This is a genomic window from Bradyrhizobium sp. SZCCHNS1050 (genome assembly GCF_032484785.1).
Taxonomy (GTDB): domain Bacteria; phylum Pseudomonadota; class Alphaproteobacteria; order Rhizobiales; family Xanthobacteraceae; genus Bradyrhizobium.
In genome coordinates, this window is the sequence record NZ_JAUETR010000001.1 from 4,188,760 (window position 1) to 4,244,670 (window position 55,911).

Sequence of the window (55,911 nt, forward strand, 5' to 3'; positions counted from 1 at the left end):
ATCATATTCCTGGTGCTCGACGCGCTGCCGGGCAATGCCGCCCAGATGCTGATGGGCGCGGATGCCTCGCCGGATGCGGTCAGGGCGCTGACCGTCAAGCTCGGGCTGGATCAGCCGCTGGCGTTGCGTTACCTGCACTGGATCGGCGGCCTGCTGAGCGGCGATCTCGGCAACAGCTACGCCTATGGCACGCCGGTGGCCGAACTGATCCGCGAGCGGCTGGCGATGACCATTCCGCTCGCGATCCTGGCCATGGGGCTCACGACCGTGCTGGCGCTCACGGCCGGCATCTACACGGCCGCCAATCACAACCGTCTCGGCGATGTCGGCGTCATGTCGCTGACCCAGATCGGCATCGCCTTGCCGAACTTCTGGTTCGCGATCCTGCTGATCCTCCTGTTTGCGGTGAAGCTGCAATGGCTGTCGGCCGGCGGCTTTCCCGGCTGGGAGGACGGCATCTGGCCGGGTCTGCGCGCGCTGCTGTTGCCGGCTGTGGCGCTGGCAGTGGTGCAGGCCGCGATCCTGGCGCGGGTGACGCGCTCGGCCGTGCTCGACGTTCTGCGCGAGGATTTCGTCCGCACCGCGCGCGCCAAGGGCCTGACGAAGCGCGAGGTGCTGTGGCAGCACGTGCTGCGCAACGCCATGATCCCGGTGCTCACCGTGATGGGGCTGCAATTCGCCAACCTGCTCGCCGGCACCATCGTGATCGAGAACGTGTTCTATCTCCCGGGCCTGGGGCGCCTCATCTTCCAGTCGATCGCCAATCGCGACCTGATCGTGGTGCGCAACTGCGTGATGCTGCTGGCGGCCATGGTGATCATCGTCAACTTCGTGGTCGATGTCCTGTATGCGGTGATCGATCCGCGCATCAAGGTGCACGAGCTGTGAGTTCCGCCGTGGTCGTTCAAACGGGCGCTGCGCCTGCGTCCAACGCGTTCTGGCGCCGCGCGCTGCGCCATCGCAGCTTCACGGTCGGCGCGCTGCTCTGTCTGCTGGTGCTCGGCGCCGCGCTGCTGTCGCTGCTCTGGACGCCATGGTCGGCCTATGAGATCGATGTCGCGTCCAAATTGCGGCCGCCATCAGCAGCGCATTGGCTGGGCACCGACGTGCTCGGCCGCGACATCGTCTCGCTATTGCTGGTGGGTGCGCGCGCGACCATTCTGGTCGGCATCATCGCCGTCGGCATCGGTCTCACCTGCGGCGTCTGCCTTGGCCTGGTCGCAGCCGCGCAGCGCGGCTGGACCGAGGAACTGATCATGCGCTTCAGCGACTTCACCTTCGCCTTTCCCGCGGTGCTGTCGGCGATCATGCTGGCGGCGGTGATCGGGCCGGGCATGGTGACGTCGATCACCGCGATCGGCATCTTCCAGATCCCGGTGTTCGTGCGCGTCACCCGCGGCTCCGCCGGTGCGGTCTGGGCGCGCGAGTTCATCCTGGCTGCGCGCGCCGCCGGCAAGGGCCGCTTCCGCATCACCATCGAGCACGTGCTGCCGAACATCTTGTCGATTCTGATCGTGCAGGCGACGATCCAGTTCGCGCTGGCGATCCTGGCGGAAGCGGCGCTGTCCTATCTGGGCCTCGGCACGCAGCCGCCGCAGCCGTCCTGGGGACGCATGCTGAACGATGCGCAGACCCTGTTGTTCCAGTCGCCAAGCCTCGCCGTGTATCCCGGTGCCGCCATCGCGCTCGCGGTGCTCGGCCTGAACCTGCTCGGCGACGGCCTGCGCGATCTGCTCGACCCACGGCTGGCGAGGCAGCGATGACGGTAGGCGATCAGCCTCTGCTCGATGTGTCGGGTCTCGGCATCCGCCTCAATACCAGCCGCGGCTCGGCGCAAGCCGTGCGCGAGGTCTCCTTCACGCTCCGGCGCGGCGAGACGCTCGGCATCGTCGGCGAGTCCGGTTGCGGCAAGTCGATCACGGCGCTCGCTCTGCTTGGCCTTCTGCCTGACAGCGCCGTCGTCAGCGGCAGCATCACGCTCGATGGCCGCGAGCTGGTCGGTCTCGGTGATGCCGATTACTGCAAGCTGCGCGGCAACCGCATCAGCATGATCTTCCAGGAGCCAATGACCGCGCTCAACCCGATGCATACGATCGGTCATCAGGTGGCCGAGCCGCTGCTGCGGCATATCGGCTGCACGGCGACCGAGGCGAAACGACAGGCGATCGCGCTCCTCGACCGCGTCGGTCTGCCGGATCCCGCCCGACGCTACGGCGCCTATCCGCACCAGTTCTCCGGCGGCCAGCGCCAGCGCATCACCATCGCGATGGCGCTCGCCTGCAAGCCCGACGTGCTGATCGCCGACGAGCCGACCACTGCGCTCGACGTCACCATCCAGCGCCAGATCCTCGACCTCATCGCCGATCTGGTCGCCGAGCGCGGCATGGCGATGATCTTGATCTCGCATGATCTCGGTGTCATCGCCGAGAACGTCCAGCGCATGATCGTGATGTATGGCGGCACGGTGGTCGAGAGCGGCACCACGGACGCCGTGTTCTCGCGCATGGGGCATCCCTACACGCAGGGCCTGTTCCGCGCGCGGCCGCGGCTCGGGGCCCGCAAGGGCACGCGCCTTGCGACCATCGCGGGTACCGTGCCGGAGCTCGCCGATCTTCCGGCCGGTTGTCCGTTCGCAGATCGCTGCGGGCTGGCGATCGACGCCTGTCGCACGGCGCTGCCGCCGTCGATCGAGATCGGCGCCGGGCACGGCGTCCGGTGCATCCGGACCGGCGTCGCGCTCGCGTGTGATCCGGCGGGAGTGGTCGCTTGAGCACCGCCGCGCAAGGAGTTGCAGAGACGCCGCTGCTCGAGGTCAGGGATCTCGTACAGCGCTACACGCTGCCGCGAGAGAGTCTGCTGCGGCCGCCCGGCGAGGTGCTCGCGCTGAACGGCGTGTCGCTGTCGTTGAAGGCGGGCAAGAGCCTCGGCATCGTCGGCGAGTCCGGCTCTGGCAAGTCGACCCTGGCGCGGCTGATCATGGCGCTGGAGCGGCCGTCAGCGGGATCGGTGCTGATGGTGGGCCGCGATCTCAACCGCCTCCCGGTGGATGAGCTGCGGCGGGCGCGCCGCGATTTCCAGATGGTATTTCAGGATCCGTACGGATCACTCGATCCGCGCCAGACCATTGCGCGCATCGTCGCCGAGCCGCTGACCGCTCTCGAACACTCGGATCGCGATTCTCTCCGCAGGCGCGTCGCGAGCGTGCTGCGGCAGGTCGGATTGCGCGATGCCGACATGGACAAATATCCGCATGAATTTTCCGGGGGGCAGCGCCAGCGCATCGCGATCGCGCGGGCCCTGATCACCCAGCCGAAGCTGATCGTCGCCGACGAGCCGGTGTCGGCGCTGGATGTCTCCGTGCAGGCGCAGGTTCTCAACCTGATGCAGGATCTGCAGGAGCAGTTCGGCCTGAGCTACGTGCTGATCAGTCATGATCTCGCGGTCGTCGACTATCTCTGCGACGAGGTTGCGGTGATGTATCTCGGCCGCATCGTCGAGCGCGGGCGGCCGGAGGACTTGTTCGGAAGTTGCGCGCATCCCTACACGCGGGCGCTCCTCGACGCCGTGCCGCGGGCCCAGGCCGGCGCGGTCCGGCGCCGTCGCGAGAGCGTTGCGATCGCTTCGCAATCCCTCGGCGCGGCCGGATGCGCCTACGCGCCCCGTTGTCCGCTCGCCGATGCCCGGTGCCGCGCGACGGCCCCCGCGTTGCGAGCGCTCACCGGACAGCATTCCGCTGCCTGCCATCGGGCGGAAAGCGTAATGGCGCTGCCGGCGCTCGTCGCAACGGAACTGCAGCCACTTGTCTCGAAGCCGCTTTGACGCGTAATTTGGCTTCCTCAGGGAGAAACAAACAATGTTCAAGAAACTATCGATCATCGCCATGGCCGCGCTCGTTGCGGCCGTCGCGCCGGCTCTCGCGCAGAGCAAGAAGGATAGCGTCGTTGTCGGCATGACCTTGGAGCCGCCGGGGCTCGATCCGACCAGCGCGGCCGCGGCGGCCATCGCCGAGGTGACGCTCTACAACGTCTATGAGACGCTGACCAAGATCAACGAGGACGGCTCGGTCTCGCCGCTGCTGGCCTCGAGCTGGCAGGCCTCGTCCGATCTGAAGAGCTACACGTTCAAGCTCGCCAAGGGCGTGAAATTCCAGAACGGCGAGGCGTTCGATTCCGCCGCGGTGAAGTTCTCGTTCGAGCGCGCCGGCGCCGCCAACAGCACCAACAAGGACAAGGCGCTGTTCCAGGCGATGGAGTCCGTGACGGCTCCCGACGCGGAGACCATCGTCGTCAAGCTGAAATATTCTGAGCCCAACCTGCCGTTCCTGCTCGGACAGGCCACCGCCTCGATCGTCGAGCCGAAGAGCGCGCCGACCAACGCGACGCAGCCGGTCGGTACTGGACCGTACACGCTGGGGAGCTGGGCCAAGGGCTCGTCCCTGACCTTGAACAAATGGCCCGACTATCGCAACGCCGCAGCCGTGAAGCTGTCCAAGGTGACGATCCGCTTCATCTCCGATCCGGCAGCGCAGGTCGCTGCGCTGTTGTCGGGTGACGTCGATGCCTTCCCGCGCGGCACCACGGCGCGCACCATCGCGCAGTTCAAGTCCGACCCGCGCTTCACCGTGCTGATCGGCGGCTCAAAGGCGAAGACGATCGTCACCATCAACAACAAGAAGAAGCCGCTCGACGACGTCCGCGTCCGCCGCGCGATCCTTGCTGCGATCGATCGCAAGGCGATGGTCGAAGGCGCCGTCGACGGCCTGGGTACGCCGATCGGCAGCTTCTACGTGCCGGGCTCGCTCGGCTATGTCGACACCACCGACATCAATCCCTACGACCCGGAGAAGGCCAAGAAGCTGCTCGCCGAAGCCGGCGTGACCACGCCGCTGCAACTGTCGCTGCGGCTGCCGCCGCCGGCCTATGCCCGCCAGGGCGGCGAGGTGCTCGCGGCTCAATTGGCCAAGGTCGGCATCGTCGCCAAGATCGAGAATCTCGAATGGGCGGCGTGGCTGTCACAGGTCTTCAACGGACCGCATGATTTCGACCTGACCATCGTCTCGCATGTCGAGCCGTTCGATCTCGTGAAGTTCACCGACAAGAATTACTACTTCGGCTATCAGTCCGAGGCCTTCGACAAGCTCTACCAGTCGATTGTCGATACGCCGAACGAGACCGAGCGCGCCAAGCTGCTCGGCGATGCCCAGCGCATGCTGGCGACCGATGCCGCTGCGGGCTTCCTGTTCCAGCCGCAGTGGATCACAATCATCAACAAGAAGCTCAAGGGTGTCTGGAAGGACGTGCCGCAGTTCGAGAATGATTTCTCGAGCTGGTCGTGGGAATGATGACGACCCCGCTTCGCGCGGCTTTGCGGTGACACTGCAGAATACAGCGCCCTCTCCCCTTGTGGGAGAGGGCATCGCAAGCCCGTCCGCAAACTCTGTCCTACTTGCCTCCCACAAGGGGAGAGGGCGCAATAACGACCGCCGCGCTGTCTGGTCGAACGCAATACTTCAACTTGAGCGCTGAGGTGAGCCCCACGATCCCTTGCCCAATCAGTTCGGCCAATCGATCGGCGTGAAGCGCAACTGCCGCCGCCGCATCTCGGCCTGGAGCTCCTGCGCATACTGCTTGGCCCGATCGCCGATCAAACGGTAGGGGCCCCCGATCCGGCTGTCGGCGGCCACCTGCTTTCGGACACTTTCGTAGTACGCCATCAAGCTTTCATCAGTCGAATTTACAAATCGCATCCACGCGCCCTCGCAACAAATCCCCTCGCTGCCAAGTTTGCACGGCTTTTCCGCCGCGGCAGTGACATAGGTTAACGTCCCTCAGTGGCAAAAGTTCCACTTGTGTTCCAGAGAGTTCCGGGTCGATTTCATCGACACGTTTGCCGAAATGTTTTCCGCGCGAGAACTTTCTGCTCCGATGCAGCTTGAGCCAGGACTGGAGCAGGGCGGCAATGCGCACCGAAGTCCTCGTCATAGGCGGCGGGCCAGCTGGACTGATGGCCGCGATTTACCTGGCCCGGTTCCGGCGTGGGGTCGTGGTCGTCGATGGCGGCGCATCGCGGGCGGCGCTGATTCCGCGGAGCCACAACCTGCCGGGGTTCCCGAACGGCATGCCCGGAAGCGAGCTGCTCGCACGAATGCAGCGGCAGGTCGAGGAACTTCACGTTCCTATCGTCCGGAGGACGGTGAGCGCTCTCGAGACGCATGACGGAGATCTGGTCGCGACTCACGAGCGCGGTGCGGTCGCGGCACAGCGCGTCATCCTCGCGACGGGTATCGTCGACAAGCAGACGTCGCTCGCCGATTGGAGAGCGGCGGTCCGTGACGGCGAGCTGCGCTATTGTCCGGTCTGCGACGGCTTTGAAACCATCGACCACAAGATCGCCATCGTGGGCGCGCTCGGTCACGCCGCTGGCAAGGCGCTGTTCATGCGCGTCTACAGTTCGGACGTCACCTTGATCCCGATCGATGATGAGCAGGATGCGGCGAAGCGGCAGGAGCTCGCCGCCGCCGGCGTTCGGGTGACGCCACAACTTCATGCGTTGCAGCGCCAAGACGGTGCGATCGAGGCGTCATTCGTCGACGGCAGCAGCGAACGGTTCGAGATCGTGTATCCTGCGATGGGCGCCGATGTTCGCTCCGAGCTCGCCATCAAGCTCGGCGCGCGGCATACATCCGATGGCTTTCTCGAGGTCGATGCCAAGCAGCGCTGCGGCGTCGCGGGACTCTATGGCATCGGCGACGTCGTCACCGACCTGCATCAGATCGCGGTGGCATTCGGCCATGCCGCGGTCGCCGCCTGTCACGCGCATCATTCATTGCCGATGCGTCATGCGGAAGCGTAGCGGCTAGGCAGCATCGAATTGATCGCAATCTGAAGTCGCGATATTATATGTAAGTGCCGTTTAAGTTGATGTTTCGGACCATGATTCATGGACAGAAGATCGGCGTGCATGACTGCGGCATTGAGCTGTCGCGAGGAGGCCGAACGCGATCCGGCTCGCCGCGATCAGTGGTTGCAGCAGGCGTCGAGATGGATGGCGCTGGCGGGCGAGCAAGCGGGGCATGCCCTGATCATCTGCGAGCATAGTGCCGCGGCGAGTCACGAGGCTCGTCGCTGATCGAGGCTATTGCAGCGTCGGATCGAGCCGGTCGCGCAGCCAGTCGCCGATCATCGAGACGGCGAGCGTCGTCACCACGATGGTGATCGCCGGTGCCAACATGATCCATGGTGCGCGCGTCAGATATTCGCGGCCATAGCCGACCATGTTGCCAAGGCTCGTCATCGGCGGCTGCACGCCGAGGCCGAGGAAGGAGAGACCGGACTCCAGCAGGATGACTTCGGGAAACACCAGCGTCATCGACACGATGAGGGTCGAGGCGATGTTCGGCAGGATGTGCCTGAGATAGACGCGCTGCGGCGTTGCGCCGAGCTGTCGGACGGCGGCGGCATAGCCTTGTGCATTGGCGGAGATGGCGAGGCCGCGCGCGATGCGCGCATAGCGCTCCCAGCCGAACAGGCCCATCAACCCGATCAAGAGCGGCAGCGAGTTGCCGAAGAAGGCGAGCACGGCGAGCGCCAGAATCAGGAACGGCATGCTGGCCTGGAAGTCCGCCAGCATCAGCACGGCCTGCTCGACCAGGCCGCGGAAATGCGCGGCGAGAAAGCCGAGCGTGGTGCCGGCGATGGCGGAGATCGCGGTCGCGCCGAACGCGATCAAGAGCGAAATCCGGATCGACACGATCAGACGCGACAGCACGTCGCGACCGAGCTCGTCGGTGCCGAGCCAATGCGCCGGGTTGCCCGGCAGCGACAGGCGATGGCGCAGATCGAATTTGGTGAAGCCATGCGGCGCGAGCTGATCGGCGAAGATCGCCAGCAGCAGCATCGCGACGATCCAGCCGACTGCGATGGTCACGGAGACGGGAATGTTCGGCCAGCACAGCCGCCGCGCGGCAGGCGATTTCAATGCAAGGTCGGTCATGCCTCGGCTCCCTTGCTGCGCAGCCGCGGATCCAGCAGGCCGTAGAGGAAGTCCACCATCAGGTTCGACGTGACCATGGTCATCGCCACCAGCAGCAGGATGCATTGCACGACCGCGAGGTCGCGGTTGGCGACGGCGACGACCAGGAGACGGCCGACGCCGGGCCAGGAGAACACGCTCTCGACGACGACCGCGCCGGCGATCAGGCTGCCGACCATGAAGCCGAGAATGGTGACGGTGGGGATCGCCGCGTTGGGCAGCGCGTGATCCGTGATCACCCGGCGCCACGGCACGCCCTTGGCCGACGCCGTTCTGATGTAGGGCTGGCCGAGAATTTCCAGCATGGCGCTGCGCGTGAACCGCGCCAGCACCGCGGCGCCGCCGAAGCCGAGCGTCACGATCGGCAGGATGGCGTGCCGCCACGAGTCCTGTCCGCCCGACGGCAGCCAGCCGAGCTGCACGGCGAAGATCAGCACCAGGATCAGGGCCAGCACGAAGCTCGGCACCGTGAAGCCCGCCACCGCCGTGATCATCACGGCGCGGTCGATCGCCGATCCGCGGTGCAGCGCGGCGTAGATGCCGGCGGGAATGCCGAGCAGCACTTTCAGCAGGAACGCCGGAATGGTCAGCGCCAAGGTCGCGGGGATGCGCTCGATGACGAGCTGGATCGCGGGCCGGCCGTCGCGCATCGAGCGTCCGAGCTCGCCCTGGCCGATCGCCTTGAAGTAGTCGAGATACTGCATCCAGATCGGATGATCGAGACCCCACGCCTTGCGGAAGGCGGCGATGACCTCGGGCGGCGCCTCGGGCCCCATGATCATCAGCGCGGGATCGCCCGACAGCCGCAGCACGATGAAGGCAAAGGTGACGACGAGTGCGATGGTCAGCAGCGCACGCGCCAGGCGGATGGCGAAATAGCGCAGCATCACGCGGCGACCTCGGTCTGCGACTGCAGCCCCGAAACGAGATGACAGGCCACCTGGCGCTGCCGATCCAGGGCGGCGAGCGCGGGCAACTCGTTGGCGCAGCGGGCGGTCGCGTGGCTGCAGCGCGGGTGGAAGGCACAGCCGGCGGGGCGCGCCGCCGGATTCGGCGGGTCGCCCGTCAGTACGATGCGGCTGGTGCTGCGGCGTCCCGGAGCAGGGGAAGCGGACACCAGCGCCTGCGTGTAGGGATGTTGCGGCCGCGCGAACAGGTCGTCGGCATCGCCATATTCGACGATGCGGCCGAGATACATCACGGCCACCTTGCTGCTGATCTGCCGGACGACGCGCAGATCATGGCTGATGAACAGCATCGTCAGACCGAGCCGGACCTGGAGATCGACCAGCAGGTTCACCACCTGCGCCTGGATCGAGACGTCGAGCGCGCTGACCGGTTCGTCGCAGACGAGGAAGTCGGGCTTGGTCGCCAGCGCACGGGCGAGCACGATGCGCTGGCGCTGACCGCCCGACAGCGCGCCGGGATAGCGGGCGCCATGGCCGTCGTTGAGATCGACAGCCTGGAGCAGCTCATGCACGCGCGCGTCGCGCTCGGCGGCCGTGCCGATGTCGTGGATGTCGAGCGGCTCGCGGATCTGCGCGGCAACGGGAAGTCGTCGATCGAGCGCGCCGAGCGGATCCTGGAAGATCATCTGCATGCGCGCGCGCTGGGCGCGCCACGCCGCCGAGCCTGGTGCTGCGATCGGGGCGCCGTCGAAGCGCACACTGCCGCGGTCGGGCGGCTCGAGACCGAGCACCATGCGGCCGGTGGTGGATTTGCCGGAGCCGGACTCGCCGACGATGCCGAGCGTCTCGCCCTTTTGGATCGAGAAGCTCAGGCCGTCGACGGCGTGGACGGATGCGGCGCGTCCGAACAGGCCGGTCCTCATCCGATAGGTGCGCGAGATCGCCTGGACCTCGACCAGCGGCGCTGTCATTCGGCGGCGAGCTCCATCGGCAGGCGCTGCGGCCGCAGGCAGGCCACCGCGCGGTCCGGCTCGACCGGCGCCAGCGGCGGCACGCCGGCATGGCAGCCGTCGCCGGCAAACGTGCAGCGCGGCGCGAAGGCGCAGCCGCTGGGCAGTGCGCGCGGATCAGGCACTGTTCCGGGAATGGCCTGCAGCCGCCGCCTGACGCCATCGAGCGGCGGCAGCGCGCCGATCAGGCCCTGCGCATAAGGGTGCCAGGGATCATCGAACAGCCGCGTCGCGGGCGCGCGCTCGACGATGCGGCCGGCATACATCACGCAGACGTGGTCGCAATTCTCCGCGACGACGCCGAGGTCATGGCTGATCAGGATCATCGCCATGTTGAACTCGCGCCGGATGGCCGACAGCAGATCGAGGATCTGCGCCTGGATGGTGGCGTCGAGCGCGGTGGTGGGTTCGTCGGCGATCAGCAGCTCGGGCTGTCCGGCCAGCGCCATTGCGATCATGATGCGCTGGACTTGGCCGCCGGAGAACTCGTGCGGATAGGCGGACAGCCGGCGTGCCGCATCGGGGATGCCGACGAGATCGAGCAGCCTGAGCGCCTCGGCCCGCGCAGCCTCGCCGCGCAGCCCGCGATGCAGCGCGAGGCTTTCGCACAACTGGCGCCGGATCGTGAGCACCGGATTGAGCGCGCTGGCGGGATCCTGGAAGATCATCGCGATGCGGCGGCCGCGCACCTGGTCGAGCACCTTGCCGTCAGCGCCGAGCAGCTCGCGGCCTTCGAGCCTGGCCGAGCCTGATACTTTCGCCTTGCCGGGCAGGAGACCCAGCGCCGCGAGCCACGTCACCGACTTGCCGGATCCGGACTCGCCGACGAGGCCGATGGCCTCGCCCCTACCGATGTCAAGATCGATGCCGTGCAGCACGGGCGTGCCGTCGAAGGCGACCTTCAGTTCGGAGATGCTGACCAGCGGCGCCACGGCGTCACGCACCGTAGTTGCCGGTGCGGAAGTCCATCGCGAAGGCCGGCGAGGCCTTCCACTTGATCGACTTCGGCTTGGCGGTGAAGGTCGCGTTCTGGTGCAGCACCGTGTAAGCGGGGTCCTCGCGCTCGGCGATCTCCAGCATGCGGCGGAACGCCTTCTTGCGCGCCTCGCGATCGGTCGAGGTCTCCAGGAATTCGGAAAGACGATTGAGCTCGTCATTGCTCCATTCGCCGACCTGCTGCTGCTGGCCGTTGGGGCCATGCTGGGCGACGAGCGAGGAGACGGGATCGTTGAACGCGGCCGAGTTGGACCAGTCGCGCACCGCGCGGGTCGGAGCGCGCTCGAGAATCTGGGACCAGTTCTCCTTGGTCTCGATCTGAACGTTGAGGCCGACCGCCTGCCACATCTCGACCAGCACCTGCGCGGTCGCGACCTGGTTGGTGTAGTAGTTGTTGAGCAGTCGATACGGGATCGGGTCACCCTTGTAGCCGGCCTGCTTGAGCAGGTCCTGTGCCAGCTTCGGATCGAATGCCGGCACGCTCCAGTCGGCGATGAACATGTCGCCGTAGAATTCCCACTGCAGGCCCTTCGGCACCCGGGTGCGGCCGGCCCACAGGCTGTCGACGATGGCCTGGCGGTCGATCGCATGGGTGAAGGCGCGGCGCACCAGCGGATTGGCGAGCTGCGGGTGGTTCTTGTCGAACACGGTGAGACGGTGATTGAGGATGGTGCCGCCCTGGACCTCGAACGCCGCGTTCTTCTCGATGCCGGCGATCTGGTCCGGCGGGATGTCGCAGGCGAACTGATATTCGCCAGACAGGAGCCCGTTGATGCGGCTCGCGACCTCCGGCACTTCCAGGAATCGGATGCGCTTCAGCGGCGGACGGCCACCCCAATATTCGTCATGGGCTTCGAGCGTCAGCGACACGTCCGGCTTGAACTCGACGATCTTGTAGGGACCCGTCGTGATCGGCTTGCGCGCCCAGTCGAGATAGCTCGCCGCTTCCTCCCAGCCGCGCCGGCTCATGATGTCGGAGCCATAGCGCATCAGGCGGCCTTCGATGGTGACGTCGGGCGTCGCGTTGACGAAGCGCACGGTGTATTTGTCGACGGCGTCGACGCGAACCAGGTCCGGCCACATCCGGCGCGCGACGCCAATCACGTCCGGCGGCAGCTCCTTGCCCGGGCGCGGCGTCGGGATCTTCTCGAACGCCTTGATGGTGGTGCGGCTCTTGGCCTCGCTGTCGCCGAACATGCGCTCGCGGCTGAACGAGAACACGACGTCCTCGGACGTCATCTCGTCACCATTGTGGAACTTGACGCCCTGGCGCAGCTTCAATTCGACGGTCTGGTCGTCGATGCGCTTCCACTCGGTGGCGAGGCCGGGGACGGCTTCGAGATTGCCGCGGAAGTTCTTCGAGATCAGGCTTTCCCACAGCGACGAGTAGAACACGCGCTCGCCGACATTGGACTGCTCGCGCAGCACGTCGAGCACGTTCGAATTGGTCACCTTCTGCACGGCGATGGTGACCGAGGGACGGTTGTCTCCCTGCGCGATCGACACGCGCGGCAGGATGAAGCTGCCGCCGATCGCGGCGCCGGCGCCGAGCAGGCCGCGGCGGGTGAGCTTGGTCATGGCAATCTCTCTGTCGTCTGAGGTTGTCTGAAACGATGGGATCGGGTCGCGCGGACGCGTTGGCCTATCGGGCGAGGCCGAGCGAGGCGAGATACGCGGCGCCGGCCTTGACGTGATCATGGTTGCGCAGTTCGAGGATCAGGCGCGGATTGGAATTGAGCTTCGCCAGTGCGCGGAACACGGCGACCCAGCGGATGTTGCCTTCGCCCGGCGCCCAGTGACGGTCGGCGTAGCCATCGGTGTCCTGCAGATGGACATGGGTCAGCATGTTGCCGGCAGCATCAACGTAGTAGTCGACGGGTGGCGCGCCGGTCGAATGGTGCGCGTAGTTGGCATGGCCGGTATCGAGCGAGACCCGCACCTTGCTGCTGCCCAGCGCCTTGGCCAGGGTGACGCGGTCCTGCGGATCCTTGTCCTCGATGTTCTCGATCACGATCTCGCAGTTGGCCTGCTCGGCAGAGGCAATGACGTCGGTCAAGGTCGCCCTGACACGCTCGATCAGCGCCTCGCGATTGTCCGGCAGCATGTCGATGTTGTTGGCGTCCCACGTCGTGTAGGGCGAGTGGATCACCATCTGCGTGGCGCCGAGAAACTCGGCGACCTCGAGCCCCTGCAGCAGGCGCTTGGTGACGGCGCGGCGGATCATCGGATCGTGGCTGTCGATCTTGAAGCCCCAGAACGGACCGTGGATGCCGAGCCGGCCGGTGTGGCCCGACAGCATCGACTTGATTTCCTTGGCGGTGCTGCGCCAGTCGCTGTCGAGAAGGTCCGCGCGGAAGAAGTCCTGGATCTCCAGATCGCGTTGATGTTCGAGCAGCCAGTCGCAATGCGCGGGAATGGACTTGACGGAGAGGGCGGCGCCGAGCACCGGCAGCGTGGTGGTCATGTCGAGGAAACCCTTTCGAGGAAGCCCTTGCCTGCGTGGGGCCCGGCAAGCGCTAGCGGAGTTCGATGACGCGCCCATGAAGGGCTGTGGAGGACGACCGCGACATGTTGTGTCCTCGCGGGCATGAAGGCGGTCAGCGGATCAATCTCTGGGGTAGTCGCGTGCCGGCTGCTGCTACTTGACGTAGCCGCGGGAATTGCAACAATGCGGCGAAAACGGGGAATTGGGATGACGGTACGGCGTGCAATCCTTGGAATGGTTCTTTCGCTCGTGGCGCTGACGATAGGCGCGTTGATTGAGCCTGCGCATGCAAAGGGGCCTTACGGCTCCATCTCCGTCGCCGGATGGTCAGGCGGTGCCTACACCGACGACAAGACCGGACGGTTCACGAGCTGCATCGCGAGCGCGAGCTACCAGAGCGGCATCACGTTCGGTGTGCTTGCAACGCCGACATATGGTTGGGCTCTCGCCTTCATCCATCCGGGCTGGGCGCTATCCCCCGGGCAAAAGTTTCCGATCGTTCTGAGCTTTGACGGAAAGGCGTCGTACAATGTCGAAGGCGCGGTCTGGACGGCCAACATGGTCGCCGTGCCAATGCCGAACGACTCCACCCTGATCAAGGCGTTCCGCGCCGCGCGGACGATGTCGGCCTTCGCGCAGGGCAACCTGTTCCAGTTCAATCTGAACGGCACGGCCGTGCTGATGCCCACGCTTGCCAATTGTGTGCGCGTGATCAACGCCGGCGGGCTGGCCGCCGCGACCAATTTCAACGCTCAGCCGGCGGCGGCGTCAGTGCAGCGTCCGGCGGCGCCGCAGGCCGCGGCTGCGCCGACGGCCAGCGCGCCGCCACAGCGGATGTCGGAGGACTCTCCCGAGCTGCAATTGGAAGCGATGCAGATCGCCTCCAACTTCATCCTCAAGGCCTCGCTGTCGCATCCGGCCATTCTGGGCGGAGGCGAGCGGCCGGTGTGGCTGACTTCGGGCGGGGTCGCCTGGAAGGCGGACAACGCCACCGGCTTCGTTCGCATCGTGCCGCCGCAGCGCAATGTCGACGGCCTGGAAGTCGCAGCCACGATCATCGGCAACGATGCGCGCGACTGCAAGGGCAAGTTCATCTCGGCGCGCAACAGCGAGCTGGTCGACAGCGCCGTCGTGTTCCGCGGCATGTCCTCCTGCGAGGACAGCGAGAAGTCGGATATCGCCGAGTACTTCATCTTCCCGCGCAAGACCGGCGGCTTCGTGCTGTTTTCGGTCGTCACGCCCACCAAGCCGGTCGGTGGCGGCGGTGGCCAGCAGCTGCAGACGCGCGAGGAAGCCAACGCCAATTTCCGCAAGGCGGCCTACACGTCGATCGGCAAGTAGGCCACTTCCATTCGCGGAGCCGTCAGCGGCTCACCCGCGCACCCGCTTGGGGCGCCTGATCGCGCGCACCTTGCCGCTGTCGCCGCCGCCGCAATACAGCGTCTCGCCTCCGTCGGATTCCATGCCGGAGACGCCGGTGCCGGCGGGCATGTCGAGCTGGTCGAGCACCTCGCCGGTCTCGGGATCGATGCGCCTGATGTCGCTGACGTCGTCTTCCCAGGTGCCGTGCCAGAGCTCGCCATCGACCCAGGTGACGCCGGTGACGAAGCGCGTGCACGGGATGCTGCGCAGGATCTCTCCGGTCGCAGGGTCGATCTGGTGGATCTTGCGATCGCGATAGGCGCCGACCCAGAGCGACCCCTCGGCCCAGGCGAGCCCGGAGTCGCCGCCGCCCGAGGGCGCCGGGATCGTCGCGAGCACGCGGCCATTCTCGGGATCGACCTTGTGAATGCGATCTTCCGCGATCTGATAGAGGTGCCGGCCGTCGAACGCCGTGCCGGCGTGAGAGGGGAGATCGAGCGACTTCCGCACCGTGCCGTCGGCCGGATCGAACGCCTTGATGCTGCTGCCGGTCGCGATCCACACCTGCCGGCCGTCATAGCTGACGCCGTTGACGCGCCCGGCGTCGTCGAAGGGGCCGTACTCGTGAATGATCTCTGCGGCTGCTCGTGTCATGCCTGCCATCCTCTGCTTCCGATGGACCCACGCTAGTCGAGCGACGACCACGCCGGGAGTAACAACGCAGTCGCGAATTCCGGCACGACCGGGCAGGTCCAGCGTTGCGCGCGGCCGCGGCCGAACGACTGCACCTTGCTCGATGATGCGAGCTCATCGAGGGCACGCTGCACCGTCCGCTGGCTCGCGCCCAGCGCCAGCGCAAGGGCGGAGCTCGACCATGCCTCACCGTCGGCGAGGCAAGCAAGCACCGTGGCATTCTCGTCCTCGACCGGCTGTGCCAGTACGACGACGTCGTGATCGCGACGCGGCACCAGGGCAAAGCCGTCTCGCGTGGCATTGATCTCGGCCAAGCCATGGAGCAGCTGGCGCAACCGTCCGATCTCGACGCGCAGGCGGGCGCGGTGCGACTCGTCGGCTTCCTTGCCGTGGAATGCGTGCGCGATCAGCGCGGCCCGCGGCACACCATCGGGGACCCCCTCGGCCAGCCGCCGGGCGAGTGCAAACAGCACCGGCCGCCGCGCCAGCGGCACGATCCGGCTCCCCTGACGTACCGCCAATCGGCAGGCATCGACGATCAGCCGGTCCGACCGGAACAGCGCCTCGACATCGTCGAGCTGTAGCAGTCGCTGCTCGCCGCGCAGGATCATCCGCGCCGCCGGTGCCGACAGAGCCGACGAGGCCCGCTCGATCTCCGCCTGAAGCTCCGGGATGCGGGCCTGCCGCGCCGACCGCGTCGCGCGTTCGAGCGCCGATCGCGCGGTCTTTGTTTGCAGCCGGCGCAAGGCCAGGCCGGCTACGATCAGCTCGTAGATCGTGCGGGCCGCCGGCAGCAGCGGCGAGGGATCGAGCTCGGCGAGGCCTCGCTCGGCGTCATCGAGCTGCCCGACCAGGACCATGCGGCGGATCTCGAGGCTGCGCGCATAGGCGGCATTGGCGCGGTCGCCGTGCTGCTCCAGCGTTTCACGCGCCGCCGCGAGCGACTTCGTCGGCCAGCCGAGATCGCGCGCCGCGAGCGCGATCTCGGCCTCTGCGACGGCGCAGCGGGCGCGGGCCAGCACGGCCCTGGGCCCAAAGCTTCGCGCGGCCTGCCGCAGCAGCGCCTTCGCACGCCCGAAATCGCCAAGCCGCGCCATCGCAATACCGCGCAACGCCAGCGCCGGCGGATCATCGCGCAATGCGACGCGGTTCAATGCGCCGAGCGGGTCGCCGGCGGCGAGCGCCTGCGCCGCCGCCGAGATCAGCGAGTCCATGCAAATCCCGCCATACTTGTCACTCCCGGTCGCTCTCCTGCCGATCCTAGTCTGAGCTGCGGTCAACACGCAAAAAGGATGACGACCATGACCATGCATATCACCGGAACGCGCGAAGATTGGTTGAAGGCCCGGCTCGACCTGCTGCAAGCCGAGAAGGAACTCACTCGCCGCAGCGACGAGCTGGCGGAGCGCCGTCAGGCCATGCCATGGGTGCGCGTCGACAAGGCCTATCGCTTTGACACCGAAGACGGGCCGGCGACGCTGCCCGACCTGTTCAAGGGCCGCTCGCAGCTGCTCGTCTATCACTTCATGTTCGGCCCCGACTTCCAGGCCGGCTGCCCATCCTGCTCGATGATTGCCGACGGCTTCAACGGCTTCCAGGTCCATCTCGCCAATCACGACGTGATGCTGTGGGCGGTGTCACGCGCGCCGCTGGCGAAGCTGAAGGCCTACAAGGCGCGGATGGGATGGTCCTTCCCATGGGCGTCATCGGCGAGCAGCGACTTCAATTTCGACTTCAACGTCGCGATCACCGAGGAGCAGCAGCGCCAGGGCGGCAGCGAGTACAATTATCGCACCAGTCCTCCGCTCGGGACATCGGACGTGCCGGCGATGGTGGCGGAGATTGCCGCGGGCGCCGGGACCGACGGCGCCACGTTCATGCGCGATCGTCCGGGCATGAGCGCCTTCGTCCTCGAGGATGGGGACGTCTATCACACCTATTCGAGCTATGCCCGCGGCCTCGACGGCCTGTGGGGTGCCTATCAATGGCTCGACCGTGCGCCCAAGGGACGCAACGAGCAGGGCGTCTGGTGGCGCCGCCGCGACGAATACGGCAAGCGCTGACGACGGAGCGGAGCCATGGCGTTCTTCCCGATCAGGATGCGCGCGATGCCCGGCATCGCCACTGGTCTCCGCTACGCGGCGGCGCCGACCTTCGCGCTGATGGCGGTGCTGAACGCCATGGCCCGTGACGGCCGTTCAGACGTGATCTGCTCGGCCATGCCGGCGGGCGCACCGCTCGGCGACATGACCGTGATGTACCTCCTGATGAGCGCGTTTCATCTGGTGCCGTGGTTGAGGCGCATGGGGCGGGGCATCACGGGTGCGCGGTCCGACGACGTTCGCGTGCGGCAGCCTAGGAGTTAATTGTCGAGCAGCTTTGCTCGCGGAGAGAGACCCCTCACCCGAGCGGGCCTGCAGAGGGGCCGGCGATGCCCTCTCCCACAAGGGGCGAGGGCACTGTACCGCGCAGTCTTGCCGTGGCGATTTTGGAAGGATACAGCTCGCGATTTCAAGTCAGTACGGTGCCCGTTACTGCGCCTTCTCCCCTTGTGGGAGAGGGCATGTAGGACAGCGCGACAATCTCACTCGGGTGAGGGGCATGTCTCTGCATCCATCACCGAAAATTGAGAGCGTTCAGCCGAACCAACGCATAGCCGACGAAGAGAGCTCACGCCTCCGCCGCGACCTTCAGCGCCTCGGCGCGGATCTCCTCGACCAGCCGCTCCTTGAGCGCGACGAACTCCGGCGAGGTCTTGATCTTGTAGGAGCGGGGATGCGGCAGCTCGATCTTGATGTCGGCCTTGATGCGGCCCGGGCGGGCGCTCATCACCAGCACGCGGCTGCCAAGGAAGATCGCCTCCTCGATATCGTGGGTGACGAACAGCACCGTCTTCTGGTCGCGCTCCCAGATGCCGAGCAGCATCTCCTGCATCAGCACGCGGGTCTGGTTGTCGAGCGCGCCGAACGGCTCGTCGAGCAGCAGGATTTTGGGATCATTGGCGAGCGCCCGCGCGATCGCGCAGCGCTGCTGCATGCCGCCGGAGAGCTGCTTGGGCCAATGGTTCTCGAAACCCTTCAGGCCGATCTGCTGGATGAAGCGGTCGGCGACGGCGTTGCGCTTGTCCTCAGGCACGCCGCGCTCGCGCAGGCCGAAGGCGATGTTCTCACGCACGGTGAGCCAGGGAAACAGCGTGTAGGACTGGAACACCATGCCGCGGTCAGCGCCGGGTCCGGTCACCTCGCGGCCGTCGAGCAGCACCTTGCCGCTCGTCGGATGATCGAGCCCGGCGACGATGCGCAGCAGGGTCGACTTGCCGCAGCCGGAGGGGCCGAGGATGGTGACGAAATCGTTGTTGCCGATGGTGAGCGCGACCGGCTCCAGCGCGCGCGTCGGCGCGTGGCCCTGGCGGGCCGGGAACGTGCGTGAGACCTTGTCGATGACGAGCGTGGTCATGCGAGCTTCCACGGGAACAGCCAGGCGTTGAATGCCTTGAACAGGAAATCCGAGATCAGCCCGATCAGGCCGATGATGATGATGCCGAAGATGATCTGTCCGGTGTTGAGCAGCGCCTGGCTGTCGGTGATCATGTGGCCGATGCCGGAGGACGAGCCGATCAGTTCGGCGACGATGACATAGGTCCAGGCCCAGCCGAGCACGAGCCGCAGGATCTCGGCAATCTCAGGCGCAGCCGACGGCAGCAGCACGCGCGCGATGATGCCGCGATCGCCGGCGCCGAGCGTGTAGGCGGCTTCGACGAGGTCGCGCCGTGTGTTGCCGACGGTGACGGTGATCATCAGGATGATCTGGAACACCGAGCCGATGAAGATGATCAGCAGCTTCTGCAACTCGCCGATGCCGGCCCACAGGATCAGGAGCGGGATGAAAGCGGAGGCGGGCAGATAACGCGCGAACGAGACGAACGGCTCGAGGAACGCCTCGATCGGCTTGTAGGCACCCATCAGGAGGCCGAGCGGAACGGCGATGATGGCCGCGAGCACGAAACCGCCGACGACGCGCCAGACGGTCATGCCGATGTCGGTGAGGAAGCCGAACTTGACCAGCAGGTCCCAGCCCTCGCGCAGCATGGTCAAGGGATCTGCCAGGAACGTCTTCGGCACATAGCCGCCAACCGTCGCCAGCGACCACGCCGCGACGAACACGACGAAGAAGGCAAGGCCGAGCGCGGTTCTCGATCTGGCGCTGACGGGTTCGAGAGGTCGGATCACGGATCGGGCTTTCGTGTTGGGTGCGGCTCGCGAGGGGGTGGGCCGCTCATGTTGAGTTGGCTTCGGAATACGCTGCTCAATATCGGGCAGGATGCCTCAACACCGTCATTGCGAGGAGCGAAGCGACGAAGCAATCCAGAGTCTCACGCTGGGCCCTGGATTGCTTCGCTTCGCTCGCAATGACGGATCGTGCGGGGCACGCTTCAGCGCCTACTTGATGAAGCTCGCATCATACAGATCCTCGATCTTCGGGATCTGCTTGATGATGCCGACCTCGAGCAGGAGCTCGGCCGCGTCCTTGTTGAAGGTCTTGAACTCCGTTTCAAAGAACTTCTGGCTCGCGGCCTTGTCCTGCCAGCGCAGATACTTCGCGGAGTTGCCGAACTGCTCAGCCGTCTGCTTCACGTCGGCACCCATGATCTCATAGGCCTTGGCCTGGTCCTTGGCGATCATGTCCAACGCCTCGAAATAGCTGTCGGCGAGCGCCTTGGCGGCCTTCGGATTCTCGGACAGGAACTTCGGTGTGCAGCCGAAGGTGTCCATCACCATCGGATAATCCAGGGTGGTGGCGATGATCTTGCCCTTGTCAGGGGCAGCTCGGACGGTCGACAGATACGGCTCGTAGGTCATCGCCGCATCGTTCTGGCCGGAGACGAAGGCCTGCGCAGCGGCGGCCGGCTCCAGGTTCACGATGGTGACGTCCTTCACCGTGAGGCCGTTCTTCTTGAGCATCCAGGCCAGCCCGAAATAGGGCGAGGTGCCGGGCGCGGATGCTGCGACGGTCTTGCCCTTGAGGTCCTTGATGGAGGCGATGTCGTTGCGCACGGCCATGCCGTCGGCGCCGTAGCTCTTGTCGAGCTGGAAGATCTGCTTGGTGGCGACGCCGTTGGCGTTCCAGGAGATCCAGGTCTCGACCGTGGTCGCCGCGCACTGCACGTCTCCAGCGGCGATGGCGAGGTGGCGATCCTTCTGCGGGATCTTCTTGATGGTGACGTCGAGGCCGTTCTTCTTGAAGATGCCGGCTTCCTTCGCCAAGGTCAGCGGCGCAAAACCGGTCCAGCCGGAAATGCCGATACCGACCTTGACGTCGTCGGCATAGGCGGTCGTCGAGGCCAGGAGCGCGGCAGTTACTGCGAGTAGCCCAAATCTGCGCATCGTCATCGTCCTTTGCTGTGAGAAGAAAGCCCTTCGTGCGGCTCGCAGCCGTGATGGCTGCGATCTCCGCTCATCTCTGCAAGCGTGCTTGCAAATCCCATGCTCAGTTCGGGCGCGGGTGAGCTGTCTCATTCGCTGCCCCTGAACCGCGCCACGAGGCGATGCTGCTCGCCGGGATAGATCAGCCTGACAGCCGTGAGCGGCTGCCCCTTGCGCCAGGTGTGGCGCTCGATCACGAGGCAGGGTGCGCCGACCGCGATGTCGAGGCCTTCGGCGATTGCGTCGTCGGCGACGATGGCGCTGATCGCGTGCTCCGCCTCGGTCCAGGGCACGTGATGCAGCAGCCAGGAGCCCGGTGGATCGATCTTGAAATTGGCCTTCGCGGCATCGGGTACGGCGTCGAGATCGATCAGCCGGTCCTCGATCGCGAACGGGACGTTGTCGGCGCTGTGCCGGCAGCGGATCGCGATGACCTTGCACGGTGTCTTGACGCCGAGGCGCTCACGATCGGCGGCGTTGGCGGTGCGGCGCGTCGATGAGATCAGTTCATAGCCATAGGCGCGGCCGAGCGCGCTGATCTCGGCGCGGATGTCCGGGATCTTCAGCACCGCCGACAGGAACTGCGGACGCCGCACGAACGTTCCGGCACGGCGACGCCGCTCGATCAGGTCGGCCTGGGCGAGCTCCGATAGTGCCTTGTTCACGGTCATGCGTGAGCAGCCGTAATGCTCCATGATCTCGTGCTCGAACGGGATGCGGTGGCCGGGCGGCCATTCGCCGGTGAGGATGCGGCGCTCGATGTCCTGCCGGATCGTCTTGTAGAGCGTGCCGGCTCCCGGCTTGGCGCTGTCATCGGCGAGGCTCATGCGAGCAGCCTCCGCACCGCCGTGTTAAAGCCGCGCCTTGCCGCCTCGCGCGACCGATGATGGCCTCCCTGCACGACCTTGGCGCCGCCGGCCCAGACACAATCGATGGCGCCGTGCGACGTCGCGAAGATCCAGCCGTCGAGCAGCGCATCGCGCGTTCGCCCTGCGAGCGACGGATGCGACAGATCGAGCGTGAGGATGTCGGCGCGGCCGCCGACCTGCAGGCCGGCGAGCGGTTGCGCCAGCGCCTGTGCGCCGCCAGCAAGAGCGGCATCCAAGAGCGTGCGGCCTGTCGACGCATCCGGACCTGACGTCAGCACGTTGCGCTCACGATGCGTCAGCCGCTGGCCGTATTCGAGCTGGCGCAACTCGTCGCTCACGCCGACCAGCACGTTCGAGTCGGTCCCGACGCCGATGCGCCCACGCGCGCGCAGATAGTCGCGCGCCGGGAAGATGCCGTCGCCGAGGCTGGCTTCGGTGACCGGACAAAGGCCGGCCGTCGCGCCGCTCCTCGCAAGCGCCGCGGTTTCGTCCGCCGTCATATGCGTCGCGTGGATCAGGCACCAGCGGTCATCGACGTCGTGGTGATCGAGCAGCCATTGCACCGGGCGCTGGCCGGACCAGGCGAGGCAGTCCTCGACCTCCTTCACCTGTTCGGCGGCGTGAATGTGGATCGGGCCACCCTCGGCGAGCGGCAGCAGCGCGGCCAGTTCATCCGGCGCGACCGCCCGCAGGCTGTGTGGCGCGATGCCGAGATTGGCGCCATGAAGCGAGCTGATCGCCTTGCGGGAGGCCGTCAGCAGTTTGGCGAACTGATCGATATCGCAGATGAAGCGCCGCTGGCCGTCATGCGGCGCCGCGCCGCCAAAGCCGCCATGCGCGTAGAAGCTCGGTAGCAGGGTCAGGCCGATGCCGGATGTCTGGGCCGCCGCGGCGATGCGCCCCGCCATCTCGGAGACATCGGCGTAAGGCGTACCGTCGCGATCGTGGTGCAGATAATGGAATTCACCGACCCGCGTGAAGCCGCGCTCCAGCATCTCGACATAGAGCAGGACCGCGACCGCCTCGACATCCTCGGGGCGCATCGACAGGGCGAAACGGTACATCGTCTCGCGCCAGGTCCAGAACGTATCCGTCGAGTGGCCGCTGATCTCGGCAAGCCCGGCCATGCCGCGCTGGAACGCGTGGCTGTGCAGGCTGGCGATGCCGGGGATCGCGACCTCATGTTGCTCGTCGTCGGAGGTCGGAGGCACGCCGGCGGATACCGACTCGATTGCGCCATTGCTGATGACGACCTGCACGTCCTCGGCCCACCCCCTGGGCAGAAGCGCGGATGCGAAGTGCAGTGACGCCATGATCGATAAGCCCGCTGGACAGGACGGCGGAGCTAAGTTTATGTATAGACATATCGCCCGTCAAGCTTTCGTGAAGGGGGAGGCAGCATGGCCCAGCGTTTCGACCGGATCTGGCAGAATGCGCGGCTCGCGACCTTGTGCGAGGGGCAGCCGGGCCTCGGCGTGATCGAGCAGGGCGTGATCGCTGCGCGCGATGGCCGCATCGCCTTTGCCGGTCCGCAATCGGAGTTTCCGGCAGATGGAGATGCGCCCGAGCGCATCGATTGCGAGGGACGCTGGATCACGCCGGGTCTCGTCGACTGCCACACCCATCTTGTCTTTGGAGGCGACCGTGCGCACGAGTTCGAGCTGCGGCTCGCCGGCGCGAGCTATGAGGAGATCGCGCGTGCCGGCGGTGGCATCGTGTCCACCGTCGCGGCGACGCGCGCCGCCAGCGAACAGGAATTGATCGCCCGCGCGCTGCCGCGGCTCGATGCGCTACTCGCCGAAGGCGTCACGACGATCGAGATCAAATCCGGCTATGGCCTGGAGGCCGCGACAGAGCTGCGACAATTGTCCGCAGCCCGCGCGCTCGGCAGCCAGCGGCCGGTCAGCGTGCGCACCAGCTTTCTCGGCGCGCATGCGTTGCCGGTCGAAGCCGGTGGCGACAAGGACCGCTACATCGACCTCGTCTGCAACGAGATGCTGCCGGCGGTTGCCAGGTCAGGCCTCGCCGATGCGGTCGACGCGTTCATGGAAAATATCGCTTTCTCCGCTGCGCAGACATCGCGCGTGTTCGCGGCGGCCAAGGCGCTCGGCCTGCGGGTCAAGCTGCATGCCGATCAGTTGTCGAACCTCGGCGGCGCCGCGCTCGCGGCCGAGTTCGGCGCGCTGTCCGCCGATCATCTCGAGCATACCGACGAAGCGGGTGCTGTTGCGATGGCGCGGAGCGGCACGGTGGCGGTGCTCCTGCCTGGCGCGTTCTACTTCATCCGCGAGACGCAGAAGCCGCCGGTCGAGCTGTTTCGCAAGCACGGCGTAAAGCTCGCGCTGGCGACCGACTGCAATCCGGGCTCGTCGCCGCTGACCTCGTTGCTGCTGACCATGAACATGGCGGCGACCTTGTTCCGGATGAAGGTCGATGAATGCATCGCCGGCGTCACGCGCGAAGGCGCCCGGGCCTTGGGCTTGCTGGCCGAGACCGGCACGCTGGAGGCCGGCAAGTGGTGCGATCTTGCGATCTGGGACATCGGCCGTCCCGCGGAGTTGGTCTACCGCATGGGCTTCAACCCGCTGCACCGGCGCGTGTGGAGGGGCCAATGAGCACGATCGTCGCAGAGCCCGGCCACGTCAGCCTCGATGATCTCGTGCGCGTCTACGCAGGCGCGTTGCTCACGCTGGATCCGGCGTATTGGCCGCGTTTCGAAGCGGCAGCAGGGATTGTGGCGAAGGCGGCGCAGGGCGCCGAGCCGGTCTATGGCATCAACACCGGCTTCGGAAAGCTGGCTTCCAAGCGCATCCCGCCTGACCAGATGGCCCAGCTCCAGCGCAATCTCATTCTCTCGCATTGCTGCGGCGTCGGCCCCGCGACGCCTGAGCCGGTGGTGCGGCTGATGATGGCGTTGAAGATCATCTCGCTCGGCCGCGGCGCCTCTGGCGTGCGCTGTGAGATCATCGAACAGTTGCAGGCGATGCTGGCGCGCGGCGTATCGCCCTTTGTGCCGCAGCAGGGCTCGGTCGGCGCCTCCGGCGATCTCGCGCCGCTCGCGCATATGACCGCCGTCATGATCGGCGAAGGCCAGGCCTTCGTCGACGGCCGGCTCGTGCCGGGCCGCGAGGCGCTGGCGCGCGCCGGCCTCACGCCGGTTACGCTCGGGCCGAAGGAAGGGCTGGCGCTGATCAACGGCACGCAGTTCTCGACGGCCTATGCGCTCGCCGGTCTGTTCCGCGCGCATGATCTGCTCAACGCTGCCCTGGTGACGGGCGCACTGTCGGTCGATGCGGCGATGGCTTCGACGGCGCCGTTCCGGCCCGAAATTCAGGCGCTGCGCGGTCATCCCGGCCAGATCGCAGCCGGCCGCGTGCTCACCGAACTGCTCGACGGCAGCGCCATCCGGCTGTCGCATCTGGAAGGGGACGAGCGCGTGCAGGATCCGTATTGCCTGCGATGCCAGCCGCAGGTCGCCGGCGCGGCACTCGATCTGCTGACACAGGCCGCGCGCACGCTGGTCACCGAGGCCAATGCCGTCACCGACAATCCGCTGGTGCTGGCCGACACCGGCGAGATCATCTCCGGTGGCAATTTTCACGCCGAGCCGGTGGCGTTTGCCGCCGACCAGATCGCGCTGGCATTGTCCGAGCTCGGCGCGATCAGCGAGCGGCGCATCGCGACGCTGGTCGATCCCGCGCTGAACTTCGGCCTGCCGCCGTTCCTGACGCCGGAGCCGGGCCTGAACTCCGGCTTCATGATCGCCGAGGTGACGGCCGCGGCGCTGTTCGCCGAAAACAAGCAGCGCGCGCTGCCGTGCTCGATCGACTCGACGCCGACCAGCGCCAACCAGGAAGACCACGTCTCGATGGCTGCACATGCGGCGCGCCGGTTGTACGACATGGCCGACAATCTCGCTGCTATCATCGGCATCGAGCTGCTCGTCGCCGCCCAAGGCATCGAGCTGCGAGCGCCGCACGGCACCAGCGCGGCGCTGTCTGCTGTCATTGCCGCGCTTCGCGCGCATGTGCCGGCGCTGGTGCACGACCGCTACATGGCCGACGATCTCGCCAATGCGGCCGCGCTCGTCGGTGGCGGTGTGCTGGCCACGGTTGCAACGCATGCACTCGGACGCGATCCGTTTCCCAAGCTTGGATGAGAGGGACCCATGAACCGACGCCTGGACAACGAACGGGTGATCCGCGCTCCCCGTGGCAGCGACATCAGCGCCAAGAGCTGGCTCACCGAAGCGCCCTTGCGCATGCTGATGAACAATCTCGATCCTGATGTGGCGGAGAAGCCGAGCGAACTGATCGTCTATGGCGGCATCGGCCGCGCCGCGCGCGACTGGGACAGCTTTGATCGCATCGTCGCCTCCTTGCGCAAGCTCGAGGCGGACCAGACGCTGGTCGTGCAGTCGGGCAAGCCGGTCGGCATCTTCCGCACCCATCCGGATGCGCCGCGCGTCTTGATCGCCAACTCCAACATCGTGCCGCATTGGGCGACGCTCGATCACTTCAATGCGCTCGATAGAATGGGCCTGATGATGTACGGCCAGATGACGGCCGGCTCCTGGATCTATATCGGCAGCCAGGGCATCGTGCAGGGCACCTACGAGACATTCGTCGAAGTCGGCCGCCGTCACTACAACGGTGATCTCTCCGGCAAGTGGATTCTGACCGCGGGCCTCGGCGGCATGGGCGGCGCGCAGCCGCTTGCGGCGACCATGGCCGGCGCCTCGATGCTCGCCGTCGAATGCCAGCCGAGCCGCATCGAGATGCGGCTGCGCACCGGCTATCTCGATCGCCAGGCCACGACGCTAGACGAGGCGCTGGCGCTGATGGCCGACGCCGCGACGACCAAGAAGGCGGTGTCGGTCGGCCTGCTCGGCAATGCCGCCGAGATATTCCCCGAGCTCGTGCGTCGTGGCGTGCGGCCGGATATCGTCACCGACCAGACCAGCGCGCATGATCCGATCAACGGCTATCTGCCGAAGGGCTGGACTCTCGCAGAGTGGGAAGCCAAGCGTGCTTCGGAGCCGAAGGCGGTCGAGCAGGCGTCGAAGACGTCGATGGTCGGCCACGTCCAGGCGATGCTCGACTTCCACGCCATGGGCATTCCGACGCTCGACTATGGCAACAACATCCGCCAGATGGCAAAGGACATGGGCCTCGCGAATGCCTTCGATTTTCCGGGCTTCGTGCCGGCGTATATCCGTCCGTTGTTCTGCCGCGGCATCGGCCCGTTCCGCTGGGCGGCGCTGTCGGGCGATCCGGAGGACATCTACAAGACCGACGCCAAGGTGAAGGAGCTGTTGCCGGACAACAAGCACCTGCACAACTGGCTCGACATGGCGAGGCAGCGCATCAAGTTCCAGGGCCTGCCGGCGCGGATCTGCTGGGTCGGGCTCGGCGATCGCCATCGCCTTGGGCTTGCCTTCAACGAGATGGTCGCCCGCGGCGAATTGAAGGCGCCGATCGTGATCGGCCGTGACCATCTCGATTCCGGCTCGGTGGCGAGCCCGAACCGCGAGACCGAGGCGATGAAGGATGGCTCGGACGCAGTGTCCGACTGGCCGCTGCTCAACGCACTGCTCAATTGTGCGAGCGGCGCCACCTGGGTGTCGTTGCATCATGGCGGCGGCGTCGGCATCGGCTATTCGCAGCATGCCGGCATGGTGATCGTCGCCGACGGCACGGCGGACGCTGCGCGGCGGCTGGAACGCGTGCTGTGGAACGACCCGGCGACCGGCGTGATGCGCCACGCCGATGCCGGCTATGAGGACGCCATCGCCTGCGCCGAGGCCAATGGTCTCGATCTGCCGAGCCTCGTCCGTTAAGCGCTGATGGGTTGAAGAGCGGCCCCTGATTGTGGTCTCATGCTGGCAACGCGGCGGGAACGCGTCGCGGCGCAGGGGACGCTCATGGGAATCGCCTTTCCGTTCTCGGCCATCGTCGGCCAGGACGAGATGAAGCTGGCGCTGATGATCGCTGCCGTTGATCCCAAGGTCGGCGGCGTGCTGGCCTTTGGCGATCGCGGCGCCGGAAAATCAACCGCGGTGCGCGCGCTCGCCGCGCTCTTGCCGCCGATGAGCGCCGTGATCGGCTGTCCCTATCAATGCGATCCGGCCGACGTCGCCGCGCAATGCGCCGCGTGTCGCGCGCGCTCCAAGCCAAGCGGCAAGACAAAGAAGCCGGCGGCGTTGAAGGCGCACCAGGTGCCGGTTCCGGTCATCGACCTGCCGCTCGGCGCCACCGAGGACCGCGTCGTCGGCGCGCTCGATCTCGAGCGTGCGCTGGCTCATGGCGAGAAATCATTCGAGCCGGGGCTGCTCGCTCGCGCCAATCGCGGCTTTCTCTATATCGACGAGGTCAATCTGCTGGAGGATCATCTCGTCGATCTCCTGCTCGACGTCGCCGCGTCAGGCGAGAACGTGGTCGAGCGCGACGGTCTCAGCATCCGCCATCCCGCCCGCATCGTGCTGGTCGGCACCGGCAATCCGGAGGAGGGCGAGTTGCGGCCGCAATTGCTCGATCGCTTTGGCCTATCCGTCGAGGTCAAGACGCCCAATGATCTGCCGACGCGCATCGAGGTGGTCAAGCGGCGCGATGCCTTCGAGACCGATCCCACCGCCTTCGTTGCACATTGGGAGAAGGAGGAGGCGAAGCAGCGCAAGCGTATCCTCGCGGGCCGTGAGCACATCGGAGCGGTCAAGGTCGCCGATCGTGAGCTCGAGCAGGCCGCACGCCTCTGCATGGCGCTCGGCACCGATGGCCTGCGTGGCGAACTCACCTTGATGCGGGCGGCGCGCGCGGTAGCGGCGCTGGAGGGCGCAAAGGCGGTCGATGACCGCCATCTGAAGACGGTCGCGCCGATGGCGTTGCGGCACCGTCTCAGGCGCAATCCGCTCGACGATTCCGGCTCGTCGGTGCGGGTCGAGCGCGCGCTCGACGAGCTGTTCGCGCCGTGAGCGATGGCGCCGCGATCTGGGCCGATGCGATGATCGCGGCCGCTCTGGCCGCGATCGACCCGTCCGCGTCGGTGCTGCTGCGTGCGGGCGCAGGTCCGGTGCGCGAGCAGTGGCTGGAGCTGTTGCACGAGCTGATGCCGCCGTCGACACCCTTGCGCAAGCTGCCGCCGTCGATCTCGGACGATCGCCTGCTTGGCGGCCTCGATCTCGCCGCGACGTTGCAGGCGGGGCGGCCGGTGCTGCAACGTGGGCTGCTCGCCGATGCCGATGGCGGCGGGCTGATCGCCGTGATGGCCGAGCGCATGTCGCGGTCGACGGTCACACATCTCTGTGTTGCCGTCGACACCGGGGCTATCAGCATCGAGCGCGATGGCATGTCGCTGCGCGCACCGGCTCGGCTCGGACTGATTGCGCTCGACGAGGGCATCGGTGATGAGCGCGTGTCGCCTGCCTTGGCCGACCGCCTGGCCTGCCATCTCGATCTCAGCAAAGTTGCGCGCGTCGATCTCGGCGAGAGCCTGTTCAAATCGTCGGACATCGCAGCAGCGCGTGCGCGGCTGCCGCAGGTCCGTTCGTCGGACGACGCGATCGCGGCGCTGACGATGACGGCCTGCGCGCTCGGCATCGACTCGCTGCGCGCGCCGCTGCTCGCCTGTCGCGTCGCGCGCATCGCAGCGGCCCTTGATGGTGAGGTCGAAGTCGCCGAAGCGCACATCGCCTGCGCCGCGCGGCTGGTGCTGGCGCCGCGCGCCACCCGGCTGCCCGCAGCGGATGACGAGACTGAGAACAGCGAGGCGCCGGAGCCCGAGAATGAGTCGGCCGAGAGTGAGGACGACGACCGCAGCGAGGACGGTTCGCTCGAGGATCGCGTGGTCGAAGCGGCGCAGGCGGCCATTCCAGTCGACCTGCTGAAGCGGCTGCAAGAGGAACGCGCGACCCGCGTCCGCAGCAGCAGCGTCAGCAAGCAGGGCACCGCTCAGAAGGTGCCGAAGCGCGGCCGTCCGATTGGCGCGCGTCGTGGTGAATGGCGCGCCGGCGCGCGGCTCAATGTGCTCGAGACCTTGCGCGCGGCAGCGCCGTGGCAGCCGCTGCGGCGGCGGACGCAACATTCCGGCAAGAGTGGCCGGCTGATCGTGCACAAGGACGACATTCGGATCACCCGCTTCAAGCAGCGCTCGGGCACCACGACCATCTTCGTCGTCGATGCTTCCGGCTCCTCGGCCTTGCAGCGGCTTGCGGAAGTGAAGGGCGCCGTCGAGCTGCTGCTGGCCGAATGCTACATTCGCCGCGACGAGGTCGCGCTGATCGCGTTCCGCGTCAGGGGCGCCGAGCTGCTGCTGCCGCCGACGCGCTCGCTGACGCGCGCCAAGCGCAGCCTCGCGGCGCTGCCCGGCGGCGGCGGCACGCCGCTGTCGGCGGCGATCTTCGCCGCAACCGAGCTCGCGCTCGCCGTGAAGGCCAAGGGCCAGACGCCGACGATCGTTTTGATGACCGACGGCCGGGCGAATGTCGCGCGCGATGGCGGCGGCCGCAGCGAGGCCGAGGCGGAGGCGCTGGTGGCCGCACGGCAGCTCGCGTTGACCGGCATTCCGGTCGTGCTGGTCGATTCCTCGCCGCGCCCGCAGGACAAGGCCGCGCAGCTCGCCGGTGCGATGCAGGCGCGTTACGTCGCGCTGCCTCATGCCGATGCCGTACGGTTGTCGCAGGCCGTTATGGCGCAAGCCGGCCGCGGCTGATGGCGGTGGAACCCCCGGCGTCAAGCTGCGTTCCCAACGGCGACTGACAAGAGGATCGGTCATCGCTATGCTCACCCACTCGTATGGCAGCGCTTGCCTGCCGTCGCCCGATATCGTCACACAGGAGCACGCCATGCAGGTCGCCTCGACTACACAGAGTGATCATGCGGCTGACACGCGCGCTGTGACGATGCCGCCGCCGCTTGCAGCGCCAAGCTTCGAACTCGCCAATCCGCGTACGGGCCGCATCACCTGCTATGGCGACGGCCCCGCCACCCCGGCGGAGCAGCGGCCGCTGCTCTTGATTCACAGCGTCAACGCCGCGGCGACGGCCTACGAGATGAAGCCGCTGTTCGAGCACTACCGCCAGACGCGTCCGGTCTATGCGCTCGACCTGCCGGGCTTCGGCCTGTCGGACCGCGCCGACCGCATCTATACGCCGCGCATCATGACCGATGCGATTCTGCTCGCCACGAACGAAATTCGCCGCCGTCATGGCGACGTCGCGATCGACGCCATCGCGTTGTCGCTCGGCTGCGAGTTCGCCGCGCGCGCCGGCACCGAGGCGCCGAACCTGTTTCGCACCTTGGCGCTGCTCAGCCCGACCGGCTTCGATCGCCGCGCCGAGGCCGCGGCCGAGTCGGCGGGCACCAAGGACACGACCCGCGCCATGCCGTGGCTCCGCAACATCCTCAACGTCCCGCTGTGGAAGCACGGCTTCTTCACCCTGCTGACCTCGCGCGCCAGCATTCGTTTTTTCCTGCAGAAGACCTTCGGCCGCAAGGACATCGACGAGGGCCTGCTGGAGTATGACTACATCACGACCCATCAGCCCGGCGCCGAGAACGCGCCGTATTCCTTCGTCTCCGGCTATCTGTTCAGCACCAATGCCCTGAAGCTCTACCAGGCACTGGCGATGCCGGTCTGGATGGTGCATGGCGTGCGCGGCGATTTCGTCGACTATCACGGCAAGCACGCCGTCGAGGCTCTGCCCAACTGGCAGATCGAGGTGATGCAGACCGGCGCGATGCCGCATTTCGAACAGCTTGATAAAGTCGTCGCCAGCTACGATGATTTCCTGACGCGCGCGGCCGATCGTTGACGATGCCGGCGGCGTCCAACCGCGTGGGCCGGCATGAGCGACAAGCCGAACTGGAGCGTCGACGGCAGCGACTGGCCCAACCGCGCAGCCAGCCGCTTCGTCGAGGCCGCGGGCCTGCGCTGGCATGTTCAGATCATGGGCGAGGGGCCCGTTGCGCTGCTCGCCCATGGCACGGGAGCCGCGACCCATTCCTGGCGCGATCTCGCGCCGCTGCTCGCCAGGCACTTCACCGTCGTCGCGCCGGATCTCTCCGGCCACGGCTTCACCTCCACGCCGCATGGGCGGCGGCTGTCGCTCGACGGCATGTCGCGCGATCTCGCTGGCCTCTGCGAGAAGCTTGCGATCGCGCCTGAAATCGCGATCGGCCATTCCGCGGGCGCGGCGATCCTGACGCGCATGACGCTCGACAATCTCATCAGGCCGAAGCTGATCGTCAGCCTCAATGGCGCCTATCTGCCGTTCGGCGGCGCGGCCGCGCAGTTCCTGTCGCCGCTCGCCAAGATGATGGCGCTCAATCCGCTGGTGCCGCGGCTGTTCGCCTGGCGGGGCCGCGATCCGGCGGCGGTGCATCGGCTGCTGAAGGGCACTGGCTCGACGATCGACGCGACAGGCGAGCGGCTGTATCGGCGGCTGGTCGGCAGCCCCGGCCATGTCGGCGCCGCGCTCGAGATGATGGCGAACTGGGACCTGCATCCGCTTGGGCGCGAGCTGCCGCGGTTGAAGACCGCGCTGCTTCTGGTCGCGGCCGCGAATGACCGCGCCATCCCGCCAGACGTCGCGCGTCGCGTCCAGCGATTGGTGCCCCAGGCGCAGCTCGAACTCATTCATGGCCTTGGTCATTTGGCCCATGAGGAGCAGCCGGCCAGGATCGTGGGCCTGATCGTCAACGCCGCCGAGCGCGCGGGCGTCCTTGCAGCGCAGCAGGAAGCGTCCAGTTAAATTGACATTTTTGGCTGGCGAAAGCGTCAATTTCAATTTACGCTTTCGCCCATGCTCGACGTCTCCACCATCAAGGCCACTGTCCCGGCTGTGCTCGGAGACCGGCCGCATGCGGTCGTGATCGGCTCCGGCTTCGGCGGCCTCGCCGCAGCGGTCCGGCTCGGTGCGCGCGGTTATCGCGTCACGGTCTACGAGCAACTCGATGCGCCCGGCGGCCGCGCCTATGTGCATCGCCAGGACGGCTTCACCTTCGATGCCGGCCCGACCATCGTCACCGCGCCGTTCCTGTTCGAGGAGCTGTGGCAGCTGTGCGGTCGGAAGATGTCCGACGACGTCACGCTCAAGCCTATCTCCCCATTCTATCGCATCCGCTTCGACGACGGCACCGTGTTCGACTGCTCGGGCGACCCGGCCGAGATGCGCGCCGAGGTGGCGCGCCTGGCACCCGGCGACGTCGATGGCTACGAGCGCTTCATGAAGGCGAGCGAGGCGATCTTCAGAAAGGGTTTTGAGGAGCTTGGCGACGTGCCGTTCCTGTCGTTCATGGACATGGCAAAGATCGCGCCGGCGATGATCAAGCTGCAGAGCTTTCGCTCGGTCTATGGCCTCATCTCGCACTACGTCCGCGACGAGCGGCTGCGCGTGATCTTGAGCTTCCATCCGCTGCTGATCGGCGGCAACCCGTTTACGACCACGTCGATCTATTGCCTGATCGCCTATCTCGAACGGCGCTGGGGCGTGCACTTTGCGATGGGCGGCACCGGCGCGCTGGTGACAGGGCTCGTCAGCCTGATCGAGGGGCAGGGCGGCCAGGTGCGCTGCTCGGCGCCCGTGGCCGAGATCACCACGAAGAACGGTGTTGCGACCGGCGTGCGGCTCGCATCCGGTGAGACGACTGCCGCCGATGTCGTCGTCTCCAACGGCTGCGCGGCCTGGACCTACAGGCATCTGCTGCCGAGCGTGCCGCGCCGGCGCTGGACCGATGCGCGCATCGACCGTGCGCGCTACTCGATGAGCCTGTTCGTCTGGTATTTCGGCACGAAGCGCCGCTATGATGACGTTCAGCATCACACCATCCTGCTCGGCCCGCGCTATCGCGGCCTGCTCGACGACATCTTCCGCCGCAAGGTGCTGGCGGATGATTTCAGCCTCTATCTGCATCGCCCCTCCGCGACCGATCCGTCGCTGGCGCCCGATGGCTGCGATGCTTTCTACGTGCTGTCGCCGGTACCGCATCAGCAGAGCGGCATCGACTGGTCGGCGACGGCCGAGCCGTTCCGCCAGCGGATCGAGGCCGCTCTGAGCGACACGCTGCTGCCGGACCTTGCCGGCCAGCTCGTTACGTCGCGGCTGCTGACGCCGGATGATTTCGAGCATCGCCTGTCGTCCTATCGCGGCGCGGCGTTCGGGCTCGAGCCGGTGCTGATGCAGAGCGCCTGGTTCCGGCCGCACAACAAGAGCGAAGAGGTCGAGCGGCTCTATCTGGTCGGCGCGGGCACCCATCCCGGCGCCGGCCTGCCGGGCGTGCTGTCCTCGGCGCGTGTGCTCGATGATCTCGTGCCCGCGCCGCATGAGCTGGAGCGCCGATGAGCTGGCAAACGGACATTGCGATCTGTCGGCGGATGTTGCGGGGCGGATCGAAGACGTTCTTTGCCGCCTCGAAAGTGCTGCCTCGCGCGGTCGGCGATGCCGCCGTCGCGCTCTACGCGTTCTGCCGCGAGGCCGATGATGCGATCGACGGGCCCGGCCGACGCGTCGACGCCGTCGAGCTGCTGCACGAACGGCTCGACCGGATCTATCATGGCACGCCGGACGACAGTCCCGTCGATCGCGCGCTGGCCGGCGTCGTGGCGCAGTTCACGATTCCGCGCGCGCTGCCGGAGGCGCTGCTCGAAGGCCTCGCCTGGGATGCGCAGGGCCGCCGCTATGAGACCCTGAGCGACGTGCTCGCCTATGCCGTGCGCGTCGCCGGCACGGTCGGCGTGATGATGTCGCTGCTGATGAACCGGCGTGAGTCCGAGACGATCGGGCGCGCCTGCGATCTCGGCATCGCCATGCAGCTCACCAACATTGCGCGCGACGTCGGCGAGGACGCCCGCGCCGGCCGGCTCTATCTGCCGCGGCAATGGCTGCGCGAGGCGGGTCTCGATATCGAGACCTGGCGTGCCGCGCCGTTCTTCGACGACCGCATCGGGCGGGTCACCGCGCGACTGCTCGCGGTCGCCGACGTGTTCTATGCCCGCGCTGCTGCGGGCATCGCCGATCTGCCGTGGACCTGCCGGCCCGGCATCCACGCGGCGCGGCTGATCTATGCCGAGATCGGCCGCGAGGTCGCACGTGCCGAATTCGATTCGCTGTCGCGGCGCGCATTCGTCTCGATGCCGCGCAAGCTGCAGCTTCTCGGCAAGGCGGCGGTGATGTCGCTGCTGCAGGAGCAGCCGTCGCTGGCGCCGCCGCGGCCGGAGGCGCGTATTTTGATCGAGGCGGTCGTCGCGGCGGATGCGCAGCGCTCGCACGCGATCGCGCCGCCGCGCCGGACTGTTCACGATCGCGCGCTGTGGGTGCTCGACCTGTTCGAGCGCCTGGAGCGACGCGATCAGTTGCTGCGCTCGGGGCGGATGTCGTAGCGAGGCGAGGTCGTCGCCATCACGTATAAGACGACTCGCGTACGACGGTACGACCGCGTTGGCGCGACCAGTGTGGCTCGGCTGCGATGCCATGACACGCGAAGTCATGAGCTGGACACCAGGTGAGACGCGATGAGTGACGCGCCATGAGCGAGATGGGCGGCCTGCTCGAATTCGTCGTCGTCACCATGTGTGTGCTCGGCTGGCTCGTGCTCGAATGGCAAGGCCGCCGCCTCGACCGCCAGCGCGCCGAGCGCGAGGCCAGGGAGCGCGAAGCGGAGAAGCGGTAGGGTGGGGGAGGCGGATTCACGTCTCAAACAGCGATCGACATGGCTTCGCGTTCTCGCGGCAGAGGTTGCCCGAGGTCTGCGATGATCTTGTCCCTCGCAAACAGTGCAGAGGGCGCAGGGAATGCCGGGTGAAGGCCTCACCCATGGCCCGCCTGCAGAAAAAATGCAGGCGGCAGGTACCACAGGCAAAGCCGATTCAACCGGCATTCCCTGCGCGACGGTCTTCACGCTTATACGCAGTCTCCCTGGTGCGCCGGGCTTGTTGGCCACCATCACCACGCGGCACATGAGCGCCATCGCGGCTTGATACCAGCGTCGGGGTATCAGGACGCTGCGACTTCACGTCCGCAAGACATCGTTCGTCGGCACCCTCGTCGAAGAGAATGCTGCGATCTCTCGCGGCCATCGCATCCCCACCTCGCGTGTCGTGACGATCGCGCGCTACGCCCCTCTGCGGTGAGGCGGGATGCGCGTAGACAATCATAATTTCAGATAAATAGCAATAGATTTATCATTATCGGAATTTGTCTCGCCGCATTCCGCCGTCGTTCCGCGACCATTGCAGGTCCGCTGCGCTCGCCAGCGACTGCAGCCAACGTCGCCCCTGTCCCATCCTCACCACCGCGGCATCCGGAACGGCAGCATGGCCTGGACGATCGGCATCTGGAAGCGGTCGAGCGACAGGCTCTCATGCATCACCTCGACATCCTCGCCGTGCAGACGGGCGGCGAGATGGGAGCGCGCGTAAAACGGGGCGTCCTCCAGTGTGTTCACGACGCGCACCGGTGCGTCGGCGTCGGCGCGGGCGCTGCGGTCGACGCGCCACAGCGTCTTGCGCAATGGCGCCTCCGTGAGCGGCGTGATCGATTCCAAACGGCCCGCGGGGTCGACGTGCAGCGCGAGCGACGTATTGGCGCCGTCGCGTGCGACCGTGTCATACGAGATCACGGTGCCGGTGCGCGTCGCCGCGCGCGACCATTGCCAGCTCTGGAAGTCGCGCTCCAGCGGCGCGTCGCCATGGTTGGTGTCGAAATAGCCGTCGCCGCGCCAGCGCAGATCCGGATGATCGAAATCGACCGACACGCGGCAGCATGGCGCGATCGGCTGCCAGCGATGGCGTCCCTCGGCATCGAGCGTGAACGCGATCTCGGTCAGCACCGTCGGCACGACGCGGACGCGACCGCGCAGTGGCAGCGGCCAGGGCACGCTGACCTCGCTGATCTCGATAGTGAGTTCGCGGCCGTTCCAGGCGAGGCTGCTCGGACCGAGCCTGAGGCTCGCAGGCTCACGCGTGATCGCGCCGCGTCCGCGCTCGGTCATGGCCCAGCGCCGCGCGCGCGCGCCATAGAGCGCAACGTTGAGCGCACAGTGATTTTCGGGATCAGCCGCTCCCCGCCGCCGCGACCACGCGTAGTACGGCGAGAACACGCTGCCGACGAAGGCAATGAGCGTAATGCCGAAGCGGCCGTCATCGCTCAGCGCGTCGACATACCACCACGCATAGCCGTGCTCCGGGACAAGGCGGTCGAAGCGAGGTCCGCGATCGCCCGTGCAGCGGCCATCCGGCCCGACAGCGCCGCCATCGGCACGCCCGGTCCCGGATGCGCGCTGCCCCCCGCCACGTAGAGCCCCGGCAGCTTCGTCGGCGCGCCCGGCCGCTGGAACGATGCCATCCAGCCGTGCGAGCTGCGGCCGTACAGCGCGCCCCCCGTGCCCGGAAACATCCGGTTGAAGTCCGTCGGCGTCGTCACGCGGGTCAATTCCGGCGTCGTCGCGATGCTGAGGCCGCAGCGCTGCAACAGGTCGAAGGTCTGGCGGGCACATTGGCTGATCTCCGAGGGAGCAAAGCTGTGATGGTCACCGGTGGCGGGGGCGTTGATCAGCACGAACAGCGGCTCGCTCGTCCCAGCCTTGCGCGGCTGGCCGTCGCGCGCCTGCGCGCAGACATAGACGGTCGGCTCCTGCGGCATCGTGCGACGGTCGATCAACTGCTCGAACTCGGCGCGGGAGTCGCGCGAGAAGAACACGTTGTGACGCAACAGCGGAAAGCCGTCGGCGCGCGCCATGCAGCTCCAGGTCATCGCCGAGAGCGAGCGCGCCGATTCCGGGATGGCGGGGAGGGCTCGCGCCGCCTCGGGTCCGAACAGGCCCTGCGCCAATGCCGCGACATCGGCGGTGGCGATGACGGCGTCGGCGGCGATCTGCTCGCCATTGGCGAGCCGCACGCCCGCAGCGCGGCCGGCGTTCGTCGCGATGCCCGCGACCTCGGCGTCATAGCGGATGGTGACGCCGCGGCGCCGCGCCAGCGCCGCGAGGCACGCGGCGAGCTCGTGCATGCCGCCGTCGATCAGCCAGACGCCGGACTGCTCGACATGGGCGACCAGCATCAGCGTCGCCGGCGCATGGAACGGCGACGAGCCGCAATAGGTCGCGTAGCGGCCGAACAATTGCTGCAGGCGGGCATCGCGGAAATAGCCGCCGAGCGCCTTCCACAGCGTCTGGAATGGGCGGATCGCGGTGAGGTCGCGAAAGCCGGCGGTGCGCAGGAGATGCGTCATGCTCGGCGCCGGCGTGCGGATGAACGGATCGCGCAGGACCTCGAAGATGCGGCGGGCATCGCGGCAGAACGCGCGATAGCCCTCGGCCTCGCTGCGTCCGGCGAAATGACCGATGGCGTCGGCCGATTGCTCCTCGTCGGCGAACAGATCGAGCGTGCGGCGATCGGTCCAGGCGTGACGAGCGAGAACGTCGAGCGGCGTCAGGGTGAGATGATCGTCGAGTGCGGTGCCGATCTCGGCAAATAGCTCGTCGAACACCCAGCGCATCGTGAACACGGTGGGACCGGAGTCGATGCTGACAGGTCCGATCGCGATCTGGCGCATCTTGCCGCCGGGCGCGGGCGCGCGCTCCAGCACCGTCGCCTCGGCGCCGCGCGCGGCGAGCGTGAGCGCAGCGGCCAGCCCGGCGATGCCGGCGCCGACCACGATCAGGCGGGGATCGGCCATTTCCTCGCACCCCCCGTCCGCAGGACCTGACACGGGAAATGTCTAGCATGATTTACATTATGGGTGTAAGCTGTAATTTACATAAGCGAGGGCCGGGTGGACCTCGCGATAGGGGAGGCGGACATGGACGTGGTGGCCCGGATCGAGAAATCCCTCGTCGCAGCGGTCGCTTTGGCCGACCGGCCCGGATGTCCGCCACGGCTGTCGGCGGCGATGCAGGCCGCAGTGTTCCCCAAGGGCGCGCGGGTCCGGCCCCGGCTCTGTCATGCCGTGGCCGCAGCCTGTGGCGACGACGAGCCCGCGGCGACCGACGCCGCCGGGTCGGCGATCGAGCTGTTGCACTGCGCCTCGCTGGTGCATGACGATCTGCCGTGCTTCGACAACGCGGCGCTGCGACGCGGGCGGCCCTCGGTGCATGCCGCGTTCGGCGAGCCGCTCGCGGTGCTCGCGGGCGACGCGCTGATCGTGCTCGCGTTCCAGACGCTGGCCAAGTCGCGCTGCTCGCCGCTGCGGCTGGCGCAGCTGATCGCGACCATCGGCGATGCCGTCGGCGTGCCGCATGGCATCTCGGCTGGGCAAGCCTGGGAATGCGAGCCGCAGATCGATCTGTCGCGCTATCACCGCTCCAAGACTGGCGCGCTGTTTGCGGCGGCCACCGTGTCGGGTGCCGCTGCGGCAGGGCATGAGAATCCGGAAGCGTGGCGCACGCTCGGCGAGACCATTGGCGAGGCCTATCAGGTCGCCGACGACATTCGCGATGCCGCCAGTGATGAAGAGGAGGCGGGCAAGCCCGTCGGCCAGGACGCCGCGCATGGGCGGCCCAACGCCGTGCTGATCTATGGGCTCACCGGCGCCGTCAGCTATCTGCACGACCTCGTCGCCGACGGTATCCGCACCATGCCGCCCTGCGCCCACGCGCACGAGCTGCGTTTGCTGATGGAGCAGGAAGCCAAGCGCCTCGTGCCGCGCCGCCTGGCGGCGTCGGCGGCGTGATTGTTCGGCCGCATGGGATGGCGACGGTCTCACCACACGAGCGTTGCTCACCCTCCCCTGGAGGGGGAGGGTCGAAGCGCGCGAAGCGCGCGGCGGGGTGGGGTGACAGCCCATCCGCGCGCGCAGTGCCGGTGATACCCCGCAGGCTTAGGCAGGCGCAGCGAAGGGCATCGGGACTCATAAGCACCAATTTCCGAGCCCACCCCACCCCGCCGCGCGCTTCGCGCGCGGCGACCCTCCCCCTCCAGGGGAGGGTGGGCACCTGCGTGTGTCGAGCCATTCGGACCAATCAACTGCGTCAGCCAGCGCAACCTTCGTGGTTGGAGCCGTAGCGCCATGCCTGGGGCCATCCGCCACAACACGCCGGCGCCGGTCAGCTTCGGCGATCGCTGGCGCGGCTGGCGGGACGGGCTGCTGGCGAGTGCGGCATTCCAACGCTGGGCGGCGGCGTTTCCGTTGACGCGGCCGATCGCGCGCAAGCGTGCCGCGCAGCTGTTCGATCTCTGCGCCGGCTTCGTCTATTCGCAGACCTTGGCGGCCTGCGTGCAGCTCGATCTGTTCGAAGGCTTGCGTTCCGGCCCCCGCGATGTCGCGACACTGGCGTCGCGCGCGGCGATGGCCCCCGACGCGATGCTCAGCCTGTGCGAGGCGGCGTCCGCGCTTCAGCTGCTCGAGCGCCGCGGTGCGGCGCGCTACGGGCTCGGGCCGCTCGGCGCGGCGCTGCTCGGCAATCCCGGGATCGCCGCCATGGTTCGACATCACGCCGCGCTGTATGCCGATCTCACCGATCCCGTGGCGCTGCTGCGCGGACATGACCGCCAGCGCCGGCTCGCGCAGTACTGGCCGTATGCGCTGGACAAGACCGGCGATGCGCTGACACCCGACAGCGTCGCGCCCTACACGGCGCTGATGGCGGCGTCGCAGCCGATGATCGCGGACATCGTCCTCGCAGCCTATCCCCTGAGCGGCCACCGTTGCCTGCTCGATGTCGGCGGTGGTGACGGCAGCTTCCTCGCCGCCGCCGCGCGGGCTGCGCCGCAACTGCAGCTCGAGCTGTTCGATCTGCCCGGGGTCGCCGCGATCGCGCAGGAGCGTCTCGCCAGGGCCGGGCTCGCCGATCGCGTCACGATCACGGCCGGCAGCTTCTACGATGATGCGCTCCCGACCGGCGCGGACGTGATCTCGCTGATTCGTGTCGTGCACGATCACGACGACGACGCCGTGGCGCGGTTGCTCGCGAAGGTGCGCGCCGCCTTGCCTGACGATGGCGTGCTGCTGCTGGGCGAGCCGATGCGCGAGGCGGCCGGCGGGGCCGACGGCGTCAGCGCCTATTTCGAGATCTATCTCCGCGCGATGGGACAGGGGCGGCCGCGCAGCGCCGCCCGCTTGCGCGACCTGCTCCAGGCGGCGGGTTTTTCGCAGGTGCGAGTACTTCGTACGCGAATTCCGCTGATCGCAAGCGTGATTGTCGCGAAAAGCTGACACCCGGACTGTAAATAAATATTGACACTTCTTTCAGTCAGGCTAACCTGACACCCGTAACTAAGCGGGCGTCGCTGGGGAGTTGGGCTATGGACGCGATCGCCGTCGTACTGGGGAGGCCGAGGCAATTGTCGCTGCAGCACCTGCTGCTCGCAGACGTCCCGGACTGCCTGACCGTCGACATCGAATGGAGCGCGATCAGCACCGGTACCGAACGGCTGCTGTACGAGGGCCGCATGCCCCAGTTTCCCGGCATGGGCTATCCGCTCGTGCCGGGCTACGAGGCGGTGGGCCGCGTCGCGCACGCCGCCCCGCATTCCGGTTTTCGCAAAGGCGAGCGCGTGTTCGTGCCGGGCGCGGCGCGCTGCTTCGGCGAGGTCAGGAGCCTGTTTGGCGCCGCCGCCTCGCGCCTCAACGTTCCCGCACAGCGCATTGTTGCGATCGATGAGACGACGGGCCGGCGCGGCGTGCTGCTGGCACTGGCGGCCACCGCCTATCATGCATTGTCGATCGGTGGTGACGGCCAGGCCGAATGCGTGGTTGGCCATGGCGTGCTCGGCCGTCTGCTGGCACGGCTGATCGTGGCGATGGGCGGCGATCCGCCCGTGGTGTGGGAGAGCAATCCGGAGCGCGCCGTTGGCGCGACGGGCTATCGCGTCATCGATCCCGCAGAGGACAGCAGACGCGACTATCGCCTGATCTTCGATGCCAGCGGCGATGCCGGCCTGCTCGACAGCCTCATTGCTCGCCTGGCGCCACGTGGCGAGATCATCCTCGCCGGCTTCTACAGCGCGCCGCTCTCCTTCTCCTACCCTCCGGCCTTCATGCGCGAAGCGACGATCCGCGTCGCCGCCGAATGGAAGCACGAGGATCTGCTCGCGGTGCGCAATCTCATCGACACCGGCAGGTTGTCTCTGGACGGGCTGATCACGCACCACGCCGACGCTTTGTCCGCGGAGAGCGCCTACCGGACCGCGTTCGACGATCCGTCATGTCTCAAAATGGTCTTGGACTGGAGAGCTGCCGCATGAATGCCCCGACCAAGATCAGTGAGATGACCGATGCTCTGCGCGCCGAAGCGGCGATCGAGCCGGATGCGCCGTTGACGGCTGCGCCGAAGAAGGCCACGCAGATCATCGCGATCTACGGCAAGGGCGGCATCGGCAAGAGTTTCACGCTCGCCAACCTGTCCTACATGATGGCCCAGCAGCGCAAGAAGGTGCTCCTGATCGGCTGCGATCCGAAGAGCGACACCACCTCGCTGCTGTTCGGCGGCCGCGCCTGCCCGACCATCCTCGAGACCTCCTCGAAGAAGAAGCTTGCCGGCGAGGAGGTCAAGATCGGCGACGTCTGCTTCAAGCGCGACGGCGTGTTCGCGATGGAGCTCGGCGGGCCCGAGGTCGGCCGCGGCTGCGGCGGACGCGGCATCATCCATGGCTTCGAACTGATCGAGAAGCTCGGCTTCCACGACTGGGGCTTCGACTACGTGCTGCTGGACTTCCTCGGCGACGTCGTCTGCGGCGGCTTCGGCCTGCCGATCGCGCGCGACATGTGCCAGAAGGTGATCATCGTCGGCTCCAACGACCTGCAATCGCTCTACGTCGCCAACAATGTCTGCTCGGCGGTGGAGTATTTCCGCAAGCTCGGCGGCAATGTCGGCGTCGCCGGCATTGTCATCAACAAGGATGACGGCACCGGCGAGGCTGCGGCGTTCGCAGAAGCCACCGGCATTCCGGTGCTGGCCTCGATCCCGGCCGACGACGACATCCGCCGCAAGAGCGCGAGCTATCAGATCATTGGCCGGCCCGGCACGCCCTGGGCGCCGCTGTTCGAGCATCTCGCCAAGAACGTCGCCGAGGCGCCGCCGCAGCATCCGCACCCCCTGACGCATGACGGCCTGCTCGGTTTGTTCAAGGGCTCGGATGTGGGACGCGGCGTCGTGCTGGAGCAGGCGACGCTCGAAGACATGTGTGGCAGCGCCGCGGTGACCAGGCCGTCGCTCGAAGTGATCTACGACAATTTGTGATGGGATCGGCCGACGAGCGGAATGGAATGCAATGAGCGATCCTGTGGTCCACCAGGCAATGAGCGCGCAGAGCGGCGCAGAGGCAGCTCTTCTGCCGGCGCCGCCCGAGGCGCTCGGCTGCCACGCCGGCAAGGCCGAGCTCAAGCGTGCGGCCGATGCCGCCGGCAAGAGCGAGGTGCTGGCGCGCTACGCGGCCGATTATCCGGCAGGGCCGCACGATCAGCCGCAGAGCATGTGCCCGGCGTTCGGCTCGCTGCGCGTCGGCCTGCGCATGCGGCGCACCGCCACCGTGCTGTCGGGCTCGGCCTGCTGCGTCTACGGCCTGACCTTCACCTCGCACTTCTACGGCGCGCGGCGCAGCGTCGGCTACGTCCCATTCAACTCGGAGACGTTGGTCACCGGAAAACTGTTCGAGGATATCCGCGAGGCCGTCTTCAAGCTGGCAGATCCCGCCAACTACGATTGCGTCGTCATCATCAATCTCTGCGTCCCCACCGCCTCGGGCGTGCCGCTTCAGATCCTGCCGAAGGAGATCAACGGCGTCCGCGTGGTCGGCATCGACGTGCCCGGGTTTGGCGTGCCGACCCATGCCGAGGCCAAGGACGTGCTCGCCGGCGCGATGCTGAACTACGCGCGCCGCGAAGCGGAGCAGGGCCCGGTGCAGGCGCCGCGCGCGCTGCGCGGCGATCGGCCGACCGTCGCGCTGTTAGGTGAGATGTTTCCCGCCGATCCCGTCGGCATCGGCATGATGCTGGCGCCGCTTGGCCTCGCCGCAGGCCCCACCGTGCCGACGCGCGAATGGCGCGAGCTCTATGGCGCGCTGGATTGTGCGGCGGTGGCGGCGATCCACCCGTTCTATACGGCTTCGATCCGCGAGTTCGAGACGGCGGGCCGTCCGATCATCGGCTCGGCGCCGGTCGGCTGCGATGGCACCGCGGATTGGCTGGAAGCTGTCGGCAAGACCTGCGGCGTCGGGCGCGCGCAGATCGATGCGGCCAAGACCGCGGTGCTGCCGGCAATTCGCGCGGCGCTTGCGGCCACGCCGATCCGCGGCCGCATCACGCTGTCGGGATATGAGGGATCGGAGCTGCTGGTCGGGCGTCTGCTGGTCGAGAGCGGCGCCGATCTGCGCTATGTCGGCACCGCCTGTCCGCGCACGCGCTGGTCGGAGGCCGATTGCGCCTGGCTCGAGAGCCGCGGTGTGCGCGTGCAGTACCGCGCCTCGCTGGAGCAGGATCTCGCGGCGGTCGATGAGTTCGCGCCGGATCTCGCCATCGGCACCACGCCGGTCGTGCAGAAGGCCAAGGCGCGCGCGATCCCGTCGCTCTACTTCACCAATCTGATCTCGGCGCGGCCGCTGTTCGGCGTGTCCGGAGCCGGCTCGCTGGCGCAGGTCGTCAACGCGGCGATCGCAGGCAAGGCGCGCTTCGACGAGATGCGCGACTTCTTCGAAGGTGTTGGTGAGGGCGACAATGCGGGCGTGTGGCAGGGCACACCGGTCGAACGTCCCGAATTCCGCGACAAGTTCCGCAAAGCGGTCGCGGCGCAGGCCAGGAAGCGCACGTCCGGGGAGATGGTGTGATGCTGATCCTCGACCACGATCGCGCCGGCGGCTATTGGGGAGCGGTCTACGCGTTCACCGCGATCAAGGGCCTGCAGGTCGTCATCGACGGCCCCGTGGGCTGCGAGAATTTGCCGGTGACCTCGGTGCTGCACTACACCGACGGCCTGCCGCCGCACGAGCTGCCGATCGTCGTGACAGGGCTTGGCGAGAACGAGCTCGGCCAGAAGGGCACCGAGCAGGCGATGAAGCGCGCCCGCGCGGCGCTCGATCCGGATCTGCCGGCGGTGGTCGTCACCGGCTCGATCGCCGAGATGATCGGCGGCGGCGTCACGCCGGAAGGCTCCAACATCAAGCGCTTCCTGCCCCGCACGATCGACGAGGACCAGTGGCAGAGCGCCAACCGCGCGTTGAGCTGGCTGTGGAGCGAATACGGCCTGCGCAAGATCCCGGAGCGCAGGCCGCGCAAGGACGGCGAGAAGCCGCGCGTCAACATCATCGGCCCGATCTACGGCACCTTCAACACGCCGTCGGATGTCGCCGAGATCCGTCGCCTGCTCGAAGGCATCGGCGCCGAGATCAACATGGTGTTTCCGCTCGGCAGCCATCTCGCCGATGTCGGAAAGCTGGTCGATGCCGACGTCAACGTCTGCATGTATCGCGAGTTCGGGCGGCTGTTGTGCGAGACCTTGGAGCGGCCTTATCTGCAGGCGCCGATCGGGCTGCATTCGACGACGAAATTCCTGCGCTCCCTGGGCGAGATGCTCGGCCTCGATCCCGAGCCGTTCATCACCCGGGAGAAGCATACGACGATCAAGCCGCTGTGGGACCTGTGGCGCTCGGTGACGCAGGACTTCTTCGGCACCGCGAGCTTCGGCATCGTCGCGTCCGAGACCTACGCGCGGGGCCTGCGCAATTTCCTGGAGACCGAGCTCGGGCTGCCCTGCAGCTTCGCGATCTCGCGCTGTGCCGGCGCCAAGACCGACAACGACGCCATCCGCAAGCTCGTCCATGAGCGGCCGCCGCTGGTGCTGTTCGGCAGCTATAACGAGCGCATGTATGCGGCGGAAGCCGGCGACCGGTCGATCTACATCCCGGCCTCGTTCCCGGGCACGGTGATCCGCCGCCACACCGGCACGCCGTTCATGGGTTACGCCGGCGCGACCTACGTGGTGCAGGAGGTCTGCAACGCGCTGTTCGATGCGCTGTTCAACATCCTGCCGCTCGCAACCCAGCTCGATCAGATCGCAGCGACGCCGGCGCGGCTCGAGCGTGAATTGCCGTGGGATGACGGGGCCAAGCTCGCGCTCGACCAGATCATCGAGACACAGCCGGTGCTGGTGCGGATCTCGGCGGCCAAGCGGCTGCGCGACGCGGCGGAACGCGGCGCGCGCCAGGCGGGGCTGGACAAGGTGACGGAGGACGTTCTCGCGCATGCGCGGTCGCAGCTCGCAACGGGCCAGGCCGCGTAGGGCACGAGGATAGCGGACAGGGAGAGGACGATGTCGTTATACGAGCGCATGGATCGTGACGTCGCGCCGAGATCGCGCGAGCGCATCGACTATCTCCTGGTCTACGCGGTGTGCTTCGCCGTGCTGATGGTCGAGGGCGTGCTGCGCCGGATCGGCTCCATCATCACCGGCCACCGGCCCGCGCCGCTCGGCGCGATCGTCGGTGAAGCAAGGATCAAGGCCGCGAACTGCGCGACCTCGTCCTTCATGGGACTTTGAGTTCGAGAGCTGTGAGTTCGCTCTCCAAGTATTGCAAGGAATTCGTGCGGCTCGCCGCATGGATGTCATCCCGGTGACGGGATGGCGCTTCGACGCCGCTCATCTCGGTGAGTGGCATCCGGCCGAAAGGCCAACACCAGGAGGTACCACTATGGTGGACGTACCAAACAAGGGAGGCTCTCTGTCGGGGCTGACCGAAGCGGAGGCGAGGGAATTCCATAGCATCTTCATGACGAGCTTTGTGGTCTTCACGGCGGTTGCGATCGTCGCCCACATTCTCGCCTGGATGTGGCGTCCCTGGCTGCCCGGGCCGACTGGCTACAAGGCGGCGGCGCTGGATGGGGCGACCCACTACGCCAATATCGTGCTCTCCTACCTGACCTGATCGAAAGGAGAAAACTATGTGGCGCTTGTGGTTGTTGTTCGATCCCCGCAGGGTTCTCGTGGCTCTCGGCGTGTTCCTGTTCGGGCTGGCATTGGTGATTCACTTCATCCTGCTCAGCACCAACCGGTTCAACTGGCTGGAGGGACCGCGTGCAGCGAAGACGTCGTCGATCTCCGAGCCGGCGACCCCGCTGAAGCTCAGCTAACAGCTCGACGACCAGAGGGAAGCGGACGTGCGACGGCGGCAGACCCCGTTCGCCCGCTTCCCAAATCCTCTTGTCCACGAATTCACGACACGACGATACGACACGCAGCATATCGAGCGACGGGCAGCGGAGGCAGGACCGATGGCAATGCTCAGCTTTGAACGAAAATACCGCGTCCGCGGCGGCACGTTGATCGGCGGCGACCTCTTCGATTTCTGGGTCGGACCGTTTTATGTCGGCTTCTTCGGCGTGACGACGATCTTCTTCACCTTCGTCGGCGTGGCGCTGATCCTCTACGCCACGGCGCTTGGACCGACCTGGAATCTCTGGCAGATCAGCATCAATCCACCCGATGCCAAATACGGGCTGTCGTTCGCGCCCCTCACCGAGGGCGGCTTCTGGCAGCTCATCACGGTGTGCGCGCATGGCGCATTCGTCTCCTGGGCGCTGCGGGAGGTCGAGATCTGCCGCAAGCTCGCGATCGGCTATCACGTGCCGGTCGCCTTCGGCTTTGCGATCTTCGCCTATTTCACGCTGGAGGTGATCCGTCCGGTGCTGATGGGCTCGTGGAGCTACGCCTTCCCCTACGGCATCATCACCCATCTCGATTGGGTGTCGAACACCGGCTATCAGTTCGGCAACTTCCACTACAACCCCGCGCACATGATCGCGATCACGTTCTTCTTCACGACGTGTCTCGCGCTCGCTTTGCACGGCGGACTGATCCTCTCGGCCAGCAATCCGGGCCGGGGTGAGGAGATGAAGTCGCCCGAGCACGAGAACACGATGTTCCGAGATCTGATCGGCTATTCGGTCGGCACGCTCGGCATCCACCGGGTCGGCCTGTTCCTGGCGCTGTCGGCCGTGTTCTTCAGCGCGGTGTGCATCGTCATCTCCGGTCCCGCCTGGCTGCTGCCGGAAGGCAATGCCTGGTCGGACTGGTGGGAGTGGTGGCGCAGGGTCCCGATCTGGTCGCCGCCGCAATGAGTTCAAGGAGAGGTCACCATGGCCCAATACCAGAACATCTTCACGCAGATCCAAGTTCGCAGTGCGATCTACCCGGGCATCCCGATCGAGCCCGGAATCTGGGAGCGGCTCGGCAAGGGCAGCTTCAACTACTGGTTCGGCAAGGTCGGCGACGCACAGGTGGGGCCGGTCTATCTCGGCTTCCTTGGCCTCGCCTCGCTGATGTCCGGCTTCGTCGCGATCGAGATCATCGGTCTCAACATGCTGGCGTCGGTGAACTGGAGCCCGCTCGAGTTCATTCGACAGTTCCCGTGGCTGGCGCTGCAGCCGCCGGCGCCGGAATACGGCCTGCAGATCTTCCCGCCGCTGCAGGAGGGCGGCTGGTGGCTGATGGCCGGCTTCTTCCTGACGACGTCGATCCTGCTGTGGTGGGCGCGCACCTATCGCCGCGCCCGGGCGCTCGGCCTCGGCACGCATGTGTCGTGGGCGTTCGCGGCGGCGATCTGGCTCTATCTGGTGCTCGGCTTCATCCGGCCGATCTTCATGGGGAGCTGGAGCGAGGCGGTGCCGTTCGGCATCTTCCCGCATCTCGACTGGACCAACAACTTCTCCATCACCCACGGCAATTTGTTCTACAACCCATTCCACATGCTCTCGATCGCCTTCCTGTACGGATCGGCGCTGCTGTTCGCGATGCATGGCGCGACGGTGCTCGCGATCAGCCGCTACGGCGGCGAGCGTGAGCTCGAGCAGATCGTCGACCGCGGCACGGCCTTCGAACGCGGTGCGCTGTTCTGGCGCTGGACGATGGGCTTCAATGCCACGGCCGAATCGATCCATCGCTGGGCCTGGTGGTTCGCCGTGCTTTGTCCCTTGACCGGCGGCATCGGTATCCTACTGTCGGGCACCGTCGTCGACAGCTGGTTCGACTGGGGCGTGAAACACGGGCTGGCGCCGCCGCGCTGACTGCTGCAGGTCGAGGCATGTTGGACAGAGTCGAATTGGATCGGATCGAGACGGCCGGACGCAGCGCGCGCCCGGCCAGTCTCTTGCAGGCGATGCGCGAGCGTACCAAGACGCTGCACGTCACCGCGGAGCGGACCGGGATCGTCGCCGAGCTGCTGCGGGGACGCGGCACGCGGCAGGCCTACGCGTTGTTGTTGCGCAATCTGATGCCGGTCTACGAGACGCTCGAAGCGGAGCTGCTCCGCCATCAGGGAACGCCGGTGATGGGCCGCATCGTGCGGCCGGAGCTGCATCGCAGTGCTGCGATCAAGCTTGATCTTGCGTGGTTCGATGCGAGCCCTCTGCCGCTGCTGCCCGAGGCCATCGCCTATGTCCGGGTCATCCAGGAAGCGGGAGCCGGCTCCGGCCATCGGCTGCTGGCCCATGCCTATACGCGCTATCTCGGTGATCTCAGCGGCGGCCAGATCATCAAGAAGATTCTCGCGCGTTCGCTCGAGCTACGGCCCGAGGCGACGTCGTTCTACGAATTCCCCGAGATCGCTGATATCCCGCGGTTCAAGGACGACTACCGCGACGTGCTGGAGCAGGCCGGCGCGGCGATGGCGGAGCATGAGACCGTCGTCGAGGAGGCGGCATTGGCGTTCGAGATGAACATCACGCTGTCGCAAGCGCTGCAGGAGGCGGCCGGGCTGAGAACGCGATGTGCGAAGGCCTGATTGATCCTTCGCCATCGGTTTGGTCGAATACGATCGCGTGAGACCCCGCGTCCTCCCCCGGGGGCGGTGGGCTCCGCTCCTCCTTTCCGGCAGGGCAATCGCATATGCCCTTCCAATTCGGCCCAGCCGCAACTTGGATCGCAGAGGCCGACGTCGGGAGATTTTCGAATCCAGATTGGCTCTCCGGAGGCAGGACGGACAAGGCAGTCGAGGTCGCCCGGACGAGAGCTGCGGCCCGCCGTCACTCTTCGCTCTGCGAGCGGTACCACACCAGGTGCTCGAGGATCTCCAGTGTCCGCGTGGTCGAATTGCGGATGCTCTCCAGCATCTCCGGCATGCTGCCGGCCTGTGCTCCGTGCGTCACCTCGAGCGCCGCGAGCTGCGCGTTCTCCACGGTGGAGGCAGCGAGCTCCTTGTAGATCAGGCTTGCGCTCTGATCGAGCCGCAGCGTCGGCCGGCGGGCGCCGTCGATCTCTTCCTGGAAGCGCGCGCGGGCCGCCTCGGCGGTCTTGCGCTCGGTCAAGTCCGAGAAGATCAGCACGAAGCCGAGCACGCGATCATACGGTGCGATCACCGGGTCGGCGCGCACCATCAACGGCCGTTGCGGCGAGGCGCCGCCCGTCAGTGTCAGCTCGCCGCGCCAGCTCCGCTTGTTGCGCATGAGGTCGTCGAGATTGGCGCGGAATTCCGCCGGCGCCGTGCAGTAGCTGCCGAGATCGCGCAGATGCGGGATGTGCGGATGCGGGGCGCGCAGCTGCTGCTCGAACGCTTCGTTCATCAGCAGGATGCGGCCCTCGACATCGGCGATGATGACCGGCTGCTCCGAGCGCAGCACCTGAGCGCTGATCGTGGCGAGCTGGTCCTGCGCGATCACCATGCGGACCGAACGCAGCTGCAGCGCCACGTCGGCGACCGTTTCGCTCACCGCGCGGGCGGAGGCGAGCTCGGCGCTCGACCACGGCTCGGACTTGCCTTCGACCAGCTGATGCCATTTCGCAAACGAGCGCCGCGGCGACAGATCCGACGGATCGTCGCCGATGATGACGGCCTTGAGCGGATCGCCGCCCCAGGTCACCGTCCGGACCTGCTCCGGCCGGAACCACAACAGATACTCGCCCTCGCTCGCCGACAGCGGAGCGGCGATCAAGCCGCTGGCGATCGAGCGGATGTCGGCAAAGGACGGCTCATCGAGCGTCAGCGAGCTGGTCGCCGTCAAGCCCTCGGGGGCTGCTCCCGGAGTGTTGCGCCGGCGATCGAGCCAGGCGGCGAGGTCGCGGATGCGCTGCGTCGACGGGACGTCGCCGGCGGTCGTGACTTGGCCCTCGAACAGCAGCGCCGCGCCGCTGGCACCGAGCGGCTGCAGCAGCGACTGCGAGCCGTCGAACAGCGCGGCCTGCCATTCGCCGTCGCGCGACACCGCTTCGACCAGCCGCTGCTCCAGCCGGCGCACGACCAGCTCGGACTGGCTTTGGGCAAAGCTCTCCAGCGCCGCGATCCGGATCGCGCAGGTCTCGGCCAGCGCCTCGCCTGCCGCGCGAATGTCGAACGGCACGAAGCGCGGCTCATAGTGATGGCAGGCGATCAGTCCCCACAGCCTTCCGCTGACCATCAGCGAGCACACCAGTGTCGCGCCGACACCCATGTTCTGCAGATATTTCTGGTGGATCGGCGACATGCTGCGCAGGCAGCTCAGGGACATGTCGAGATCGCGGCCGTTGAGCGGCGAGATGCGCGGCTGCAGCGGCACAGGCCTGTAGTTGACGTCGACCAGGAGGCGCACCCGGTTGCGCTCGTAGAGCCGGCGCGCGATCTGCGGAATGTCGGACGCCGGATAGCGGTTGCCGAGAAAGGCCTCCAGATCCGGCCGCCGCCGCTCCGACAACACCTCGCCATGGCCATCTTCGTCGAAGCGATAGACCATGACGCGGTCGTAGCCGGCGATCTCCCTGAAGATGGTCGCCGTCTCGTCGCACAGGCCGAGCAGCGATGAGGCTGAGGTGATGCGGTGGAAGGCGCCGTCGAGCGCAGGCGCGATGTTGGTCGTCTTCGTCGCCGGCTCCAGCTCGACGATCAGCCCGCCATTCGAGGGCCGGTGAAGCGTGCAGTCGACCCGGCGCGGCGGCGCCCCGGCGGTGCATCGCAGGGTCATCGGAGCCAGATGGAGCGGGCTGTTGAGATGCGGCAGGATCTGCAGCGCGAGATCGCCGCCAAGATCGCGTAACGGACGTCCGACCACGGAGCCAGTGTTGAGGAAGGCGGCCGCATTGGTGCTGGCCTGGATGACGATGTTGTCGGGCTCCTTGACCGCCAGGAGAATGCCGTGCGGCTGGATCGAGCCTGCGAGATGAATCTGTTCACGCTCGCAATCCGCAAGAGTAGCGTGGCCGAAGGCCGGCGTTGTCAGCGGAACGGGCAACTATCTCCCCTTTTCGGTTTCCTCGTCGCTTTCTTCGAGCTGGCTCAGATTATACCGATCGAGCTTGGCGTAAAGACTCTGGCGGCTGAGGCCGAGAATTTCGGCAGCCGACGTCCGGTTCCCGTTGGCGAGCTCGAGCGCAGCGCGGACGTAATGCTGCTCGACGACTTCGACCGTGCTCCTCACCAGGTCGCGCAATGGTGTTTTGCCGACCGATTCGTTGATGCCCGCGAGGGCGACCCGCAGATTGTCATGCTCCGCCGTGGGCGACAACCGCCTGGCGATGTTGCGCAACACCAGGCCGATCCGGCGCTGGCCGTCGAGGCCATGGGCGGCGGCCGAGATCTCGACCTCGGTCTCGGTTCCGAGCTCGCCCTGGATCGTGGTCGACAGCAGTCGGACGGCTCCATGGCGCTCGACGTTGGAGATCAGCACCGAAAGGTCGGCGCCGGGGCGCGTCAGCCACCGGCTGAGCTTCTCGCCGATCAGCGCCTCTTTCGATCCGACCTCGACCAGCTCCAGGAAGGCCCGATTGGCGCGCTTGACGGCACCGGTGCCATCGATGCTGATGACGGCATCGGGAAGATTGTCGATCAGCGCCTCGGGATCGTCGGGCAGCGGACCGGGCTGCGCGGCCTTGCCGATCGGCGCCATCTGCAGCAGGAACATCGGGGCGGTGTCGCTGCTCATCAGCGATCCCCGGAGCATCCAGGGGGCGGTGTCCTGGCCGAGGTGAATCACGATGCCCGGCGCCTTGCCCTGGTCGCGGACGCGCCTCAGCATCAGCTCCACCGGCTCGCGATCCTTTTGCGGGATCTCCTGCAGGAACTCGCGGCCCACCAGATTGTCCCGGCGCCGGCTTGAAACGCCGAGCGCGGCTGCCGCCGTCCGATTCGCTTCGACGATGCGCAGATCTGACACCTTCGTCAGCAGCACAGCCTCGTTGGAATCCTCGATGACCAGGCGGTAGCGCGTCTCGATCTCGCGCAGCTTCCAGTAGTCGCGCTCGATGGTCTGCTGGGCCGAGATCAGCCGGGCCTGGAGCTCCGCGACCGCCTGCAGATTCTTGCCGATCGCCAGCATGCCGGCCCGGCCACCGAGTAGCACGGTGGTGAATTCCATCGGCAGCTCGAGACCGCTCGGGAATCGCTGCGTGATCTGTCGGAACGCGGAAATGCCGGTCCGCCTGGTGTCCTGCATGATGCGCTCGATCTTCTCGCTCGCATCATCGACGATCTCGGACCAGGGACGGCCGAGCCAGATGTCGACATTCTCGGCTGACATGTTCGGCGACAGCGTCGCCTCACGGATCACGCCGTCCATGTCCAGCAGCAATGTCACGTCGGGTCGTGGACCGTGAAACTCGGCCATGGTCTTGGCACCCGTTATCTTGGCACCCTCTTGAGACGCTCGGGGGATCGCGGCCAGTTCATTTGGCGCGCATTTTGAAGGTGTTGCGCCCCATCCCGCTAACGTATTGAGAGTCTTGAGAATGTCGTTAGCCCATGCAGGGCGCTCGCTGTCAAGGCTTATTTCAGAGCATCCAGCTTTCGTTGGTATCCCTGCGCTTATTGCATGTTCGAGCTGCGACTTAATCACTCGGGTGAGAATGACAAGATATCATGACACTGATAAATGTAACGATGAGGTCACATGGGCTAACGGAACGACAAATTGGGAGGATGCACATGCTCAAGGCGGGTTTGGTTGCGGCAGTCGTGGTTGCAACGTCGGGAGGCGCCGCATTGGCGCTGGACGGCGGCGACGCTGCGAAGGGCGAACAGGTCTTCAAGCAGTGCATGACCTGCCATCGGATCGGACCGGAGGCGAAGAACGCGGTCGGTCCCGTGCTCACCGGCGTGGTCGGCCGGCCTACCGGGACCTATCCGGGCTTCGCCTATTCTGAGCTGAACAAGCATGCCGGCGAGGCCGGGCTGGTCTGGACCGAGGACAACATCTTCGCATACCTCCCAGATCCCAACGCCTTCCTGAAGAAGTTCCTCACCGACAAGGGCAAAGCGGATCAGGCCACTGGATCGACCAAGATGGTGTTCAAGCTCGCCAACGAGCAGCAGCGCAAGGACGTCATCGCGTATCTGAAGACGTTCTCCGAGAAGAAGTGATCGGTATCGGCCGCCCCCTCATCGCCAGCGCTGCCGCAGATCGGCGGCGTTGGCGAGACCCGAGGCCGCCAGACAGCCTGCGAGCCAGAACCAAGGCGCCCCGATCAGCGCGCAGCGCAGCGCCAGCAGCAGGAACACGCCGGCGAGCAGGTTGGGCAGCAGTCCAAGCGGGCTGATGCCGCGGCGGTGCCGCTGCCAGATCCACGCCACGGCGGCGAACTCCACGGCGACCACCGCGAGGATCAGGTCGACCAGATGCGGGCTGCGAAACAGCTCACCCATTGCGCGAGCCGCTAGGCGGCCCTCGCGAGTCCGGTGAGGTGCGCGATGTTCTTGAAGAAGATCCGCACATGCGACAGCGGTTTCGCCTTCACCAGTTCCTTGTTCATGTAGGCGTCCCAGGTCAGCTGCTGGACGTCCTTGTCACGGCAGATCGCGACGAAGCGCTCGCGGCGGGCGTCGTTCGTGTACCAGTAGCGCTGCATCATGCCGAGGATGAAGAACACGGCGCCATGCTTGCGCATGAAGGATTTGCGGGCGGTGGCCAGGGCGGCTGCATCGCCGGTCTTGAGGAACAAGGCAACGGCGACGGCAGCCGCGCGGCCGCCGGCCATTGCGTAGTAGATGCCCTCACCGGAGGCCGGGGCCACCACGCCGGACGCATCGCCGGCCAGCACGACGTCGCGGCCATTGTCCCACCGCGACAGCGGCTTCAGCGGGATCGGCGCGCCTTCGCGGCGGACGGTTTCGAGATCGTCGAGCGCGGCGGCCTTGCGGAATTCGGCGACTGAGCCCCGCAGCGAAAAGCCCTTATGCGCGCTGCCGGTGCCGATGCTGGTGGTCGGCCCGTGCGGAAACACCCAGCTGTAGAAGTCCGGCGACAGCCGGCCGCGATAGACGACATCGCACCGCGCGGCATCGAACACCGGATGGCTGCGGTCCGGCGAGCGGATGATCTCGTGATACGCGAACACGTAGCGCATCTCGCTGGCTTCGGGGATGCACTGGCGCGCCACGGCCGAGACCGCCCCGTCGGCGCCGATCACGGCGCGGGCCCGCACACGGTCCTCGCGCACGCTGCCGTCGTCCATGCGCCTGACATAGTGCACCACCGACTTGCCGTCGTCGTCGCGCGCGATATGGCTGAAGGTCCCGGTGCGGCGGATCGCGCCGTTTGCGGCGGCGCGCGCGCGCAGCCATTCGTCGTAGTGCTCGCGATCGACCATGCCGACGAAGCCGCCGTCGATCGGCATGTCGACGTCCCGGTTGCTCGGCGACACCATGCGGGCGGACGAGATTCGGGCCACCAGCAGATAATCGGGAATCTCGAACTCGGCGATCAGCCGCGGCGGAATGGCGCCACCGCACGGCTTGATGCGGCCGGCCTTGTCGAGCAGCAGCACGTGATGACCCTGGCGGGCCAGATCATTGGCGGCGGTGGCGCCGGCGGGACCGCCGCCGACGACCACGACATCAAAGCATTCCGGGCTGGAGGAGGGGCTCATCGGTCATGCTCCCAGATTGGCCGGCTGCGCCGCCAGCGTCGGTGATGGCTCGCGCGGGCGCTTGATCCAGATCGCGAGCCAGGCGGAGAGGACGAACAAGGCGGCTTCGGCGGCGAACACCGCCGCGTAGGCCGAGGCGGTCGTCGGCATGAAATGGCGCGCGGCGTCGGCCGCCGCGGTGCCGACAAAGCCGCCGATGCCGAACGAGATTGCCTGCGAGGCGCCCCACAGGCCCATGCGCGTGCCCTCGCGGTTGTCGCGGCCCTCGCTGACCATGTTCATCATCGCGCCGATCGCGGCGATGGCGTAGACACCGTTGGTGATGCCGAGCAGCAACACGGAAGCGCGCAGCGGCCAGGCCGGGCCGACGGTCGCGGCCGCAACCAGGCTG

At 66.9% G+C, this 55,911-nt stretch carries 54 protein-coding genes (2 of these 54 cut by a window edge); 32 read left to right on the plus strand and 22 right to left on the minus strand.

The annotated features are described in order from the left end of the window. The 5 genes in view from QX094_RS18975 to QX094_RS18995 are tightly spaced (at most 34 nt apart) and all read left to right on the plus strand, a layout consistent with a single transcriptional unit that may run on beyond the window. Window positions 1–888, plus strand: the 3' portion of a protein-coding gene (locus QX094_RS18975) for an ABC transporter permease (RefSeq protein ID WP_315714261.1). Its footprint begins 63 nt before the window's first position; only the last 888 of its 951 coding nucleotides appear in the window; its start codon lies beyond the left edge, outside the window; the stop codon is at window positions 886–888. Window positions 889–896: 8 nt separating this feature from the next. Next, window positions 897–1,763 (plus strand): ABC transporter permease, encoded by an 867-nt coding sequence (locus tag QX094_RS18980; protein WP_315714262.1) that lies wholly within the window; start codon window positions 897–899, stop codon window positions 1,761–1,763. Next, entirely contained in the window at window positions 1,760–2,770 is a 1,011-nt protein-coding gene (locus tag QX094_RS18985; protein ID WP_315714263.1) for an ABC transporter ATP-binding protein, read from the plus strand. Before QX094_RS18980 ends, QX094_RS18985 begins: the two co-directional genes overlap by 4 nt. Continuing rightward, the gene (locus QX094_RS18990; RefSeq protein WP_315714264.1) at window positions 2,767–3,819 is read left to right on the plus strand and encodes an oligopeptide/dipeptide ABC transporter ATP-binding protein; all 1,053 of its coding nucleotides are present in this window, start codon (window positions 2,767–2,769) and stop codon (window positions 3,817–3,819) included. The genes QX094_RS18985 and QX094_RS18990 overlap by 4 nt, the downstream gene beginning before the upstream one ends. A 34-nt stretch (window positions 3,820–3,853) precedes the next feature. Further along, the gene (locus QX094_RS18995) at window positions 3,854–5,341 is read left to right on the plus strand and encodes an ABC transporter substrate-binding protein (protein ID WP_315714265.1); all 1,488 of its coding nucleotides are present in this window, start codon (window positions 3,854–3,856) and stop codon (window positions 5,339–5,341) included. Window positions 5,342–5,551: 210 nt separating this feature from the next. On the opposite strand, the gene QX094_RS19000 is transcribed toward QX094_RS18995, so the two are convergent. Then, on the minus strand, window positions 5,552–5,713 hold the full coding sequence (locus QX094_RS19000; protein ID WP_315714266.1) for a hypothetical protein: 162 nt from the start codon (window positions 5,711–5,713) through the stop codon (window positions 5,552–5,554). Between the two features lie 10 nt (window positions 5,714–5,723). Beyond that, entirely contained in the window at window positions 5,724–5,966 is a 243-nt protein-coding gene (locus tag QX094_RS19005) for a hypothetical protein (RefSeq protein ID WP_315714267.1), read from the minus strand. On the opposite strand from QX094_RS19005, the gene QX094_RS19010 reads away from it, so the two are divergent. Beyond that, on the plus strand, window positions 5,959–6,852 hold the full coding sequence (locus QX094_RS19010) for an NAD(P)/FAD-dependent oxidoreductase (protein ID WP_315714268.1): 894 nt from the start codon (window positions 5,959–5,961) through the stop codon (window positions 6,850–6,852). The two genes, QX094_RS19005 and QX094_RS19010, sit on opposite strands and share 8 nt — an antisense overlap. A 282-nt stretch (window positions 6,853–7,134) precedes the next feature. On the opposite strand, the gene QX094_RS19015 is transcribed toward QX094_RS19010, so the two are convergent. The 6 genes from QX094_RS19015 to QX094_RS19040 all read right to left on the minus strand — a co-directional run bounded on the left by QX094_RS19015 (window position 7,135) and on the right by QX094_RS19040 (window position 13,409). Then, on the minus strand, window positions 7,135–7,992 hold the full coding sequence (locus QX094_RS19015) for an ABC transporter permease (protein ID WP_315714269.1): 858 nt from the start codon (window positions 7,990–7,992) through the stop codon (window positions 7,135–7,137). Beyond that, the gene (locus QX094_RS19020) at window positions 7,989–8,918 is read right to left on the minus strand and encodes an ABC transporter permease (RefSeq protein ID WP_315714392.1); all 930 of its coding nucleotides are present in this window, start codon (window positions 8,916–8,918) and stop codon (window positions 7,989–7,991) included. The genes QX094_RS19015 and QX094_RS19020 overlap by 4 nt, the downstream gene beginning before the upstream one ends. After that, complete coding sequence (locus QX094_RS19025; RefSeq protein WP_315714270.1) at window positions 8,918–9,910, minus strand: oligopeptide/dipeptide ABC transporter ATP-binding protein; 993 nt, start codon at window positions 9,908–9,910, stop codon at window positions 8,918–8,920. The genes QX094_RS19020 and QX094_RS19025 overlap by 1 nt, the downstream gene beginning before the upstream one ends. Then, window positions 9,907–10,881 carry an ABC transporter ATP-binding protein gene (locus QX094_RS19030; RefSeq protein WP_315750445.1) on the minus strand — a complete coding sequence of 325 codons (975 nt, stop codon included), beginning with the start codon at window positions 10,879–10,881 and terminating at the stop codon, window positions 9,907–9,909. The genes QX094_RS19025 and QX094_RS19030 overlap by 4 nt, the downstream gene beginning before the upstream one ends. A 4-nt stretch (window positions 10,882–10,885) precedes the next feature. After that, complete coding sequence (locus tag QX094_RS19035; RefSeq protein ID WP_315714271.1) at window positions 10,886–12,523, minus strand: ABC transporter substrate-binding protein; 1,638 nt, start codon at window positions 12,521–12,523, stop codon at window positions 10,886–10,888. Between the two features lie 64 nt (window positions 12,524–12,587). Continuing rightward, window positions 12,588–13,409 carry a sugar phosphate isomerase/epimerase family protein gene (locus QX094_RS19040; RefSeq protein WP_315714272.1) on the minus strand — a complete coding sequence of 274 codons (822 nt, stop codon included), beginning with the start codon at window positions 13,407–13,409 and terminating at the stop codon, window positions 12,588–12,590. 228 nt (window positions 13,410–13,637) lie between these two features. Between QX094_RS19040 and QX094_RS19045 the strand changes: the two genes are divergently transcribed. Beyond that, window positions 13,638–14,771, plus strand: a complete 1,134-nt coding sequence (locus QX094_RS19045; protein WP_315714273.1) for a hypothetical protein — start codon at window positions 13,638–13,640, stop codon at window positions 14,769–14,771. A 30-nt stretch (window positions 14,772–14,801) separates the two neighbouring features. On the opposite strand, the gene QX094_RS19050 is transcribed toward QX094_RS19045, so the two are convergent. Together QX094_RS19050 and QX094_RS19055 are read right to left on the minus strand one after the other, a co-directional pair. Then, window positions 14,802–15,446 carry a PQQ-binding-like beta-propeller repeat protein gene (locus QX094_RS19050; RefSeq protein ID WP_315714274.1) on the minus strand — a complete coding sequence of 215 codons (645 nt, stop codon included), beginning with the start codon at window positions 15,444–15,446 and terminating at the stop codon, window positions 14,802–14,804. A 32-nt stretch (window positions 15,447–15,478) separates the two neighbouring features. Next, the gene (locus QX094_RS19055; RefSeq protein ID WP_315714276.1) at window positions 15,479–16,699 is read right to left on the minus strand and encodes a helix-turn-helix domain-containing protein; all 1,221 of its coding nucleotides are present in this window, start codon (window positions 16,697–16,699) and stop codon (window positions 15,479–15,481) included. 87 nt (window positions 16,700–16,786) lie between these two features. Here QX094_RS19055 and QX094_RS19060 point away from each other — a divergent pair, with 87 nt between their 5' ends. Together QX094_RS19060 and QX094_RS19065 are read left to right on the plus strand one after the other, a co-directional pair. Beyond that, window positions 16,787–17,548, plus strand: coding sequence for a DUF899 domain-containing protein (locus tag QX094_RS19060; protein WP_315714278.1), 762 nt, complete (start codon window positions 16,787–16,789; stop codon window positions 17,546–17,548). A 15-nt stretch (window positions 17,549–17,563) separates the two neighbouring features. Next, window positions 17,564–17,851: a hypothetical protein gene (locus QX094_RS19065; protein WP_315714280.1), complete on the plus strand. Its 288-nt coding sequence runs from the start codon at window positions 17,564–17,566 to the stop codon at window positions 17,849–17,851. Window positions 17,852–18,155: 304 nt separating this feature from the next. Here QX094_RS19065 and QX094_RS19070 read toward each other — a convergent pair whose 3' ends face one another. The 5 genes from QX094_RS19070 to QX094_RS19090 all read right to left on the minus strand — a co-directional run bounded on the left by QX094_RS19070 (window position 18,156) and on the right by QX094_RS19090 (window position 23,090). Next, window positions 18,156–18,941 carry an ABC transporter ATP-binding protein gene (locus QX094_RS19070; protein WP_315714281.1) on the minus strand — a complete coding sequence of 262 codons (786 nt, stop codon included), beginning with the start codon at window positions 18,939–18,941 and terminating at the stop codon, window positions 18,156–18,158. Then, window positions 18,938–19,711 carry an ABC transporter permease gene (locus tag QX094_RS19075; RefSeq protein ID WP_315714394.1) on the minus strand — a complete coding sequence of 258 codons (774 nt, stop codon included), beginning with the start codon at window positions 19,709–19,711 and terminating at the stop codon, window positions 18,938–18,940. Before QX094_RS19075 ends, QX094_RS19070 begins: the two co-directional genes overlap by 4 nt. Before the next feature lie 213 nt (window positions 19,712–19,924). Beyond that, complete coding sequence (locus tag QX094_RS19080; RefSeq protein WP_315714283.1) at window positions 19,925–20,869, minus strand: ABC transporter substrate-binding protein; 945 nt, start codon at window positions 20,867–20,869, stop codon at window positions 19,925–19,927. Window positions 20,870–20,997: 128 nt separating this feature from the next. After that, window positions 20,998–21,735, minus strand: a complete 738-nt coding sequence (gene hutC, locus QX094_RS19085; RefSeq protein ID WP_315714284.1) for a histidine utilization repressor — start codon at window positions 21,733–21,735, stop codon at window positions 20,998–21,000. Further along, window positions 21,732–23,090, minus strand: coding sequence for a formimidoylglutamate deiminase (locus QX094_RS19090; RefSeq protein ID WP_315714285.1), 1,359 nt, complete (start codon window positions 23,088–23,090; stop codon window positions 21,732–21,734). The genes hutC and QX094_RS19090 overlap by 4 nt, the downstream gene beginning before the upstream one ends. Window positions 23,091–23,177: 87 nt before the next feature. Here QX094_RS19090 and hutI point away from each other — a divergent pair, with 87 nt between their 5' ends. The 10 genes from hutI (at window position 23,178) to QX094_RS19140 (ending at window position 35,441) form a co-directional block, all read left to right on the plus strand. Further along, window positions 23,178–24,392 (plus strand): imidazolonepropionase, encoded by a 1,215-nt coding sequence (gene hutI, locus QX094_RS19095; protein ID WP_315714286.1) that lies wholly within the window; start codon window positions 23,178–23,180, stop codon window positions 24,390–24,392. Then, on the plus strand, window positions 24,389–25,936 hold the full coding sequence (gene hutH, locus QX094_RS19100) for a histidine ammonia-lyase (RefSeq protein WP_316188088.1): 1,548 nt from the start codon (window positions 24,389–24,391) through the stop codon (window positions 25,934–25,936). Before hutI ends, hutH begins: the two co-directional genes overlap by 4 nt. A 9-nt stretch (window positions 25,937–25,945) precedes the next feature. Continuing rightward, entirely contained in the window at window positions 25,946–27,616 is a 1,671-nt protein-coding gene (hutU, locus tag QX094_RS19105; protein ID WP_315750160.1) for a urocanate hydratase, read from the plus strand. A gap of 84 nt (window positions 27,617–27,700) precedes the next feature. Beyond that, window positions 27,701–28,747, plus strand: coding sequence for a magnesium chelatase ATPase subunit I (gene bchI, locus QX094_RS19110; RefSeq protein ID WP_315714289.1), 1,047 nt, complete (start codon window positions 27,701–27,703; stop codon window positions 28,745–28,747). Further along, a complete protein-coding gene (locus QX094_RS19115; protein ID WP_315750161.1) occupies window positions 28,744–30,483 on the plus strand; it encodes a magnesium chelatase subunit D in 1,740 nt (579 codons plus the stop codon). The genes bchI and QX094_RS19115 overlap by 4 nt, the downstream gene beginning before the upstream one ends. A 133-nt stretch (window positions 30,484–30,616) precedes the next feature. Continuing rightward, entirely contained in the window at window positions 30,617–31,585 is a 969-nt protein-coding gene (locus QX094_RS19120) for an alpha/beta hydrolase (protein ID WP_315750162.1), read from the plus strand. 33 nt (window positions 31,586–31,618) lie between these two features. Next, window positions 31,619–32,524, plus strand: coding sequence for an alpha/beta fold hydrolase BchO (bchO, locus tag QX094_RS19125; RefSeq protein ID WP_316188089.1), 906 nt, complete (start codon window positions 31,619–31,621; stop codon window positions 32,522–32,524). 51 nt (window positions 32,525–32,575) lie between these two features. Next, window positions 32,576–34,114, plus strand: coding sequence for a phytoene desaturase (locus QX094_RS19130; RefSeq protein WP_315750164.1), 1,539 nt, complete (start codon window positions 32,576–32,578; stop codon window positions 34,112–34,114). Then, window positions 34,111–35,151, plus strand: coding sequence for a phytoene/squalene synthase family protein (locus QX094_RS19135; protein WP_315750165.1), 1,041 nt, complete (start codon window positions 34,111–34,113; stop codon window positions 35,149–35,151). The genes QX094_RS19130 and QX094_RS19135 overlap by 4 nt, the downstream gene beginning before the upstream one ends. Before the next feature lie 146 nt (window positions 35,152–35,297). After that, a complete protein-coding gene (locus QX094_RS19140) occupies window positions 35,298–35,441 on the plus strand; it encodes a hypothetical protein (RefSeq protein WP_315714295.1) in 144 nt (47 codons plus the stop codon). A gap of 615 nt (window positions 35,442–36,056) precedes the next feature. On the opposite strand, the gene QX094_RS19145 is transcribed toward QX094_RS19140, so the two are convergent. Continuing rightward, window positions 36,057–36,761 carry a hydratase gene (locus tag QX094_RS19145; protein WP_315750166.1) on the minus strand — a complete coding sequence of 235 codons (705 nt, stop codon included), beginning with the start codon at window positions 36,759–36,761 and terminating at the stop codon, window positions 36,057–36,059. 155 nt (window positions 36,762–36,916) lie between these two features. After that, a complete protein-coding gene (crtD, locus tag QX094_RS19150; RefSeq protein WP_315750167.1) occupies window positions 36,917–38,446 on the minus strand; it encodes a 1-hydroxycarotenoid 3,4-desaturase CrtD in 1,530 nt (509 codons plus the stop codon). A gap of 123 nt (window positions 38,447–38,569) precedes the next feature. On the opposite strand from crtD, the gene QX094_RS19155 reads away from it, so the two are divergent. The 12 genes from QX094_RS19155 to QX094_RS19210 all read left to right on the plus strand — a co-directional run bounded on the left by QX094_RS19155 (window position 38,570) and on the right by QX094_RS19210 (window position 49,476). Next, a complete protein-coding gene (locus QX094_RS19155; RefSeq protein ID WP_315714298.1) occupies window positions 38,570–39,439 on the plus strand; it encodes a polyprenyl synthetase family protein in 870 nt (289 codons plus the stop codon). Window positions 39,440–39,775: 336 nt separating this feature from the next. After that, window positions 39,776–40,921, plus strand: a complete 1,146-nt coding sequence (locus QX094_RS19160) for a methyltransferase (protein ID WP_315750168.1) — start codon at window positions 39,776–39,778, stop codon at window positions 40,919–40,921. An 89-nt stretch (window positions 40,922–41,010) separates the two neighbouring features. Then, on the plus strand, window positions 41,011–41,952 hold the full coding sequence (gene bchC / locus QX094_RS19165; RefSeq protein ID WP_315750169.1) for a chlorophyll synthesis pathway protein BchC: 942 nt from the start codon (window positions 41,011–41,013) through the stop codon (window positions 41,950–41,952). Continuing rightward, window positions 41,949–42,947 (plus strand): chlorophyllide a reductase iron protein subunit X, encoded by a 999-nt coding sequence (locus QX094_RS19170; RefSeq protein WP_315750170.1) that lies wholly within the window; start codon window positions 41,949–41,951, stop codon window positions 42,945–42,947. The genes bchC and QX094_RS19170 overlap by 4 nt, the downstream gene beginning before the upstream one ends. A 31-nt stretch (window positions 42,948–42,978) precedes the next feature. Next, on the plus strand, window positions 42,979–44,529 hold the full coding sequence (gene bchY, locus QX094_RS19175; RefSeq protein WP_315750171.1) for a chlorophyllide a reductase subunit Y: 1,551 nt from the start codon (window positions 42,979–42,981) through the stop codon (window positions 44,527–44,529). Then, window positions 44,529–45,980 (plus strand): chlorophyllide a reductase subunit Z, encoded by a 1,452-nt coding sequence (gene bchZ / locus QX094_RS19180; RefSeq protein ID WP_316174871.1) that lies wholly within the window; start codon window positions 44,529–44,531, stop codon window positions 45,978–45,980. The genes bchY and bchZ overlap by 1 nt, the downstream gene beginning before the upstream one ends. 30 nt (window positions 45,981–46,010) lie before the next feature. Further along, complete coding sequence (locus tag QX094_RS19185) at window positions 46,011–46,238, plus strand: hypothetical protein (protein ID WP_315714304.1); 228 nt, start codon at window positions 46,011–46,013, stop codon at window positions 46,236–46,238. Between the two features lie 151 nt (window positions 46,239–46,389). After that, window positions 46,390–46,623 carry a light-harvesting antenna LH1, beta subunit gene (gene pufB, locus QX094_RS19190; RefSeq protein ID WP_315714305.1) on the plus strand — a complete coding sequence of 78 codons (234 nt, stop codon included), beginning with the start codon at window positions 46,390–46,392 and terminating at the stop codon, window positions 46,621–46,623. Between the two features lie 16 nt (window positions 46,624–46,639). Then, window positions 46,640–46,828: a light-harvesting antenna LH1, alpha subunit gene (gene pufA, locus QX094_RS19195; protein ID WP_315714306.1), complete on the plus strand. Its 189-nt coding sequence runs from the start codon at window positions 46,640–46,642 to the stop codon at window positions 46,826–46,828. Window positions 46,829–46,969: 141 nt separating this feature from the next. After that, window positions 46,970–47,815 carry a photosynthetic reaction center subunit L gene (gene pufL / locus QX094_RS19200; RefSeq protein ID WP_172237511.1) on the plus strand — a complete coding sequence of 282 codons (846 nt, stop codon included), beginning with the start codon at window positions 46,970–46,972 and terminating at the stop codon, window positions 47,813–47,815. Window positions 47,816–47,833: 18 nt separating this feature from the next. Further along, complete coding sequence (gene pufM, locus QX094_RS19205; RefSeq protein ID WP_315750173.1) at window positions 47,834–48,760, plus strand: photosynthetic reaction center subunit M; 927 nt, start codon at window positions 47,834–47,836, stop codon at window positions 48,758–48,760. A gap of 17 nt (window positions 48,761–48,777) precedes the next feature. Next, on the plus strand, window positions 48,778–49,476 hold the full coding sequence (locus QX094_RS19210; protein ID WP_316188090.1) for a biliverdin-producing heme oxygenase: 699 nt from the start codon (window positions 48,778–48,780) through the stop codon (window positions 49,474–49,476). Between the two features lie 241 nt (window positions 49,477–49,717). Here QX094_RS19210 and QX094_RS19215 read toward each other — a convergent pair whose 3' ends face one another. Next, the gene (locus QX094_RS19215) at window positions 49,718–51,892 is read right to left on the minus strand and encodes a GAF domain-containing protein (RefSeq protein ID WP_315714310.1); all 2,175 of its coding nucleotides are present in this window, start codon (window positions 51,890–51,892) and stop codon (window positions 49,718–49,720) included. Beyond that, window positions 51,893–53,263 carry a transcriptional regulator PpsR gene (gene ppsR / locus QX094_RS19220; RefSeq protein WP_315714311.1) on the minus strand — a complete coding sequence of 457 codons (1,371 nt, stop codon included), beginning with the start codon at window positions 53,261–53,263 and terminating at the stop codon, window positions 51,893–51,895. Between the two features lie 317 nt (window positions 53,264–53,580). Here ppsR and QX094_RS19225 point away from each other — a divergent pair, with 317 nt between their 5' ends. After that, entirely contained in the window at window positions 53,581–54,015 is a 435-nt protein-coding gene (locus tag QX094_RS19225; RefSeq protein ID WP_315714312.1) for a c-type cytochrome, read from the plus strand. Window positions 54,016–54,033: 18 nt separating this feature from the next. On the opposite strand, the gene QX094_RS19230 is transcribed toward QX094_RS19225, so the two are convergent. The 3 genes in view from QX094_RS19230 to QX094_RS19240 are tightly spaced (at most 11 nt apart) and all read right to left on the minus strand, a layout consistent with a single transcriptional unit that may run on beyond the window. Further along, window positions 54,034–54,297, minus strand: a complete 264-nt coding sequence (locus QX094_RS19230) for a hypothetical protein (RefSeq protein WP_315714313.1) — start codon at window positions 54,295–54,297, stop codon at window positions 54,034–54,036. 11 nt (window positions 54,298–54,308) lie between these two features. Continuing rightward, on the minus strand, window positions 54,309–55,520 hold the full coding sequence (locus tag QX094_RS19235; RefSeq protein ID WP_315750175.1) for a geranylgeranyl diphosphate reductase: 1,212 nt from the start codon (window positions 55,518–55,520) through the stop codon (window positions 54,309–54,311). A gap of 3 nt (window positions 55,521–55,523) precedes the next feature. Beyond that, on the minus strand, window positions 55,524–55,911 hold the end of the coding sequence (locus QX094_RS19240; protein ID WP_315750176.1) for a BCD family MFS transporter. Its footprint extends 947 nt past the window's final position; 388 of the gene's 1,335 nt are visible here — the last part of the coding sequence; the start codon falls outside the window, past its right edge — the gene reads right to left on this strand; it ends in the stop codon at window positions 55,524–55,526.

What these genes read in the sequence shown, in the direction of transcription:
- QX094_RS19035 (WP_315714271.1), bottom strand. Translation starts at nt 12,523, where the DNA reads ATGACCAAGCTCACCCGCCGCGGCCTGCTCGGCGCCGGCGCCGCGATC.
- QX094_RS19140 (WP_315714295.1), top strand. Translation starts at nt 35,298, where the DNA reads ATGAGCGAGATGGGCGGCCTGCTCGAATTCGTCGTCGTCACCATGTGT.
- QX094_RS19060 (WP_315714278.1), top strand. Translation starts at nt 16,787, where the DNA reads ATGACCATGCATATCACCGGAACGCGCGAAGATTGGTTGAAGGCCCGG.
- QX094_RS19145 (WP_315750166.1), bottom strand. Translation starts at nt 36,761, where the DNA reads ATGACCGAGCGCGGACGCGGCGCGATCACGCGTGAGCCTGCGAGCCTC.
- QX094_RS19015 (WP_315714269.1), bottom strand. Translation starts at nt 7,992, where the DNA reads ATGACCGACCTTGCATTGAAATCGCCTGCCGCGCGGCGGCTGTGCTGG.
- bchC (WP_315750169.1), top strand. Translation starts at nt 41,011, where the DNA reads ATGGACGCGATCGCCGTCGTACTGGGGAGGCCGAGGCAATTGTCGCTG.
- QX094_RS19020 (WP_315714392.1), bottom strand. Translation starts at nt 8,918, where the DNA reads ATGCTGCGCTATTTCGCCATCCGCCTGGCGCGTGCGCTGCTGACCATC.
- bchZ (WP_316174871.1), top strand. Translation starts at nt 44,529, where the DNA reads ATGCTGATCCTCGACCACGATCGCGCCGGCGGCTATTGGGGAGCGGTC.
- pufB (WP_315714305.1), top strand. Translation starts at nt 46,390, where the DNA reads ATGGTGGACGTACCAAACAAGGGAGGCTCTCTGTCGGGGCTGACCGAA.
- QX094_RS19160 (WP_315750168.1), top strand. Translation starts at nt 39,776, where the DNA reads ATGCCTGGGGCCATCCGCCACAACACGCCGGCGCCGGTCAGCTTCGGC.
- hutI (WP_315714286.1), top strand. Translation starts at nt 23,178, where the DNA reads ATGGCCCAGCGTTTCGACCGGATCTGGCAGAATGCGCGGCTCGCGACC.
- QX094_RS19135 (WP_315750165.1), top strand. Translation starts at nt 34,111, where the DNA reads ATGAGCTGGCAAACGGACATTGCGATCTGTCGGCGGATGTTGCGGGGC.
- QX094_RS19090 (WP_315714285.1), bottom strand. Translation starts at nt 23,090, where the DNA reads ATGGCGTCACTGCACTTCGCATCCGCGCTTCTGCCCAGGGGGTGGGCC.
- pufM (WP_315750173.1), top strand. Translation starts at nt 47,834, where the DNA reads ATGGCCCAATACCAGAACATCTTCACGCAGATCCAAGTTCGCAGTGCG.
- QX094_RS19070 (WP_315714281.1), bottom strand. Translation starts at nt 18,941, where the DNA reads ATGACCACGCTCGTCATCGACAAGGTCTCACGCACGTTCCCGGCCCGC.
- QX094_RS19000 (WP_315714266.1), bottom strand. Translation starts at nt 5,713, where the DNA reads ATGGCGTACTACGAAAGTGTCCGAAAGCAGGTGGCCGCCGACAGCCGG.
- bchO (WP_316188089.1), top strand. Translation starts at nt 31,619, where the DNA reads ATGAGCGACAAGCCGAACTGGAGCGTCGACGGCAGCGACTGGCCCAAC.
- hutC (WP_315714284.1), bottom strand. Translation starts at nt 21,735, where the DNA reads ATGAGCCTCGCCGATGACAGCGCCAAGCCGGGAGCCGGCACGCTCTAC.
- QX094_RS19050 (WP_315714274.1), bottom strand. Translation starts at nt 15,446, where the DNA reads ATGACACGAGCAGCCGCAGAGATCATTCACGAGTACGGCCCCTTCGAC.
- QX094_RS19225 (WP_315714312.1), top strand. Translation starts at nt 53,581, where the DNA reads ATGCTCAAGGCGGGTTTGGTTGCGGCAGTCGTGGTTGCAACGTCGGGA.
- QX094_RS19010 (WP_315714268.1), top strand. Translation starts at nt 5,959, where the DNA reads ATGCGCACCGAAGTCCTCGTCATAGGCGGCGGGCCAGCTGGACTGATG.
- QX094_RS19170 (WP_315750170.1), top strand. Translation starts at nt 41,949, where the DNA reads ATGAATGCCCCGACCAAGATCAGTGAGATGACCGATGCTCTGCGCGCC.
- QX094_RS19210 (WP_316188090.1), top strand. Translation starts at nt 48,778, where the DNA reads ATGTTGGACAGAGTCGAATTGGATCGGATCGAGACGGCCGGACGCAGC.
- QX094_RS19120 (WP_315750162.1), top strand. Translation starts at nt 30,617, where the DNA reads ATGCAGGTCGCCTCGACTACACAGAGTGATCATGCGGCTGACACGCGC.
- QX094_RS18985 (WP_315714263.1), top strand. Translation starts at nt 1,760, where the DNA reads ATGACGGTAGGCGATCAGCCTCTGCTCGATGTGTCGGGTCTCGGCATC.
- QX094_RS19065 (WP_315714280.1), top strand. Translation starts at nt 17,564, where the DNA reads ATGGCGTTCTTCCCGATCAGGATGCGCGCGATGCCCGGCATCGCCACT.
- bchI (WP_315714289.1), top strand. Translation starts at nt 27,701, where the DNA reads ATGGGAATCGCCTTTCCGTTCTCGGCCATCGTCGGCCAGGACGAGATG.
- QX094_RS19130 (WP_315750164.1), top strand. Translation starts at nt 32,576, where the DNA reads ATGCTCGACGTCTCCACCATCAAGGCCACTGTCCCGGCTGTGCTCGGA.
- pufL (WP_172237511.1), top strand. Translation starts at nt 46,970, where the DNA reads ATGGCAATGCTCAGCTTTGAACGAAAATACCGCGTCCGCGGCGGCACG.
- bchY (WP_315750171.1), top strand. Translation starts at nt 42,979, where the DNA reads ATGAGCGATCCTGTGGTCCACCAGGCAATGAGCGCGCAGAGCGGCGCA.
- QX094_RS19230 (WP_315714313.1), bottom strand. Translation starts at nt 54,297, where the DNA reads ATGGGTGAGCTGTTTCGCAGCCCGCATCTGGTCGACCTGATCCTCGCG.
- QX094_RS19235 (WP_315750175.1), bottom strand. Translation starts at nt 55,520, where the DNA reads ATGAGCCCCTCCTCCAGCCCGGAATGCTTTGATGTCGTGGTCGTCGGC.
- QX094_RS19055 (WP_315714276.1), bottom strand. Translation starts at nt 16,699, where the DNA reads ATGGACTCGCTGATCTCGGCGGCGGCGCAGGCGCTCGCCGCCGGCGAC.
- QX094_RS19080 (WP_315714283.1), bottom strand. Translation starts at nt 20,869, where the DNA reads ATGCGCAGATTTGGGCTACTCGCAGTAACTGCCGCGCTCCTGGCCTCG.
- QX094_RS19045 (WP_315714273.1), top strand. Translation starts at nt 13,638, where the DNA reads ATGACGGTACGGCGTGCAATCCTTGGAATGGTTCTTTCGCTCGTGGCG.
- QX094_RS19040 (WP_315714272.1), bottom strand. Translation starts at nt 13,409, where the DNA reads ATGACCACCACGCTGCCGGTGCTCGGCGCCGCCCTCTCCGTCAAGTCC.
- QX094_RS19155 (WP_315714298.1), top strand. Translation starts at nt 38,570, where the DNA reads ATGGACGTGGTGGCCCGGATCGAGAAATCCCTCGTCGCAGCGGTCGCT.
- ppsR (WP_315714311.1), bottom strand. Translation starts at nt 53,263, where the DNA reads ATGGCCGAGTTTCACGGTCCACGACCCGACGTGACATTGCTGCTGGAC.
- hutU (WP_315750160.1), top strand. Translation starts at nt 25,946, where the DNA reads ATGAACCGACGCCTGGACAACGAACGGGTGATCCGCGCTCCCCGTGGC.
- QX094_RS19025 (WP_315714270.1), bottom strand. Translation starts at nt 9,910, where the DNA reads ATGACAGCGCCGCTGGTCGAGGTCCAGGCGATCTCGCGCACCTATCGG.
- QX094_RS18995 (WP_315714265.1), top strand. Translation starts at nt 3,854, where the DNA reads ATGTTCAAGAAACTATCGATCATCGCCATGGCCGCGCTCGTTGCGGCC.
- pufA (WP_315714306.1), top strand. Translation starts at nt 46,640, where the DNA reads ATGTGGCGCTTGTGGTTGTTGTTCGATCCCCGCAGGGTTCTCGTGGCT.
- QX094_RS19185 (WP_315714304.1), top strand. Translation starts at nt 46,011, where the DNA reads ATGTCGTTATACGAGCGCATGGATCGTGACGTCGCGCCGAGATCGCGC.
- crtD (WP_315750167.1), bottom strand. Translation starts at nt 38,446, where the DNA reads ATGGCCGATCCCCGCCTGATCGTGGTCGGCGCCGGCATCGCCGGGCTG.
- hutH (WP_316188088.1), top strand. Translation starts at nt 24,389, where the DNA reads ATGAGCACGATCGTCGCAGAGCCCGGCCACGTCAGCCTCGATGATCTC.